The following is a 57,671-nucleotide window of genomic DNA, read 5'->3' as shown; positions in this document are numbered from 1 at the left end:
CCTGGTCCCCCTCGACCTCGCTGGTGCCGGCGGGCAGGGACAGTCCGGAGTACTCGTCCTCGACGGGGTCCCGGACACAGACCTCCACGCCGCCGACGGTGGTGGACAGTTCCTTCACGGCGTTGAACCCGGCCATCATGAAGTGATCGATGGACAGCCCGGTGAGATTGTTGATCGCCGCGACGGTGCAGCCCGGCCCGCCTTCCTTGAGCGCTCCGTTGAGCTGGCCGAGGTCCATCGCGTCGGACGGCTCGCCCGTCTCGGGATTCACGCAGCTGGGCAGGGGCACCAGCAGGTCGCGGGGGAAGGAGACCACGGTGACGTCCTCGCGGTCGGCGGAGAGCGTCATCAGCATCATGACGTCGGAGTTCCCCTCACCGGAGGAGTCGCTCTCGTCCCCGAAGAACTCCCCGCTGTTGCCCGTCCGGGTGTCCGAGCCGAGGATGAGGATCTGCAGCGGGTCCGTGCTCGAGTCGACCGGCAGCGCCGACTCCTGGTTCTCGGCGAGGTTCAGCGGCATCGTCAGCACATTGGACTGCAGGCGGATGACCTGTACGGCGACGAAGGCGACCGCGGCCACGAGGACCGTGGCCATCAGGATGGCCGTCAGCTTCAGGGCGCGGTGCCTCCCGCGACGGCCGAGGTGGCGTCCCACGGGGTCCGTGGCGCCGGGCGCTCCTGCAGGAGCCGCCCCGGGGATGTCGCTGGCGCTGTGTGCGCCCTCGGAGGACGATCGGCGGGTCATGCCCGGGCTCCTTCGGGTGGATGGTCGTGGTCGGGGACCGCAGGCGTGCCGACCGGGAGCGGCACGGCCGCGCCACCACCGGTGACCGGCGGCGGCGCAGGGATGGACGACGGCAGCCGGCGAGGACTGCCGGCCCGTTCCCGCATCATAACGGGCGGACCCGGGAACTCCCGTCAGCTAGAAGCCCAGTTTCACCAGCTGCTTGGGGTCGCGCTGCCAGTCCTTGGCCACCTTGACGTGCAGGTCGAGATAGATCCGCGTGCCCAGGAGCGCCTCGATCCCGCGGCGTGCATTCGTCCCGACCTCCCGGAGCCGTGCGCCTCCCTTGCCGATGATGATCGCCTTCTGCGACGGCCGCTCCACGTACAGGTTCACGTGGACGTCCAGCATCGGGTTGTCCTCGCTGCGACCCTCGCGCGGGATCATCTCCTCGACGACGACGGCGAGCGAGTGCGGCAGTTCGTCGCGCACTCCCTCCAGGGCCGCCTCCCGGACGAGCTCGGCCACCATCACGGCCTCCGGCTCGTCCGTCAGTTCACCGTCGGGGTAGAGCACGGGCGATTCCGGCATGTGCCTGCTGAACACCTCGGCGACGGTGTCCACCTGGAAGCCGTCGGCGGCCGAGACGGGCACGATGTCGGCCCAGCCGTCGGCGCCCGCGACGTCGGTGCCCAGCCTGGCGACGGCGAGGAGCTGTTCGGTCAGGGCCTGCCGGTCCACGAGGTCCGTCTTGGTGACCACGGCGATCAGCGGCTTGCGCTGCAGCCTGGCGAGCTGCTCGGCGATGAAGCGGTCGCCGGGGCCGATCTTCTCGTTGGCGGGCAGGCAGAAACCGACGGCGTCGACCTCCGCCAGCGTGTCGGCGACGAGGTCGTTGAGGCGTTGCCCGAGCAGCGTCCGCGGCCGGTGCAGGCCCGGGGTGTCCACGAGGACGATCTGGGAGTCCTCGCGGTTCACGATGCCGCGGATGGTGTGCCGGGTGGTCTGCGGCTTCGCCGAGGTGATGGCGACCTTCTGCCCCACCAGTGCATTGGTCAGCGTGGACTTGCCTGCGTTCGGCCGGCCCACGAGGGAGACGAATCCGGCCCTGTGCTTAGCGTCGGTCATTGTCGGCCTCTACCGTCTCTCGTTCGTCCTGCTCGATGTGCTCGGGGGGTCGGCGGGAGGCGATGACGTGGGAGACCCTGTTGCGTCGGCCCTCCACGCGTTCGGCCCGCAGGCCGATACCGTCAATTGTGACCTCCGAACCGACGATCGGCACCCTTCCGAGTGCTTTGGCCAGCAGCCCGCCGACCGTGTCAACCTCCTCGTCGTCGAGGTCCAGGCCGAACAGCTCGCCGAGGTCGTCGATGCCCATGCGGGCGCTGACCCTGTACTCGCCGTCGTCGAGCCGTTCCTGCTCGGGGACCTCGGAGTCGTACTCGTCGACGATCTCGCCCACGATCTCCTCGATGAGGTCCTCGAGCGTGACGAGCCCGGCGGTGCCGCCGTACTCGTCGATGACGATGGCCACGTGCGTGGACTCGCGCTGCAGCTCCTGCAGCAGGTCACCGACCGGCTTGGACTCGGGCACGTAGCGCGCCGGACGGCACTCGGAGTCCACTGGTCGCGAGAGGTTGGACGGCGCCCGTCCGTGGAGGTTCGCGACGACGTCCTTCAGGTACAGCAGGCCCCGGATGTCGTCGGAGCTCTCGCCGATCACGGGGATCCTCGAGTAGCCCGAGCGCAGGAACAGCGACATCGCCTGGTTCAGCGTCGACCCGGAGTCGATCGTCACCATGTCGGTGCGCGGGACCATCACCGAGCGGACCTTCGTGTCGCCGAGCTCGAAGACCGAGTGGATCAGTTCCGCCTCGTTGTCCTCGATCATCTCGGCGTCGGAGGCGCGGGAGACGAGCTCGCGGAACTCCTCCTGCGTGAAGAAGGCGGCCTCGTCCCGGCTCGCGCCCGGCGTGATGGAGCTGCCGATCCGCACCAGCAGGCGCGGGATCGGACCGAGCACCGCGCACAGGAACGCCACGAGTCCCGCTGTGGCCCGCACGACGGCGGGGGCGTGCAGCCGCCCGAGCTGGCGGGGCGAGACGCCCACGAGCACGAAGCCGATGCCTGCCATCACGACCGTCGCGAGCAGCCCCGCGAGCCAGATGTTGTCCAGCAGGTCCTGGAAGAGGATGGCGACGGCGACGGCGCCTGCCATCTCGAACCACACCCGCCAGAAGCGCAGGGCATGCATGTGGGCGACCGGCGCGTCCAGGATGCGTCGCAGCGACGAGGTGCGCGACTCCTGCACGAGCGCCTCGCCCTCCTGCCGCGGCAGGTAGCTGAAGGCCGCTTCGGCGGCGGTGACGAGGGCGGCGGTGAGGGCGAAGAGCAGACCCATGAGCGCCAGGAGCCAGATGGTCAAGCGCGTGTCTCCTGGGGGGCGGTGCCGCCGAGGAAGGCGGAGAGCAGCTGGCGCTGCAGGCCGAACATCTCCTTCTCCTCGTCGGGCTCCGCGTGGTCGTAGCCGAGCAGGTGGAGCACGCCGTGGGTCGTCAGGAGCAGGAGTTCGTCGTCGGTGCTGTGACCTGCCGCCGCCCCCTGGGACGCCGCGACCTCGGGGCAGAGCACGATGTCGCCGAGGAGCCCGGCGGGCGTGACCCGGCCCGGCGTCCCCGGGCGCAGCTCGTCCATGGGGAAGGAGAGCACGTCCGTGGGGCCCGGCTCGTCCATCCACTCGACGTGCAGCTTCTCCATCGCCGCGGTGTCCACCAGGATGATGGACAGCTCGGCCTCGGGGTGCACGAACATCGACTCGAACAGGAAGTTGGCCAGGCGGACGAGCGACTCCGCGTCGACGTCGTAGCCGGACTCGTTGTTGATCTCGACGCTCATCGGGTCGCCACCGGGCGGCCGGTGCGCGCCTGCGAGGCGCGCTGCTCCTCGTCCCAGGCGCTGTAGGCGGACACGATGTCACCCACGAGCCGGTGGCGGACGACGTCGGTGGCGTCGAGCTCGCTGAAGTAGACGTCGTCGACGCCGCGGAGGATCTCGCTGACGATCCGGAGCCCGGAACTCGTCCCGCCGGGGAGGTCCACCTGGGTGATGTCGCCGGTGACCACCATCTTCGAGCCGAAGCCGAGGCGCGTGAGGAACATCTTCATCTGCTCGGGCGTCGTGTTCTGCGCCTCGTCGAGGATGATGAAGGCGTCGTTCAGCGTCCGGCCGCGCATGTACGCGAGCGGTGCCACCTCGATGGTGCCGGCCGCCATCAGGCGCGGGATGGAGTCGGGGTCCATCATGTCGTGCAGGGCGTCGTACAGCGGGCGCAGGTAGGGGTCGATCTTGTCGTTGAGCGTCCCGGGCAGGAAGCCCAGCCGCTCCCCGGCCTCGACGGCGGGCCGCGTGAGGATGATCCGGTTGACCTCCTTCTGCTGCAGCGCCTGCACCGCCTTCGCCATCGCGAGGTAGGTCTTGCCGGTACCCGCCGGGCCGATCCCGAACACGATGGTGTTGCGGTCGATCGCATCCACGTAGGTGCTCTGGTTGAGCGTCTTGGGGCGGATCGTCTTGCCGCGGGAGGTGAGGATGTTGACGGACAGGACCTCCGAGGGCCTGGCGGCGCTCTGCGTCTTGAGCATGGTCACCAACTGCTCGAGGACCTGGGGTGAGACGGTCGCGTTGTTGGTGGCCATGGTCTGGATCTCGCCGACGAGCCGCTCGGTGCGCAGGACGTCCGCCGACGGACCGGTGATCGTCAGCTCGTTGCCCCTCGCCTGGAGGCCGATGCCGGGAAACGAATCCTCGATCAGCCGGAGGGCCTCGTCGTTCGAGCCGAGTGCCTGCACCATCTGCTCCGTCGAGTCGAAGACGAACGTCCTGGTGTCCAGTCCTGCCGCGTTGATGCCTGTTGAAGATTCGCTCATAGCTCGGCCGTCCGGCCTTCGATCGCCCCTCGTTCGAGTAGTCGTACCAGCGTCAAGTGGTCTGCCGGGCACTGATCCTGCCCCGCTGGAGCGGGCCGCAGCAAGAGAATGGCAGAGATGTCCATGCTACGCCATGCCCCTTTTCGTCAACACGGACACAGGGGCCTTGATTCCCGCCGGCCCGGCCCCTCCGGAGCCACCCCGCCCGGACGCGGGACGGAGCCCACGTTTCATCGCGAATGCGCAACGGCTTCGTATCGATCAGGTTTCAGTCCTGCCGGGTGCGCGGATTCGTGGGGTTGGGCTCCCCCGCCCTGTGCCAAGCTGAATCCGGCCCGGCGGAAGCAGCCGGCCGTCCGTGCCCGCTCCGATCCAGCGATCGAGGTGGCGAGCCGCGGAGACTCGAGCGATCGACGCGCCTGCGCGCGCCCAACGGAAGGGGGCCGGCATGAGTGAGCACGACCCCCTGAAGAAGAGCCGCCTGGGACTGCGGGGGATCCTCCTGGCGTCGGGCAGCGTGCTCGTCGCCAGTAGTGTCTTCGTCCTCCCGAACACGGGGCTGCTGCCGGGCACCGCGCCGACGGCGTCCATCACGGGGCCCCTCACGGCGGCCACCGGGACGCCCACGGACCCGTCGTCCGACGCCACGATCGAGTCGCGGGACGCCACGGCCGGGGCCGCTGCCGCGCCGGCGCTGCTGCCGGTGTACTGGGTCGCGGACGTCGACGGATCCGGGCGTCTGTTCCGCGAGTTCCTGCCGACCCCGGAGGAGTCCTCGGGCGACCCGATCGCCGACGCCGTCCGGCTCATGTCCGCAGGCGAACCGCTGGACCCCGACTACCGGTCGCCGTGGCAGGACGCCTCGAGCGTACGCTCGGCGATCTCCACCAAGAACGTGATCACCCTCGACATCTCCTCGGACGCGTTCGGTGGGAGCCTCGGCGAGGACGACGCCCGCCTGGCCCTCCAGCAGCTGGTCTACACGGCGACGGCGGCGGCCTCGAACGCAGGCCTGATCCCCGGCGGCGAATCGAGCTCCGTCGTCGTCCTCGTCGACGGGGCGTCCGGCTTCCGCGCCTTCGATTCCGTGGACCTCACCGGTGAATGGACGCGGGATACCGCCACGCTCGCTCCCGTCTGGATCATCGATCCCCAGCAGGACGTCGAGGCCGATACGGCAGGCCTGATCGTCCACGGGGTGGGGCCCTCCTCCGAGGAGTCGGTGGACTGGCGCATCGACCGCCAGGTGGACGGCCTGGGCGACGGCTCGGGAGACGCCGAGCTGTTCCGGGACGGGTCGGTGGACATCATGCCCGGGGACGGCGCCTACTCCTTCTCCGTGACACTGCCTCCCGGCCGCTACGCGATCACGGTGTCCGTCCCTGCAGGCGACGGCGAGGCGCAGGACTCCAAGACCGTCGTCGTCCGCTAGCCCGTGCCGGGTGCCGGCCCGGGCACCATCGGCTACCAGCGGTCGAGCAGGTGGTTCAGCAGGACGAGCGCGGCCGGCCCGGCGGACGAGGACCGCAGGACGTGCGGTCCGAGGCGCGCCGTGCCCGCCCCGACGGCCCGCAGTTTCCCGAGCTCCGCATCACTGATGCCGCCCTCCGGTCCCACCAGCACGGCGGTCGACGTCGGCACCTCCAGCGCGCCGGAGTCACGGAGTACCGCCATCCGGTCGGCGAGCGAGGCGTCCGCGTCCTCGTGGAGCACCAGCATGCGGTCCACCGACGCGGCCCACGCCGCGAGCCGGGTGGTGTCCATCACGGCGTGCACCTCGGGGACGAACGACCGGCGGGACTGCTTCGCCGCCGCAGCGACGAGCGAGACCCACTTCTGCCGTCCCTTCTCGGCCTTGTCGCCACGCCAGCGCACGATGCTCCGCTCGGCGTGCCACGGCACCACGGCGTCGACGCCGAGCTCGGTGGCCGACTCGACGGCCTGCTCGTCGCGGCCGCCCTTCGCCAGGGCCTGTACGAGCACGAGGCGGTGCCGCGGCGCCGGCTCCTGGCCCGCGGTCTCGACGTCGAGCTCGACCGTCCCGGTGCCCACGGCGGCGATCACCCCGCCGATCCGGTAGCCGGCGCCGTCCGAGACGTCGATACGCTCGCCCGCGGTGAGGCGCCGCACGGTGGCCGCGTGCCGGCCCTCGTCCCCGCCGAGGACGAAGACGCTGCCGGGTACGGCCGAACGGACGGCCTCACCGGGGCCGAAGAAGAGGGGACGCGTCACGCTCAGCGGTTCCCGAGGCGCTCCCGGAGGCGCGCGAACACCCCGGACCCGCTGCTGGCGAGCTGGCCGTCGGTGTACTCCTCGCCGCGCAGCTCCGCGAGCCTGCGCAGGAGTTCCTCCTGCTGGTGGTCGACGTTCCGCGGCGTCTCGACGTTGAGGTGGACCCGCAGGTCCCCCCTGCCCTGGCTCCGGAGGTGGGTGACACCGAGGCCGCGCAGCGTCAGGATCTCGCCGGACTGCGTGCCGGGCTTGATCTCGAGCTCCTGGTCGCCGTCGTACGTGTCGAGGTGCACGCTGGTGCCGAGCGCGGCAGCCGTCATGGGGACGCTGAGCGTCACGTGCAGGTCGTCGCCGTCCCGCAGGAACGTCGAGTCGGTGTTGACACGGATCTCCACGTAGAGATCGCCCTGGGGGCCGCCGGCGATGCCGGCCTCGCCCTGTCCGGCCAGCTGGATGCGCGTGCCGGTGCCCACGCCGGCGGGGACCTTGATGGTCAGGGTGCGGCGCGCCCGGATGCGGCCCTCGCCGCTGCACTCGTGGCAGGGGCTCGGGATCACGGTGCCGTAGCCCTGGCAGGTACCGCAGGGGGCACTCGTCATGACCTGGCCGAGGATCGAGCGCACGGCGCGCTGGACCTGGCCGGACCCGCCGCAGATGTCGCAGGTGCGCACGGATGTCCCGGGCTGGCAGCAGGTGCCGTCGCACGTGGGGCACACCTCCGCGGTGTCCACCTCGATCTTCTTGTTGGCGCCGAACACGGCGTCCTTGAGGTCGATCCGCACGTTGATGAGGGCGTCCTGCCCGCGGCGCGTCCTGGTGGGGGTGCCGGCCTGCTGGCCCCCACCGCCGAAGAAGGTCTCGAAGATGTCCTGGAACGCGAACCCGGACCCGGAGTAACCCGCCCCGTACCCGTTGTCGTTGCCGTTCTCGTTGCCCGTCGTGTCGTAGATCCGGCGCTTCTGCGGATCCGAGAGCACCTCGTAGGCGTGCGTGACGCGCTTGAACTCGTCGGCGGCGTCCTCCCCGGTGTTCACGTCCGGGTGGAGCCTGCGGGCCAGCTTGCGGTACGCCTTCTTGATCTCCTCCGCGGTCGCGCCCTGCGCCACACCGAGGACCTCATAGTGATTACTCACTCGTGCACATCACTTCCTGTTGGAAACTTCTCTGTCTTCTGCTCGCCCGCTGGACCGGCGCGACATGCCCCGGCGTCCGGAGGCGCTCCCGCTCACTCCTCGAGGATCCTCGAGAGGTAGCGGGCGACGGCGCGCACGGCGGCCATCGTGGTCGGATAGTCCATGCGGGTGGGCCCGAGGACCCCGAGCTTCGCCCCGGCACCCGGACCGTACCCGGTCGCCACGACCGAGGCCTCCGACAGCCCGCCGTAGGGATTCTCGCTCCCGATCCGCACCGAGATGCCCCGGGCGTCGTACTCCATCTCGGACAGCAGCCTCAGCATGACCACCTGCTCCTCGAGGGCCTCGAGGATCGGCCCGATGCTCAGCGGGAAGTCCCCGGTGGAGCGCGCGAGGTTGGCGGTCCCGGCCAGCAGGATCCGGTCGTCCCGGCCCACTCCAGCGAGCTGCTCCAGCGCCCGTACGATCGTACCCCCGTGCGCCCTCAGCGCGCCGGGCAGTTGCGACTGCGCGACCCCGAGCTCGGCCGGCAGCGCCGCCAGCTTCACGCCGGACACCGCGGACAGGATGCGCTGGCGGAGCTCGGCGAGCTCCGCCTCCTGGATCTCGGCCGCGGTCCTGACGATGCGCTGCTGCACGGTGCCGTTGCTGGCGATCAGGACCACCAGGATCTGCTGCGGGGCGAGCAGCACGAACTCGATGTGCCGGACGGACGCACCGCCCACCCGCGGGAACTGCACGACGGCGACCTGGTTCGTGAGCTGCGCGAGCAGCCGGACGGTCCGGTCCATGACGTCGTCGAGATCGTCGGCGCCCTCCAGGAGTGTCTGGATGGCCTTCTTCTCGGGAGCGGAGAGCGGCTTCACCTCGGAGATACGGTCGACGAACAGGCGGTAGCCCTTGTCCGTGGGGATCCGGCCCGAACTGGTGTGGGGAGCGGCGATCAGGCCCTCCTCCTCGAGGACGGCCATGTCGTTGCGGATGGTGGCGGATGACACGCCCAGCTGGTGGCGGTCCACCAAGGCCTTGGAGCCGACCGGCTCCCGGGAGTGGACGTAGTCCTCGACGATGGCCCGGAGCACCTCCAGGCGTCGCGGTTCACTCATTCCTGTGTCACCTCCGGGTCTGTTCCTGACGAGCACGGCTCGGGGGGTGGCCCGGCGCGGTTAGCACTCGACACACCCAAGTGCCAAGTCTAGTACGTCCGAGGCGATTGTTAGCATTGGGATCCCGGGCCGCGGCAGACCGCCGCAGCCCTTGCGGGAAGGACGCGCTGGCATGGAGTACGGCTGGGGAGCACAGGACATCGCGGCTCCGAAGCGGGTCGACCTGCCCGACGTGCCGGTGCAGAAGGACATGGTCCTCGAGGACGTCCAGAGCGGCTTCGTCGGAGCGGTGGTCCGCGTCGAGAAGTCCGGCGGACTCCACGTGATGGTGCTCGAGGACCGCCGCGGCAAGACGCGCACCTTCCGGCTCGGCCACGGATTCCTCCTCGACGGTGAGCCCGTGCACGTCGTCGCCCCGGCCGTCCGCGCCGCGCCGTCGTCGACCCGTACCGCCTCCGGTTCCGTGAAGGTCGACGGCGCCCGGGCGAGGACGGCACGTGCGAGCAGGATCTGGGTCGAGGGACAGCACGACGCCGAACTGGTGGAGAAGGTGTGGGGCGACGACCTCCGGCTGGAGGGGATCGTCGTCGAGCCGTTGCACGGCGTCAACGACCTCGAGGGCGCCATCCGTGCATTCGGGCCGGGGCCGGAGCGCAGGCTCGGGATCCTGGTCGACCACCTGCTGCCCGGGACCAAGGAGTCCCGGATCGCCCAGCAGGCGATGACCGTGCCCGGCGCCCGCAGCCATGTCCTGATCGTCGGGCACCCCTACGTCGACGTCTGGCAGGCTGTGAAGCCCGCCGCGCTGGGCCTGGAGGCCTGGCCCGTGGTCCCCCGGCACCAGGACTGGAAGACCGGCATCCTCGCCGGCCTCGGCTGGCCGCACCACGACCAGGCCGCCGTCGCCCACGGGTGGAAGCGCATCCTCGCCGGCGTCAGCACCTATGCGGACCTGGAACCCTCGCTGCTGGGACGGGTCGAGGAGGTCATCGACTTCCTCACCGCTCCCCCGCGCCGCGCCTGAACCATCCCGTCCCGGCCGCCACGTATCCTTGGAACTGGCTCCGGGGGAAGAGTCTCCGTCAGCCAGCAAAGGAATCGAAGTTGTCCAACACCGCCGACCACCAGCACCACGGGCGGGGAGCGTCCCAGTCCGCGTTCGAAGGCACGCCGGCGAACGCCCTGCCCCTGACGGCCTCCGAGGACCGCCAGTTCGCCACGCTGGCGCACTTCGGCGGGATCCTGGGATTCATCCCGTCGCTGCTGATCTACCTCATCTTCCAGGACCGTGGGCCCTTCACCGCCCAGGAGTCCAAGGAGGCACTGAACTTCACGCTCCCGCCCACGCTCCTCGCGCTGGTCGCCTGGCTCCTGTCGCTCGTACCGGAGATCGGCGGCGTGTTCGCCGTCGTGAACGCGCTCATCTGGGTCACGATCACGGTCTTCTCGGTCAACGCGGGAATCCAGGTGAACCGTGGGCGGCCCTACCGGTACGCCCTGAACCTGCGCCTGATCCGCTGAGCGGAGGCCCTCAGTCCGGCAGCAGCCGCCGGACGACGGCGTCGGCGAGCAGCCTGCCGTGGAGCGTCAGGACGACGCGCCCCGCGAAGGCCGCGGCCGGATCCACCAGCCCGTCGGCGATCAGGCCGGCGACCGCCCTGCGGCCCGTCGATGTCAGGGACTGCGTGGGAAGCCCCTCGCGCAGCCGCACGCGCAGCATCACGTCCTCCACGTAGCGGTCCCCCGCCGAGAGGATCTCGCGCCCCGCGGCCGGTGACCGCCCGGCGCCGAGCGCGTCGGCGTAGGGCCGCGGGTGCTTGACGTTCCACCAGCGCGTACCACCGACGTGCGAGTGCGCGCCGGGGCCGGCACCCCACCAGTCGCTCCCGCGCCAGTACGCGAGGTTGTGCCGGCACGCGTCAGCGGGGGTCCTGGCCCAGTTGCTCACCTCGTACCAGTGCAGGCCGTCCGCCGTCAGCATCTCCTCGGCGAGGGCGTACTTGTCCGCGTGGTCGTCGTCGTCGATGGGCGGTACCTGGCCGCGCCGGATGCGCGAGGCGAGGCGCGTGCCGTCCTCGATGATCAGTGCGTAGGCGGAGATGTGGTCGGGGCCGTAGGACAGGGCGGTGGCCAGGGTGGTGCGCCAGTCCTCCAGCGACTCCCCCGGGGTGCCGTAGATCAGGTCCAGGCTCACGTTCAGCCCGGCGTCCCGCGCCCACTGCACGGCCTGCGGGACGCGCTCGGGAGCGTGGGTGCGATCGAGTACCGCGAGGACGTGGGGCACCGCGGACTGCATGCCGAAGGACACGCGGGTGAAGCCGGCGTCCCGCAGGATGCGCAGCGATTCCGGGGTGACGGAGTCGGGATTGGCCTCGGTGGTGACCTCCGCGTCGGGTGCGAACCCCCACGTCGAGCGTGCGGCCCGCAGGATCGAGGCGAGGTCCTCCGCGGGGAGAAGGGTCGGGGTGCCGCCGCCGAAGAACACGGTGGACAGCGGCCGGGCCGGCAACCCGGAGGATTCCAGGACGCGGGCTCCGAGGCCGATCTCCGCGAGCACCGATCCGGCGTAGGCGTCCTGCGACGCACCCCCGCCCAGTTCCGTGGCCGTGTAGGTGTTGAAGTCGCAGTAGCCACACCGCACCGCGCAGAACGGGATGTGGACGTAGAGGCAGAAGTCACGTCCGTCCGCCCCGTCCGCGGCGTCGGGCGGCAGGAGGCCGTCGTCGGGCGCGGGCAGGCCGAGCGGCAGCGCGCTAGGCATGCGGACCAGTCCCGTGGGTTCCGTACCGGGTCACTTCTTGGCTTTGTCCTTCGACTCGTCGGAGGACAGGGCGGCGATGAACGCTTCCTGGGGCACCTCGACGCGGCCCACCATCTTCATGCGCTTCTTGCCCTCCTTCTGCTTCTCGAGGAGCTTGCGCTTGCGGGTGATGTCTCCGCCGTAGCACTTGGCCAGGACGTCCTTGCGGATGGCCCGGATGCTCTCGCGCGCGATGATCCGGGCGCCGATGGCCGCCTGGATGGGTACCTCGAACTGCTGGCGCGGGATGAGCTCGCGCAGCTTGCCCGTCATCATGACGCCATAGGCGTAGGCCTTCTCGCGGTGGGTGATGGCGCTGAAGGCGTCGACCTGCTCGCCCTGCAGGAGGATGTCCACCTTGACGAGGTCGGACACCTGGTCGCCGTCGGCCTTCCAGTCCAGGGAGCCGTAACCGCGCGTCTTGGACTTCAGCAGGTCGAAGAAGTCGAAGACGATCTCCGCCAGCGGCAACCGGTAGCGGATCTCGACGCGGTCCTCCGAGAGGTAGTCCATCCCCCCGAGCACGCCGCGGCGCTGCTGGCACAGCTCCATGATCGCCCCCACGAACTCGGACGGCGCGAGGATGGTCGCGGACACCATGGGCTCGCGCACCTCGGCGATCTTGCCCACCGGGTACTCGCTCGGGTTGGTGACCTTGAGGGTCCGCCTGTCCTCGAGCGTGACCTCGTACTCGACGTTCGGCGCCGTCGAGATCAGGTCCAGGTTGTACTCGCGCTCGAGGCGCTCACGCGTGATCTCGAGGTGCAGCAGCCCGAGGAAGCCGACGCGGAAGCCGAAGCCCAGCGCGGCGGAGGTCTCCGGCTCGTACACCAGGGCGGCGTCGTTCAGGGTGAACTTCGCGAGGGCGTCCCGCAGCACGGGGTAGTCCGTGCCGTCGAGGGGGTAGAGCCCGGAGAAGACCATGGGCTTGGGGTCCTGGTAGCCGCCGAGCGACTCCGCGGCGGGCTTGGCGAGGTTGGTGACGGTGTCGCCGACCTTCGACTGGCGCACGTCCTTCACGCCGGTGATGAGATAGCCCACCTCGCCCACGCCGAGGCCCTTGGACGGCTTCGGCTCGGGCGAGCTGACGCCGATCTCGAGCAGTTCGTGGCTGGCCCGGGTGGACATCATCTGGATGCGCTCGCGGGGGCTGAGCTTGCCGTCGACGACGCGCACGTACGTGACGACGCCCCGGTACGTGTCGTACACCGAGTCGAAGATCATGGCGCGGGCCGGTGCGTCGGGGTTGCCGGTGGGGGCGGGCAGGTCGCGGACGATCTTGTCCATGAGGGCCTCGACCCCCATGCCGGTCTTGCCGGACACCTTCAGCACGTCCTCCGGCTCGCCGCCGATGAGGCTCGCGAGCTCCGCGGCGTACTTCTCGGGCTGGGCGGCCGGCAGGTCGATCTTGTTCAGCACGGGGATGATCGTGAGGTTGTTCTCCATCGCGAGGTACAGGTTCGCGAGGGTCTGCGCCTCGATGCCCTGTGCCGCGTCGACGAGCAGGATGGCGCCCTCGCAGGCCGCGAGCGAGCGGGACACCTCGTAGGTGAAGTCGACGTGCCCCGGCGTGTCGATCATGTTCAGCGCGTAGGCGGTGCCGTCCACCTCCCACGGCAGGCGCACGGCCTGCGACTTGATCGTGATGCCGCGCTCACGCTCGATGTCCATGCGGTCGAGGTACTGCGCCTTCATGTCCCGCTGCTCCACGGCTCCCGTGAGCTGGAGCATGCGGTCGGCCAACGTGGATTTTCCATGATCGATGTGGGCGATGATGCAGAAGTTCCTGATGATCGCCGGATCGGTCGCGGCGGGCACCGGTGCGGTGCGGGCCATGGGTGACACGTGGGTTCCTCACTGTTGCGGGACGGGGTGCGGCCTGCAGGTGGCAGCCGCGCCGTCCACTCCGGCGGCCGGGGCTGGTCCGCGCCGTTTTCACTTCCCCTAGTGTCCCACGTGGCCGGAGGGCTCCGGCAATCACGGCACGTCGCGCCGCCACCGCGCCGCCACCGCGCCGGCGGGAGACTCGCCTAGGATCACCCTCATGGCCATCACCCTGCGCTCCCTCCTGTCCCTGGCGCACCGCGTCATCCGCACCGTGGAGAGCACGCAGCCCGCCCGGACCCAGGGGCGTGCGCGCACCCGTGCCCGCCGGGGATCCGCCGACGCCGCCCGGACCGACGAGAGGTCGCCGCAACGGCGTCGAGCCGTGTCGCCGGCCTACTCCCCCTCGAGCGACGGGAATCCGGATCCCGGCGAGATCGTCTGGACGTGGGTGCCCTACGAGGACGACCCGCAGCAGGGCAAGGACCGCCCGGTGCTCCTGGTCGGCCGCGACGGCGCAGACCTCCTGGGCCTGATGCTGACGAGCCGGGACCGCAACAACGCGCGCGAGGCCGATGACAGGTACGTCGACATCGGCACGGGTGCCTGGGACCCTCAGGGACGACCGAGCGAGGTGAGGGTCGATCGCCTCCTGCGGGTGGCGCCGGCCGACATCCGGCGCGAGGGCGCCGTCCTGCCGCGCGCGCGTTTCGAGCAGGTCGTCGCGGCCATGCCCGACCACCTGCTCGGCTAGCGCCGCCCTGTGGTACCGCCCTGTGGTGCCGCCTTCTCCGGCACCCACGCCCTGCCGGTGAGGACGGGCGGAGGGCGCCGAGCGCTCGGGTTTCCCGGCGCCTTCTGGTAACCTGTATAGCTGTGTGTCCGCGCAGGTCTTCGGGCACTTTGGCCGATCGCCATACGGTATCCCCACGCCGCTCAGTCTTGGTCGGCCGAAATACCCTCACGACCAGTCCGCAATACAAAGAAAGTTCTCATACGTGGCAAACATCAAGTCCCAGAAGAAGCGCATCCTCACCAACGAGAAGGCGAGGCAGCGCAACAACTCGGTCAAGTCCGAGCTCAAGACCGCCATCCGCGCCGTGAACACGGCCGTCGAGGGCGCTGACAAGGACGCTGCGGCAACGGCTCTGCAGGCAGCCAGCCGCAAGCTCGACAAGGCCGTCAGCAAGGGTGTGCTGCACAAGAACAACGCAGCGAACCGCAAGTCCGCGATCTCCAAGAAGGTCAACGCGCTCTAAGCTGCGGACCCTCTACGAAGGACCGGCTCCCTGGGGAGCCGGTCCTTCGTCGTTCACCACCCGCCGGCATCCGGGACAGGGCGGATTCAGCCGTCGCCCAGCGCGATGACCGTGACGGCCCGCTCGACGGCGTAGACCGGGTCCCGTGACTCGCCCTTGACCTGGGCGTCCGCCTCCGCGAGCGCCCTGATGCAGCGGGCCAGCGCGTCGGAGCTGAAGCGCTGCGCCTCCCGGCGTGCCTGGTCCACCTGCCACGGCGCCATCCCCAGGTCCTTGGCGAGCTGCACGGAGGATCCCCTGACACCGTGGACCTTCGCGACGGCCCGGACCTTCATGGCGAGCGCCGCGACGATCGGCACGGGGTCGGCGCCCGTGGCGAGGGCGTGGCGCAGCATCGACAGCGCCTGGGCGGTCCGTCCTGCCAGTGCTGCGTCGGCGACCTTGAACCCCGTGGCCTCGACCCGTCCTCCGTAGTACTTCTCCACGGTCTCGACGGAGACATCACCGGCCGTATCGGCCATCAGCTGCTGGCAGGCGGCCGCGAGCTCCGGCAATTGGGACCCGACCGCGGCGACGAGCGCCCGGACGGCCTCGGGGTCGATGCGCCGTCGTGCGAGGCGGAACTCGGTGGTGACGAACTCGGCCTTCTCGCCGTCCTTCTTCAGGGGCTGGCAGTCCACGATCGTCGCTCCCGCCGCCCTGACGGCGTCGAGCAGCTTCTTGCCCCGGTTGCCGCCCGCGTGACGCATCACCAGGACCACGTCCGGTGCCGGGTCGGCGAGGTAGGCGAGCGCGTCGACCAGGAAGGCGTCGTTCATTTGGGCCAGTCCCGCGACCTCGATGACCTTCCAGTCGCCGAAGAGCGAAGGGCTCGCCTGCATCGTCAGTGTGCCCGCCTCGTAGGACCCGGCGTCGAAGCGGACGAGTTCCGCTCCGGGCTGCGCGATCCGGACCTGACTTCGGATCGATTCGGCAGCCCGTGACGCGAGGTAGTCCTCGGGACCCGACAGGAGGACGACCGGCGCCGGCTGGATGTCGCGCCAGGAGGCGGGCGCGGGGCCCTGGCCGCTGGTGCGGCCGGCCGGTGATCTTGGTGCCACGGGGCGGGGTTCCTTCCGACGGATGAACTCCTACTGTTTCACGGTGCCGCGGTGCCTCAAAGCCGCGGGACCCCCACGGCCTCAGCAGCGCGGCGAGCACGCCGTCGGGCCTGATCATCCCTGCCGCAGCGGTGGGTGATGAACCACGGCAGGTGGCGCGGCTGCACGGCACGTCGCTCAGCCCAGCACCCTGACCTCCACCGTGTCCCCGATGACGTCCACGAGGAACGAACCGAGTGCGTCCGTGCGGGCCGCGGCGATGCCCGCCCCGTCGAGCGCATCGAGGATGCTCGGATGGGGGTGGCCGTAGTCGTTGTCCTCCCCCACCGAGATGAGGGCGAGGCGCGGATGGACGGCCTCGATCAGCGCCGTGCCGCCATTCCTCGCCCCGTGATGGGCGATCTTCAGGATGTCCACTCCGTCCTCGCGCAGCGAGGGGGCGGCAGACAGCAGCACGGCGGCGGCGTCCTCCTCCAGGTCTCCGGTCAGGAGGACCGAGACGGGACGCTCCGGTGTGGGCACCACCACTTCGAGCACCGCGCTCGCGTTGTTCTCGCCTGTCGGAGCGGTGCCGCCCCTCGGCCAGAGGACGTCGACGTGCAGTGGGGCGAGGTGAACCGTGGTGGTGTCGGTGAGTCGCTCCGCGCGGACGCCGGCCGTCGCCGCAGCAGCGGTGACCTCCCGCGGGAGGCGGTCCTCGGCCGTGGAGTAGTACAGGGCGGACAGCGACCGGCCGCGGACCGCGCCCTCGATGCCGCCGTAGTGGTCCTCGTGCAGGTGCGTGACCACCAGGGCGTCGATCACCGCGACGTCGAGCGTGTCGAGGCAGTCGTCCATCATCTCCGGGTCGGGTCCCGTGTCGACGACGAGCGCGTGGCCCGGCGTCGTCCTCACCACCACGGCGTCTCCCTGCCCGACGTCGCACACAGCGAGGATCCACTGATCGGGTGCCGGTGTCCGCAGCCGAACGGAGACGACGTACGCTGCTGCAAGCCCGAGGATGACGAGGGCGACGACCACGATCACTCGTCGTCCCCTCAGCCGGTCGTGACGATACTGCGCCGGTGCCGGCGCGCGGGGACCTGCCCTCTCCCGACGGTTCCACCCGGTGCGTCCACTCCGGGACGTGACGGCCGAGAGCAGCATGCCCGCAGCTCGATCGGCCTCTGCCCGTCGCGGTGCCGTCCCGGTCCGGCCGCCCCGGATCCGGCCCCCGGCCCTGCCGCCGCGTCGCCACCAGGCGATGAGGGCGTCCCGTCGGATCAGGAGAAGCAGCGCCAGGGATGCCAGGGCCGCGACGACGGCTCCGGGGGCTCCCGGCGGCCACGGCAGGGACGCGCCGGGTGCGGATGCCAGAATGTCCGCGACCCCCGCCACCCATCGCGTCCCCCACTGCGCAGCAGCGACGAGCGGTTGGGCCAGGACCGGGGCGGCCATCAGCGCCAGTACCACCGTCATGCCGAGCAGGGTGATGGCGGGGACGACGGGTGATGCCAGGACGTTCGCGGGCAGGGAGTAGACCGGGAGTGCCGGCTGGATCAGGACGAGGATCGGCGTGCAGAAGAGCTGCGCCGTCAGGGGGATGGCGAGCACCTGCGCGGCGGATCGCGGCATGATCCGCTCGAAGGCCTCGACGACCGCCGGTCCCGCGGTGACGAGTCCCAGGGTCGCGGCGACCGAGAGCGCGAACGTGTAGGACACCGAGAGCCACGGGTCCACCGCGAGCAGGACGATGATGGACACCATCAGCAGGGCCAGCGAGACCCTGCCCCGGCCGGACAGGACGGCGGCCACCCCGATCGCGCCCATGACGGCCGCGCGGAGGACACTGGGTTCGGGCCGGACCAGCATCACGAAGCACACCAGCGCAGCAACGGCGCCGACGGCGGCCGGCAGGCGCGGCAGGCGCACCAGCCGCAGTCCGAGGAAGGCGAAGGCGAGCACGTAGGAGCAGTTCGCGCCGCTCACGGCGGTGAGATGCGTCAGGCCTGTGGCCTTCATGTCGGCCTCCAGCCCGGACTCGAGGCCGATCCTGTCACCCAGGGCCATGCCCGGCAGCAGCCCGCCGTCGCGCTCATCCCGCGACGAGAGGTCCCGGAACCGGGCCCGCAGGTGCTTCGTGTACCCGAGCCACCCCGTGGCTTCGTCGACGGAGGGGCTGCTCGCCGGCAGGAACACCGCCATGGCCCGGCCTGCCCGATCGGACGGCTTCGCCGTACCCAGCACCCGCACGGTGTCTCCTGTTCCCACCTCTCCCCAGGGCTCAGGGCCCAGGACCACCACGGGCGTCGTCGAGGCGAACGTCTCGCCCTGCAGCACCCCACCGGTCACGTCCGCGTCGACGAGATACCGGTCACCGCCGCCGAACGCACCGGGCGCCAGCGAGGACGGTTCGCCCGAGATCCGGAGCACCGCGGTGAACGGGATCCCGCCCTCCACAGCGTCCCCGACCGGCCCGGCTTGTGCACGGGTGAGGCTCCCCCCGGCGGCGAGCAGGACGAGGGTCAGCGCGGCCGCCGGCGGCAGGGCCTGCGCCGACACCGTCCTCCAGCGTCGGCCGACACCCACGGGGGCCAGCAGGACCAGGCAGGCCAACACCAGGGCACCAGCAGCGGCGACGAGACCGCCCGCCGTCGCCCCGGTCGCGCCTCCGTGGACGGCGATGGTGGCGGCCACCCAGGCCGCCGCGGCGGACGGCACGAGGCGCAGGTCGGTCCGCCCCGAGCCGCGCACGGTGCGGGCGCCGGCTGGCTCCTGCTGCGGAGGGCGGGGCCCGGAGCTGGAGGCGTCGTCCCCCGGCGTGGCCGCTGTCACCGCACCGAGATCAGCGGGAGGATCCCCTCGAGCATGGCGGGACCGATACCGGGCACCGCGTCGAGGTCGGACGCCTCGATGAAGGGACCGTGCTCGTCGCGCCAGTCGATGATGCGCTGCCCCAGGACCGGCCCGACGCGCGGCAGGGTCTCGATGTCGGCGAGGGTGGCGGTGTTGATGTCGAGAAGGCCCGCGGGAGCGCCGGTCCCGGCCGGAGCGGCCGTACTCCCGTGGCCCGTGCCCGACCCTCCCTGTGGAGGCGCCGGTGCGTCCGGCGCCACGATTCCTGGCCGGGGTTCCTCCCCCACGGCCAGGAGGTGGACGTGTTGCCCGTCCGAGGCGGCGGCAGCGAGATTGACGCCCTCCAGGTCCGCCTCGGGCAGCGGGCCGCCCGCATCCTCGAGGACCTCGAAGAGCCGCGTCCCCGCCGGCACCGTGACGACGCCCGGTGCCGTCACCGCACCCGTCACGTAGACGACGATCGTCTGCCCGTCACCGCCGCCCTTCCCAGCGAGGACCGGTGACGCCGACGGAGTACTGACCGGGGAACCACCGACCTCGGCCCCGGTGACGGTACCTCCAGGGGCGGCCTCCTCGTCCGGAGGGCCGTGCGGCGTTCCGCTGTCCGATGCACTGTCCTTCGTGTCCCCGGTCGCTCCTTCGCCGTCCCCGCTCTCGAGCTGCACCGACACGGCAGCAGCAGACGGCTCGGAGCTGCGGACGAGGAACAGTGCGGCCCCGACCGCCAGCGCCACCCCGAGGAACACCAGTGCCGCGGAGCGCGCGACCCGCCACTGGATCCGCGGGAGCGCGGGAGGCCGTTCCGCGTCCCGCGCCTCCTCCAGGACCGGGGTGACCGCCGGCCCGGGTGCCTCGTCCCACCCGTCGACGATGCCACCGGGCGAGGGCCCCGCAGCGTTCCTTCCGACCCCGATGTCCGCCGTGAATTGATCGGGCACCGAGCCGGTAGGAACCTCGTCGTGCCGGGCATCCAGGCGTGTTTCGGGCCGCCTCCCGGGCCGTACCCGTCCGGTCCACCCGTCGGTACTCCCCCCGCGCTGGAACGCCGCAGGGGCCTCGAGGGGCGGATCCCAGGGGTCGCCGTTGATCGGCCATCGGTGCTTTCCCATCCCGCCACGCTAGGGGGCGGGAACCGGGCGTCGGAGGAGGATCGCTGCTATGTGGACATCCGCACACGGCGCCCTGAGGGTCCTCCGGGGCGGCTAGTCCGCACAGATCGCGACGGCCACCACGCCGAGGCCCACGTGTGCCGCGAGCACGGCGGGGCACGGCGCCGTCGTCACGCGCCCCGGTCCCGCCACGGCGGTGAGCCGCCCGGCGAGGTCCGCGGCCTCGTCCTCGTTGCCGAAGTGGTGCACCGTGAGCTGGACACCGGTGCTACGACCTGCGATGTCCGCCTCGACCAGCTCCTGGAGCCGCCCCACCCCCCGCACGGCGGAGCGCATCCGTTCCAGGGGCACCAACCGCCCGCCCTGCACCTGGAGGATGACCCGGACGGACAGGAGCGTGCCCAGCCATCCGGCGGCGGCCGTGATCCGTCCACCGCGCCGCAGCTGCTCGACGCTCGGGACGTAGGTGTAGAGCGCGGAGGCACGCGCCGCCATTGCGGCCGCGGCTGCCGCACCCTGCAGGTCGTCGCCCGACCGTGCCGCCGCGAGGGCAGCGAGCGCCGCCCGGCCCTGAGCCATCGCCGCCGTCCTCGTGTCGATCACCTCGACGGGAAGGGCCGCGCGCGACGCCGCCAGGCGCGCGGCGTCCAGGGTGCCCGACAGCAGGCCCGACAGGTGCACGGACACGATCCCGTCGTAGCCCTCGTCCGCCAGCCGACCGTAGACGCGGTCGAACTGGCCCGGGGACGGGCGCGAGGTGCGTACGTCCGACCCCGCGGCGAGGGCCACCATGAGCGGTGCGGTGACGTCGTCGTGCTCGCCGGTGAGGATGTCGTTGCCCACGAGGACCGGCATGGGGACCAGGTGCACGCCGTCGGCCGGGCCGCCGGGCACCGTCCAGCCAGGAGGGAACCCGGCGGCCGAATCCGCGACGACGGCTACGCGCACGGGATCGACTCCCCGCAGGACGAGACCGTCGGCACGCCGCACATCAGGCCGGGACGATGTTGACCAGTTTCGGCGCCCGCACGATGACCGTGCGGATGCCGCGACCGTCCAGGACGCGCTGCACCTGGTCGCTGGCCAGGGCGAGCTCGCGCAGCTCGTCCTCGGCGATGTCCGGGGACACCGTCAGGCGGTCGCGCACTTTGCCCTGCACCTGCACGACGGCCACCACACTCTCCTGCGTCAGCAGCGCCGGGTCCACGGCCGGCCAGCCCGCGGTGGCGACGGTGGCCTCGTGGCCGAGTCTGCTCCACAGGTCCTCGGCCGTATAGGGCGCGAACAGGCTCAGGAGGATCGCGACGGCCTCGGCGGCTTCGCGGACGGCGGGATCCGCTCCCCCCGCACCGGAGTCGATGGCCTTGCGCGTGGCATTGACGAGCTCCATGAGCTTGGCGATGACCACGTTGAACTTGTTGGCCTCCATCAGCTCCGCGGCGTCCGCCACGGTCCGGTGGGTGACCGAGCGCAGCGCGCGGTCGCCCGTCGACGGGTCGGTGCCGACGGCGCTCGTGACGTCGCCGCCCAGGCGCCAGGCACGGGCGAGGAACTTCGCGGAGCCCGACGGCGAGACGTCGGCCCAGTCGACGTCGTCCTCGGGTGGCGACGCGAACACCATCGTGAGGCGCACGGCGTCGACCCCGAAGCGGTCCAGCTGCTCGCCGAGGTCCACGCCGTTGCCGAGGGACTTGCTCATGGCCTTGCCGCCGTTGAGCACCTGGCCCTGGTTCAGCAGGGCACTGAACGGCTCCGTGAAGCCGACCATGCCGAGGTCGAAGAGCACCTTGGTGAAGAACCGGCTGTAGAGCAGGTGCAGGATGGCGTGTTCGACGCCGCCCACGTACTGGCCCACCGGCAGCCAGCGGTTGACCGCCTCGGTGTCGAACGGGGCCGTCTCCAAGTGCGGGTCCACGAAGCGCAGGTAGTACCAGGACGAGTCCACGAAGGTGTCCATGGTGTCGGTGTCGCGGGTCGCCGCACCGCCGCACGAGGGGCAGGGCACGTTGACCCACTCCTCGACGGCGGCCAGGGGCGAGGTGCCCTTGGGCGCCAGCGCCTCGCCGCGCAGGCCCTCGGGCAGCGTGACGGGCAGCTGTTCGTCCGGCACCGGCACCTCGCCGCAGGACGGGCAGTGGATGATCGGGATGGGCGTCCCCCAGAACCGCTGGCGGGACAGCAGCCAGTCACGCAGGCGGTAGTTGACGGTGTGCGTGCCCGTCCCCTGCTCCTCGATCAGCTCGACGGCGCGGGCGATGGCCGCCGCCTTGTCCAGTCCGCTCAGCTCGCCGGAGTTCACGAGGGTCCCCTCGCCGGTGGTCGCGATGCCCGTGACGGCCGCGTCCTCGGCGCCGGTGTCGACGACGGTGCGCACCGGCAGGTCGAAGGTGCGGGCGAAGTCGAGGTCACGCTGGTCGTGCGCCGGGACGGCCATGATGGCGCCCGTGCCGTAGTCGGCCAGGACGTAGTCGGCGGCCCAGACGGGCAGCTTCTCCCCGGTGAGCGGGTTGACGGCGTAGCGGCCGGTGAACACGCCCGTCTTCTCGCGCTCGGTGGCCTGCCGTTCGATCTCGGACAGTCCCCGGACCTGCTCGCGGTACGCCTCGAGCTCAGCGCGGTGGTCGGCGGTCACGAGCTCCAGCGCCAGGTCCGCATCCGCGGCGACGACGAAGAACGTGGCACCGTACAGGGTGTCGGGGCGTGTGGTGAAGACGGTGACGTCGGCGTCCGGCCGGCCATCGGTGGCCTCGATGCGGAACCTGACGTGCGCTCCCTCCGAGCGGCCGATCCAGTTGCGCTGCATCGCGAGCACGCGCTCGGGCCAGTGCCCCTTGAGCTGCTCCATGTCGTCCAGCAGGCGGTCGGCGTAGTCGGTGATCCGGAAGTACCACTGGTTGAGGTTCTTCTTGGTGACCATGGTGCCGCACCGGTCGCAGGCCCCGTTGATGACCTGCTCGTTGGCCAGCACGGTCTGGTCCTTCGGGCACCAGTTCACGGGCGAGTTCCGCCGGTACGCCAGTCCCTGCTGGAAGAACCGTACGAACAGCCACTGCGTCCAGCGGTAGTACTCGGGATCCGAGGTGTGCAGGCGCCGGCTCCAGTCGGCGCTGATCGCGTAGCGCCTGAACGAGTGCGCCTGCGTCTCGATGTTCGCGTACGTCCACTCCGCGGGATGCGCGTTGCGCTTGATCGCCGCGTTCTCCGCGGGCAGGCCGAAGGAGTCCCAGCCGATGGGGTGCAGGACGTCGAAGCCCTTCTGGCGGTAGAAGCGCGCGGCGACGTCACCCATGGCGAATGCCTCGGCGTGGCCCATGTGGAGGTCACCCGAGGGGTAGGGGAACATGTCGAGGACGTAGCGGCGCTCACGTGAGCCGTCGTCGGCCGGGGCGAATGCCTGGAGCCTGTCCCACACCGCGGGCCACTTCGCCTCGATGGCGGAGAAATCGTAGGTGTCCTCGTCCGGCTGGGCGGCCTCGGGGTTGATGCTCACGGTATGTTGACCTGTCCTGTCGGTGGAGCGAAAATCCTGCTGCGGTACTGCCTCGTCCGATGCCGGGGGCGGACGGCGCCTCGGTGCCGTCCTGCCCCGGACATGCAAAAGCCCCTCACAGGGAGGGGCCGCCGCACGGTGGATACCGTGCGGCTACGTAAGGAGGAGGGCGCGACGCATGGCTTCACTTTACCAGCGTGCACCAACGGCCTGCCCGGCCGCGGCCCGGGACGGACCGAAGGGCACCCCGGGCCGTCGTGCGACGGCCCGGGGTGCCCTTCGGGTGGTGCCCTGCGCGTCCGGCAGGGGCTAGCTGACGTCCTCGTCGACCCAGTCGAAGGTCTTCGTGACGGCCTTCTTCCACAGGCGGAGCTGGCGCTCGCGCTCGGCGTCGTCCATGGACGGGTTCCAGCGCTTGTCCTCGGCCCAGTTCGTCGCGAGGTCGTCGGTGTCCTTCCAGAAACCGACGGCCAGTCCCGCAGCGTAGGCGGCACCGAGCGCCGTGGTCTCGGTGACCTTCGGGCGGATGACCGGGATCCCGAGGATGTCCGCCTGGAACTGCATCAGGGCGTCGTTGGCGACCATGCCGCCGTCGACCCTGAGGTCCTCCATGTTGACACCGGAGTCGGCGTTCGCCGCGTCCAGGACCTCGCGGGTCTGGAAGGCCGTGGCCTCCAGCGCTGCCCGTGCGATGTGTCCCTTGTTCACGAAGCGGGTCAGGCCGACGATCGCCCCGCGGGCGTCCGAACGCCAGTACGGCGCGAACAGGCCGGAAAAAGCGGGGACGATGTAGACGCCGCCGTTGTCCTCGACCGTCGTGGCCAGCTGCTCCACCTCGGGCGCGCTCCTGATGATGCCGAGGTTGTCCCGGAGCCACTGCACGAGTGAACCGGTGACGGCGATCGACCCTTCGAGCGCGTACACGGGCTTCGCGTCGCCGAGCTTGTAGCAGACCGTGGTGAGCAGCCCGTTCTTGGAGTGGACGATCTCCTCGCCGGTGTTCACGATCATGAAGTTGCCGGTGCCGTAGGTGTTCTTGGCACCGCCCTTGTCGAACGCGGCCTGGCCGAAGGTCGCGGCCTGCTGGTCGCCGAGGATGCCGGCCACCGGCACCTCGCGGAGGAGCTGCGAGGTGTGCACGGTCCCGTAGACCTCGGAGGAGGACTTGATCTCCGGCATCATCGAGACCGGGACGCCGAAGTCGGCAAGGATCGACTCGTCCCAGGACAGCGTCTCGAGGTCCATGAACAGCGTGCGGGAGGCGTTGGTGACGTCCGTGATGTGTACCCCGCCGTCCGTGCCGCCCGTCAGATTCCAGGTGACCCAGGAATCGGTGTTGCCGAACAGGAGGTCGCCCGCCTCGGCCTTCTCGCGGGCCCCGTCGACGTTGTCGAGGATCCACTTGATCTTCGTGCCGGAGAAGTAGGTCGCCAGGGGGAGCCCCACCTTCCCCTTGTAACGCTCCACGCCGCCGTCCTTCGCGAGGTCGTCGACGATGTTCTGCGTCCGCGTGTCCTGCCAGACGATGGCGTTGTACACGGCCTTGCCGGTGGTCCTGTCCCAGACCACGGCCGTCTCACGCTGGTTGGTGATGCCCACGGCGGCGATGTCGTGGCGGGTGAGGTTGGCCTTGGCCAGCGCGTTGCCGATGACCTCGCGGGTGTTGTTCCAGATCTCGGCGGGATCGTGCTCCACCCAGCCGGCCTTCGGGAAGATCTGCTCGTGCTCCTTCTGACCGGAGGACACGATGTCGCCCTTGTGGTCGAAGACGATGGCCCTGCTGGAGGTGGTGCCCTGATCGATGGCGATGACGTACTGCTGCGACATGTCTTACTCCTTCATTGGATGTGTCGTTGAGTGGCGGCTGCGCGCGGCCGCGGCACGGCTCCTAGGCTGGAGGAGCGGGGAACGAGACGAACTGGATGACGATGCCGGCGAGGATGCCACCGATGATCGGTCCGACGATCGGTACCCACGCGTAGCCCCAGTCGCTGCCGCCCTTGCCCCGGATGGGCAGGATGGCGTGGGCGATACGGGGGCCCAGGTCGCGGTTCGGGTTGATGGCGTAGCCGGTGGGTCCGCCGAGCGAGGCGCCGATGCCGACGACGAGCAGTGCGACGGCGAGGGGGCCCAGGCCGGAGGGCGTGTTGCCGAAGGAGATGATGACGAACACGAGCACGAACGTGCCGATGATCTCGGTCACGAGGTTCCAGCCGTACGAACGGATGGCTGGGCCGGTGGCGAACACCCCCAGCTTGTTGGCGGGATCGGGCTCCTCGTCGAAGTGCTGCTTGTAGGAGAGCCAGCAGAGGACGGCACCGAGGATGGAACCGATCATCTGGGCCGCGAAGTACGCCAGCGCGTTGATCACGTTCTTGTCCACGCCCGGGGCGAACTCGGCGGTGTCGCCGTTGGCCCAGAGACCGACGGTCACGGCGAAGTTGAGGTGCGCTCCCGACAGGGCTGCGACGTAGACGCCGGCGAAGACGGCGAGGCCCCACCCGAAGTTGACCATGAGAAAGCCACCGTTATTGCCCTTGGTCCTGGCGAGCGCGACATTCGCGACGACACCCGTTCCGAGCAATAGCAGCAGCATTGTGCCGAAGGCTTCGGCAACAAATACTTCCAGAGACATCTTTGACTCCTCATTCTATTCATTTATCGACGGGTGCCGCCGCCTCGACGGCACCCGTTCATTCCCCCCCGGCAACCACTGCCGTTGGCACTGCACCGCTGCGCGTGGCAGCGGTTCGACCTCGTGGGCGGCGGGCGCCGCTACGCGATCAGGCTTTTGACGTGCACCCTGTGGGCCTCGGCGAGGACCGTCTCGGCGAGCTCGACCTCTGCCGCGGACCGGGCGGCGTCCCACCCCAGCAGGGGCGCCAGCGTGGTGGCGAGTTCGGCGAGCAGCTCCCCGGTCACGAGTCCGCGGAAGGCGAGGGACGTGCGGCGGATCAGGACGTCGACCAGGTGGCCGATCTGCTCGTGCTCCACCATGTAGGCGAGTTCGCGCGTGCTCAGCTCCTTCGTGGAATTGAACAGCCTGTCGGGACCTTCGGCAAGGTATCCGATGACATCCGTCGCGCGGGTCCCGTACCGGGTGAGCAGGACCTGCACCCGCGCCTCGTCGACGCCGGGGCGGACGGCCTGCCGGATCCACGCTCGCTCCGCGGCGTCGTCGGTCGGGAAGTCCTGGCCTCCGCCGATCGCGACGCCCGCCGTCGACGCCTTGCGCGGCGCCCCGAGGGCGGCGAGCGTGTCGTTGGTGAGGTGTTCGGCCAGGGCACGGAACGTGGTCCACTTGCCGCCGACGAGGCTCAGCGTGGTGACCGAGCGCCCGCCCAGCTTCTCCTCGCGCTTCTCGATGCGGTAGTCGCGCGAGACGAAGCCCGGCTGCGTGTCGTCGTGGCGCGGCAGCGGCCGGACGCCCGAGAAGCTGTACACGATGTGCTCCTGCGCGACCCTGATGTCGGGGAACACATGACCGATCAGCTCGAAGAAGTAGTCGATCTCCTCGTCGGTGCAGACGGCCTGCTCGTTGATGTCGACGTCGATGTCCGTGGTGCCGACCAGGACGCGGTCCCCCATGGGGTAGATCAGCACGATCCGGCCGTCGATGTGCTCGAAGAAGATCTCCGTGCCGTTGCAGGCCTTGAGCAGCTCCGGGTGGTCCAGCACGATGTGCGAGCCCTTGGTGCCGCCCATGAAACGGGTCTCGGTGCCGAGGGCGGCGTTGGTGCCGTCCGTCCAGGCGCCCGTCGCGTTCACGACGACGTCGGCCTGGAAGGTGAAGGTCTCCCCCGTGAGCTCGTCGCGCAGCAGCACGCCGTCCTCGCCCGCGCCGATGGCGCTGACGTAGTTGGCGGCGCGGGCGGCGGGGTTGATGATCTGGCCGTCGCGGAGGACGTCCAGGGTGAGACGCTCGGGGTTGTGCACCGAGGCGTCGTAGTAGGTCGCCGCCCACTTGATGTCCTTGCGGACGTCGGGCATGGCCGCGAGGGCCTTCTTGCGGCCCACGAAGGAGTGCCGGGGGACGTTGCCGCCGTCGCGCGAGAAGAAGTCGTACATGGTCAGGCCGGCCTTGATGAGCACGGCACCGCGCTCCACCTGCTTGCCCTGGCGGTGGGTCAGGAAGCGCATGGGGGCGGAGAGGATGCCGGAGAAGGTCGTGTAGATCGGGATGGTGGTCTGCAGCGGCTTCACGTAGTGGGGGGCGATCTTCATGAGGGCGTTGCGCTCGATGACGGACTCCCGGACGAGCCGGAACTCGCCGTTCTCGAGGTAGCGGATGCCACCGTGGATCATGTGCGAGGACGCACCCGAGGCGCCCTGGCAGTAGTCGCCACGCTCCACGAGTGCGACGTCGATGCCCTGCAGCGAGAGGTCGCGGAACGTGCCGACCCCGTTGATGCCGCCACCGATGATGAGCACGGACGCCCGGGGCTTGTCCCTGAGCTCCTGCACCACGGTGCGGGTAGAAGTTGTCGTGCCTTCACCGTTGATCCGGTCGGCTGCAATGCTCAAGGTACTACTCCGTAACGTCTATGTCTGGAAGGGCTCCTGCACTCCTCATTCTTCGAGCCGTGGGAATACCAGTCAACCGGATTGCACAAACGTGCAGAAGAGGTCCAGACTGGCGGAGTGGCCACGACGAGGAGTAGCTCAGCCCTGGACGGCCCGCCCTCGGGTCCCGTGGAGGGCAGCCGCTCCGGTGACGCCCTGCGGGCCGCGCAGATGTACTACCTGCAGGACCTGACCATGAACGCGATCGCCCGGGAGCTCCGCACGTCACGCTCCACGGTGTCCCGGCTGCTGGCCATGGCGCGCGAGACGGGGCTGGTGCAGATCCAGGTCAACAACCCCTCGGAACGGGCACCGGCACTGGAGCAGCACATCCGCCGCCGGTTCGGCGTCGAGGCGCACGTGGTCCCGGTCGCTGACTCCGTCAGCGACTCGGACGTGCTCGACCGCGTCGCGATCCAGGCCGCCCGCACCATCGGGCCCCTGGTGGACTCGAACGCCATCATCGGCGTGGCGTGGGGCTCGACGCTCAGCGCCGTCAGCCACCACCTCACCCGCAAGCAGACCCACGACAGCACGATCGTGCAGCTCAACGGGGCGGGCAACACCCAGACCACCGGCATCACGTACGCGAGCGAGATCCTGCGCCGCTTCGGCCAGGCGTACGGGGCGCGCGTCGAGCAGTTCCCCGTGCCTGCGTTCTTCGACCATGCCGGGACGAAGACCGCCATGTGGGAGGAACGCAGCGTCCGGCGCATCCTCGACCTGCAGCGCCGCATGACCATGGCGATCTTCGGGGTGGGCTCCGTGGGGTCGGTCGGCTCGGGCATCCCCAGCCATGTGTACAGCGGGGGGTACCTCGACCGCGAGGATCTCGAGGCCCTGGAGAACGACGCCGTCGTGGGCGACGTCGCCACCATGTTCTTCCGGGCGGACGGCACGCACCGGGACGTCCTGCTGAACGGGCGCAGCACCGGGCCGGACCTCGACGAGCTGCGCAGGGTCGGCCGGCGCATCTGCGTGGTCTCCGGCGAATCGAAGATTCACGGCCTGCGGGGGGCGCTCGCTGCCGGACTCGCCACCGACCTGATCCTGGACGAGGGCTCCGCACGGCGTCTCGTCCACACCTGACCGGCTCCCCGCACGGCCGGCATCGCCGGCCTCGGTAGAGTTCCACCATGAGCACCTCCGTTCCCCGCACCGCGCTCGCCGACGGGACCGAGATCGACGTCCTCGGGTACGGCGTGTACAAGGTCCCGCCCGAGGACACCGCGGGGCTCTGTTCGACGGCGCTGGCCGCCGGGTACCGGCTGCTCGACACGGCGGCGCTGTACGGGAACGAGACCGGTGTGGGCGCCGCGGCGCGGGCGTTCCTCGAGGGCGCGGACCGGCAGGATCTCTTCATCACCTCGAAGGTGTGGAACGACGACCACGGCTTCGACGCGACGCTGCGCGCCTTCGACGCGACGATGGACCGCCTCGGCCTCGACCGGCTGGACCTCTACCTCATCCACTGGCCCTGCGCGCCGCGGGACCTGTACGTGGAGTCATGGCGGGCCCTGGACCGGCTCCGCGCCGAGGGACGGGTGCGGTCCATCGGCGTCTCCAACTTCCAGCGCCCGCACCTCGAGCGGCTGGTCACCGAGACCGGTGTGGTGCCGGCCATCAACCAGATCGAACTGCACCCGTACCTGCAGCAGCGCGAGCTGCGCGCGTTCCACGCGCTGCACGGCATCGCCACCCAGGCCTGGAGTCCCCTCGGGCGGGGACGCGTCCTCGACGATCCGGTCATCGTGCGCATCTCGGAGGAGCTCGGCTGCACACCCGCCCAGGTGATCCTCCGATGGCACCTGCAGCACGGCATCCTGACCATCCCGAAGGCCAGCTCCCGCGAGCGCATCAGCTCCAACCTCGACGTCTTCGGCTTCACCCTCGAGGAGGCGCACGTCGCGGACCTCGACGTGCTCGACCGCGACCAGCGGTTCGGCTCCCACCCCGACCGGGTGGGCTGATGCGGCAGGCCACCGTGCGGACCCTCACCTGGGAGGGCACGCTGCAGAGGGTGTGGGACTTCCCCGCGCTCGAGGCCGAGGGGCGACCCGGCGCGACGATCGTCATGGTGCACGGGTTCCGGGGGGACCACCACGGACTGCTGCGCCTCGTCGAGGAACTGCCGCGGCACCGGATCCTCCTGCCCGACCTGCCCGGATTCGGTCAGGGGGGCGAACTGCCCGGCACGCACGACGTCGCCACCTATGCGCGCTTCATCGGCGACACCGCACGCATCCTCGCTCGGGAGCCGCGGGTGTTGCTCGGGCACTCCTTCGGGTCGATCGTCGCGGCCGAGGCCGCCGCGCTCGCACCGGACCTGGCCGGGACCCTCGTACTCGTGAACCCCATCAGTGCGCCCGCCCTCGAAGGGCCCAGCCGGGTGGCGTCGAGGGTGGCGGAGGCGTACTACGTGGCCGCCGACCGCCTGCCCGAACGGACCGGGCGCGCGCTGCTGGCGAACCCGGTGATCGTCAGGGGCATGAGCGCCTTCATGGCCAAGACGAGGGACAGGACCCTGCGCCGCTGGATCCACGGGCAGCACCATGCCTACTTCAGCGCGTTCGCCAGCCGCCGGGTGGTGCTCGAGGCGTTCCGGGCCTCCATCTCCGGCACGGTCCGGGACCGCGCCCGCGAGCTGGGGATGCCCGTCCTGCTCATCGCCGCCGAGCAGGACGACATCGGATCGGTGCAGAGCCAGCGCGAGCTCGCCGCCCTCGTGCCGGACGCCACGCTCGCCGTCCTCGCCGATGTCGGGCACCTCGTGCACTACGAGAAGCCGCGCGAGGCGGCACTGCTGATCGAGGACTTCCTGGAGAGGGTACGCGTGTGAGGATCCTGTTCGACGCGCGGTTCACGCGGACCGACCACCACGACGGTATCAGCCGCTACGGTGCGAGCCTCATCGCAGCCCTGGCCGCGACCGACGACGTCGTGATGCTCGTCAGCGACCCGCGGCAGCTCGCGCTCCTGCCGGAGGTGCCGCACGTGCGGATCACCAGCCCGCTCTCCCCCGCCGAACTGTTCGTCGCGCGGCGCATCAACCGCCTGAGGCCGGACGTCGTCGTCTGTCCCATGCAGACCATGGGCTCCTGGGGGCGCAGGTACCCGCTCGTCCTCACCCTGCACGACCTCATCTACTACCAGAACCCGATGCCGCCGTCGTTCCTCCCGCTGCCCGTCCGCCTGCTCTGGCGGCTCTACCACCTCGCGTACTGGCCGCAGCGCCTGCTGCTGGACCGCGCGGACGTCGTCGCCACGATCTCCGCCACCACGGCCGGGCTCATCGGACGCCACCGCCTCACGCGCCGGCCCGTGCTGCTCGTCGGCAACGCACCCCAGTCGACGGAACGGCGGCGTGATCCCGGCGCGCCCCGGTCCGCATCGCTGCTCTACATGGGCTCCTTCATGCCCTACAAGAACGTCGAGACCCTCGTCCGCGCCATGGCGTCGCTCCCGGGCCACACGCTGCACCTGCTGAGCAGGATCACGCCCTCCCGCCGCGCCGAACTCGCGGACCTCATACCCGACGCCGGCCGCACGGTCTTCCACGACGGGGTGTCCGACGCGGAGTACGAGGACCTGCTCGACGATTCGACGGCGCTCGTCACGTTGTCCAGGGCCGAGGGCTACGGCCTGCCGATCATCGAGGCGATGGCGACCGGCACACCGGTGATCGCGAGCGACATCCCGATCTTCCGCGAGGTCGGCGGAACGGCGGCGCTGTTCGTCGATCCCGACGACCCGGACGCCGTGGCGGCTGCCGTCCGCAGCCTCGAGGAGCCCGGCCGCTGGGCCGAGGCATCCCGCGCCGGGCTGGAGCAGGCCGCCACGTACTCCTGGGCGGCATCCGCAGAGCAGCTGCGCACGGCCTGCCGGCGTGCGGTGCTCGAGTACGGCCGACGGCGACGCCTCACCGGACGCCCGGTGCCCGGTGGCCGGAAGGACCGGGCGGCGTGAGCGCCGCCCGCGGCGGACGGAGGGGATCGTGACGGACCTGCAGTGCGCCGCCACGGCCGTGCTCCTTGCGGCGGGCGCCGGCCGTCCCGCCTGGCTGGCGCGCCTGCCGGTCGCCGCATGGTTCGACCTGCCGGACGAGCGCGACGCGGCCGGCTTCCTCGAGGAGACCGCGGACCGCTTCCGCGGCGAGACGTTCGTCCTCACGGCCTCCGCCGAGACACTGACGCGGGCGCTGAGGGCGCGGGGCATGCAGGGACCGGCGCCGGTCGCCGTCGAGATCGATGCGAGCGGCTGGCACCTCGTCGACCATCCCTGACGGGACCGCGCCCTGCCGCGTGTCCGACGACGGGAGCGGCGGCTACCGGTCCCTGCCCGATCCTGGCGACGTCCAGCCTTCGGCACGCAGTGCCTCGATGCCGTCGAGCAGCAGGTCGAGCGCGAACTCGAACTCGAACTGGTCGTCGCAGCCCGTGCCCACGACGTCGTCGCCGTGCGCCGAGGCCATGGCGATCCGGAGGACGTTCGGGTACCGGGCGGCCATCTGCTGCAGGACCGCCTGCGCCTCCGCGTCGTCGACGGCGGTCGCCTGCTCGGCGGGGGCGGCTCCGGGATCGTCGAAGAGTTCCTGCGTGAAGCCCCACATGCGGCTTCCCAGGGCGTGCAGAACGTGATGCGTCAGGTCGATCGAGAATCCCCGGTCGAGGAACATACCGATGAACGAGTCGGTGTACGCGAGCACGCCCGGTGTCCTGCTGGTGCGCGTCTCGAGGACCCTGCGGGCCCAGGCGTGGCGCTGGAGTGCCCTCCTCGCCGACAGGACCCGATGACGGACCGCGGTCCTCCAGTCCGGCGTGTCGATCGGCGGATCGATCTCGTCCGCGAGGACGTCGACCATCCCGTCCAGCAGGTCCTCCTTGTTCGCCACATGCCGGTAGAGCGCCATCGGCACGACGCCGAGCGACTCGGCCAGGCTGCGCATGCTCAGCCCTCCCACGCCCTGCTCGTCGGCCAGGACGACGGCTGCGTGCAGCACGGCGTCCCGGGTGAGGCGCACGCGCGGCGCCGCTCCATCCTCCATGCGCTTCTCCCTGTCCGTCGATCCGCCCCTTGACGAGTGTACGCCGTACACCTACTGTGAAGCGCATCGTGTACTCCGTACACAAGGGGCGGGCTCGCGGACGGTTCTCCGCACCGCCGACCGGGACCAGGAAGAGGACGCCGATGGACACCACGGGACAGAAGGCTCGGCCCCCGGTCAGCCCGCGCACGACCGGCCGCAGGACCCCGGCCTGGGTCGTGCCGGCGGGCCTGATCCTGCTGGGCCTCATCCCCGTCCTTGCCGGGGCCGCCCGGCTCACCGAGCTCACGGGCGGGGCCGACATCACGGCACGGAACGCCCGGTTCTTCGACTCCCCCGTACCGGTGGTGCTGCACATCGTCGGGGCCACCCTCTACTCGCTGCTCGGCGCGTTCCAGTTCGTGCCGTCCCTGCGCCGCCGTGGGCGCCGCTGGCACCGGATCGCGGGCAGGATCCTCCTGCCTGCGGGGCTCGTGGCTGCGGGGTCCGGCGTGTGGATGGCGCTCTTCTACGTCCTCCCGCCCAGCGACGGGCCGCTCCTGCTGGCGTTCCGACTCGTCTTCGGCAGCGGCATGGCCCTCAGCCTCGTACTGGGCGTCCGGGCCGTGATGCGCGGCGACATCGGCGCCCACGGTGCCTGGATGACCCGGGCCTACGCGATCGGGCTGGGCGCCGGGACGCAGGCCCTGATCCTCATCCTGCCGGAGCTCCTCGCGAGTCCACCGGGTGTGACCGTCCGGGCGCTGCTGATGGGGGCGGGCTGGGTGGTCAATCTCGCCGTGGCCGAGGTCGTCATCCGCCGGCGGCACCGCCGCTGAGCCGTACTCCTCCGTGGGCAGTCCGATCCGGAGCGCCTCCTCCGGACGGCGCGGTCCTGGAGGATCGTCCCCCGATTGGCCTACGGTGGCATCCATGTACCTGGAGAATCTCGTCGTCGACGCCGTGGACCCCCAGCGACTCGGTCGCTTCTGGGAGGCGGTGATCGGAGGCGAGACGCTCACCGACGCATCCGACGGGTACGAGACCCGACTCACGATCGAGGGCGGCCCGGTTTTGGACCTGTGCTTCCAGCGCGTCCCGGAGCCGCCCGATGCCGGGCCCCGGCTCCACCTGGACCTCAGGGGCGGTTCCCGGCAGGCCGTGGAGGTCGACCGGTTGCTCGGACTGGGTGCCCGGCACCTCGACGTAGGTCAGGGGGACGTACCCTGGGTGGTCCTCGCCGATCCGGAAGGCAACCCCTGCTGCGTGATGCACGAACGGGCGGAGTACACGGGTACCGGGCCGATCGCGGCGCTGCCGCTCGACTCCTCCGACGCGGACCGGGACGCGCGGTTCTGGTCGTGGCTCACCGGCTGGGTCCCGGTGCCGGGACGCCCCCGCACGCTGCGCCATCGGTCGCTGCTGGGCCCGCTCCTGGAACTGTGCCCCGAGCCCTCGTCCAAGGGGACCGGGAAGAACCGGGTGCACCTGGACGTCCGGCTCGATGCCGGGGACGATCCCGACGAGGTCGCGGCGGGCATCGTCGGGCGGGGCGGGCGCGAACTGCATCCCGGCTGGGGCGACCTGCCCTGGCGCATCTACACCGACCCCTCGGGTAACGAGCTCTGCGTGCTGCCGGCTCGGTCCTGAGATACTGCTCGACGACGATGCACCGGGAGGCGATGATTCGGCCGGGCCGTCTGCGTCCATCAGGTAGCGCGGGATGATGTCGCCGGTCCCGCTCCCCACGTCAGGAAGGGTCACCATGGCCGCCCCCCTCGTCTACATCAGCTTTCCCGGGACCGCGCGCGCAGCACTGGGCTTCTACGCGGAGGTCTTCGGTGGCGAGCTGTCCCTGCACTCCTACGAGGACTTCGGCAGGACCGACGGCCCGCCCGCGGCGGTGGCGCACGGCGTGCTCGACGGCGTCGTCGCACTGGCGGGGGCGGACGCGGCCGCGGAAGAACCGGCCGTGCGGGTCGAGGGCCTCAAGCTCGCGCTGCTCGGCACCGCCCCGCCGGCGGTCCTGCACGGATGGTTCGAGAAGCTGTCGGCCGGCGGATCCGTGCTCGATCCCCTGGCCCCGAAGCCCTGGGGGGCCTCCGACGGCCAGGTCGTCGACCGTTTCGGCCTCTGCTGGCTCATCGGGTACGAACCGCAGGAGTGACCCGACGGCCCGGGCGGTGCCGGCGGTCCGGTGGTCCGGACCGCCGACATCACCGCCGGCGGTGCTATTCGCGGTTCAGTTTGTCCTGGACGGTGCCGGCGAGCTTCTCCACGGTGTTCGGGATCTCCGTGGTGCCGTAGAACCGCGCATCGGGGTGCGTGGGCGGCGGCATCGGCGCGGACGTCGTGGGACCCTCGTGGTACGTGAACTCGCCCCTGCCATCCGGGGTCGGACCCGACGCCCAGCTGCCCTCGGACGCGGTCCTGCCGTCGGAGAAGTTCAGGTACTGGTAGGACACCTCACGCAGTTCCTTCTTGATCGGGAAGTTGCTCGGCACCGGCATCAGCTCCATCTTCGACTCCTGCAACTCCCGGGCCGCCGCCGTCCACTGGTTCTGGTGCATCGTGTCCCGCGCCAACAGGAACGACAGCATGTCCCGCACCCCGTGGTCATCGGTCATGTGATACAGCCGGGCCACCTGCAACCGGCCCTGCATCTCCGCATTCGCGTTCGCCGTGAAATCCGCCAGCAGATTACCGCTGGCCGTGATGTAGGAGCCCTGCCACGGATTACCGTTGCTGTCCGCCGCCCGCGCACCGGCACCGGCCACGATCGCCTGCTGCATGTCCGTCCCCCCGATCACCGCCGCGACCGCCGGATCGGCCTGGACCGAGTCCTCCGTGATGCCCAACGGCGCCTTCTCCAGCAACTGCGCGATCATCGTCGCGAGCATCTCCACATGCCCCATCTCCTCCGCCCCGATACCGAACAGCAGATCCCGGTACTTCCCCGGGATGTGCGCGTTCCACGCCTGGAAGCTGTACTGCAGGGCCACCGTGATCTCCCCGTACTGGCCACCCAGGACCTCCTGCAACTTCCGGGCATACACCGCATCAGGCTTATCAGGCGTCGACTTGTACTGAAGCTCCTGCTTGTGGAAGAACATGGTTCCCGCTTTCGTCGGTCGGATTCGCTTCAACTCCGGTGGACGCTCGGCACGTTGTCGGACTGGGGGCGCCCGTCCACCACCGGAGCCCGTTATCGACGCTATGCCTCCCCAGGGAGGCTGAAAAGAAGGAACAGGGGATGTCGCTCTCCCCTTGACAGCCCGCCGGAAGCGTGGCCGAAGATGCACGCCGTGCACGTTTGTGCGGGCAGTGGCGCACAGGGGTCAGAGGACGTCGAGCGCGTCGAGGCGGATATGCACGGGCTCGCCCGTCCTCCGGGCGGAAAGGGCAGCGCGCCGTGCGCGCAACTCGCGCGTCATGCCCGCCGCCGCCCGGTAGGGGAAGAACAGGAGGACCCGGTGGCTCCCCTGCCCGGCCAGCGCGACGGCGGGAGTCGGGCCGCTCCGGTCCGACCCCCGTGCCGGACCGGCGGCACGGACAGCGAGCATGGCCTCCCGCCGGAGATCCGGGGGCACCGGTGCGGGTCCGACCACGCGCGCAACGCCGTCGGTCCGCACCCCCTCCAGGAAGTGCATCAGGGCCTCCCGCGTCCCGGTCAGGACGGCGTAGCGGACGGAGGGAGGCAGCCCGAGCTCCTGGCGCTCGAGCAGTTCGCGCGAGGCTGCGCCGGACGGGTCCCAGCGGACGAGATGTCCGACGGCGACGTCGTCGTCGCCCGTGATCACCACGGTGCCGCCTGCCTCCGACGGGCGGGCGAGGACCGCCGCCGCGAACCAGCGGCGGAGGGCGTCCTCGCCGGCACGCAGCGATTCCCTGCTGAGCAGGGCGTTGCCGTCGAGCAGGATGACGGCGGCGTATCCGCCGGGCGCCACGGGCTCGGCGCCCGGCGTCGCGACCACGACGGCAGGGACGTCCCGGACGCTGTCGACGATGTGCTCGCCCGCGGAGGAGATCACCGGTGCGCCGGGGAACGCCCTGCCCAGTTCTTCCGCCGTCCGTGTGGCTCCGGCGACGGTCGCGCGGATCCTGGTCCCGCCGCACTCGGCGCAGGACCAGTGCGCCTCGGGGCGGCCGCACCACCTGCACGCGAGGGGCGCGAGGCGGCCGGCCTGCGCGAGCGGACCCGCGCAGGCCGAGCACCGGGCGGGGTGGCGGCACTGGTCGCACGCGAGCGCCGGGGAGAACCCGGTGCGCGCGACCTGCAGCAGCACCGGCCCGCGCTTCAGGCCTGCCTGTGCCGCTGCCCACGCGGCATGGGGGATGCGGGCCTGCGCAGCGAGCGGGTCGCGTTCCATCTGGTAGGCGTCGGCCGCGTGGACGACGCGGGGGGTGGCGCGGCGCACCTCGGTGCGGTCGGCCTGGATGGCGTGGGCCCAGCCGGTGTCGACGAGGCGCTGCGCCTCGGTGGTCCGGCCGAAGGAGGACAGCATCATCGCCGCTCCCCCGTGTTCCGCCCGGAGCAGCAGCACGTCCCGGATGTGCTGGTACGGGGCGCGCTGCTCGATGTGCTGGTCGTCGCCGTCGTCCCACAGGCACACGAGGCCGAGATTCCGCACGGGCGCGTAGGCCGCCGAGCGGGTGCCGACCGCGACGGTCGCCGTGCCGTGCAGGATGCGCAGGAAGTTCCGGTACCGCGGCGTCGCACCGTCCTCCCCCGTCAGGCGGGCGACGGAGGGCGCGCCGAGCCGGGCGACGAGCGCTGCCTCCACGCGGGCGAGGTCCCGCTGGTCGGGGACGACGACGACGGACCCGCGCCCGGACGCGGCGGTGGCCGCGACGGCGTCGGCGATCTCCTCCGGCCAGGCCGTGGCACCGTACCCGCCGAGGCTCGTGACCACGGCCCGCGGGGACTCCCCGACCCGGAGGTGCTCCAGGTAGGCGCGCCCGTTCACGTAGCGGCCGAAGCTGCCGGAGGACCGGGGTTCCACGAAGACGGGGAGCGCCGGCTCCTGTCCGCCGTCGTCCTCGGCCGCTCGTGTCCCGCCGTCGGATGCTGCGATGCCGGGGAACTCGGTCTCGACACGCGCCATGCGGGGCGGCACGGCGGAGCGCAGGACGTCGCTCACGGTGCCGACGGACCGAGCGGCGACGGCTGTGGCGAGGGCGAGGATCTCGGGGGTGAGCACCTGCTGCGGCGACACGACCTTCCCGAGCGGCAGGAGCGTGGCGGTGGTGCTGGCCTCCTCGACCCGTTCGGCGAGGAAGCCCGCCTGCTCGCGGCCGGCGAACCGTACCTTCACGCGGACACCCGGCTGCGCCTCGGCGTCCATCTCGGCGGGGACCGCGTAGTCGAAGTACCGGTCGAGGTGGGGCAGCTGTGCGTCGAGGATGACCCGCGCCACGGGGAGGGAGGATGCACGCTCGGGGTCGGCGCGCGGGAGCTTCGCCGGTCCGAAGCCGTGCAGGAGCGACAGCTGGCCGTCGGTGGCCGTGGGCCGTGCACCGGGCCTCGCAGCAGGCCGCGTCGTCTCCGTCATGATGCTGCGGCGGACGGCGCCTGCCGTCCGCCGTCCCCTCCCGCCCTAGGCGTTGAAGTAGCCCCGGAGCTTGTCCACACGGTCCGTGCGCTCCCAGGTGAAACCGTCCTCCTCGCGGCCGAAGTGGCCGTGCGCCGCGGTGCGCTGGTACACCGGGCGCTTGAGGTCGAGTGCGTTGATGATGCCGAGGGGTCGCAGGTCGAAGATCTCGCGGATCGCCGTCCCGATGGCCTGCGGGTCCACCGTCTCGGTGCCGAAGGTCTCGACGTAGATGCCCACGGGCTGCGCCATGCCGATCGCGTAGGCGATCTGGATCTCCGCCCGGCGCGCGAGGCCGGCGGCGACGACGTTCTTGGCGACCCAGCGCATGGCGTAGGCGGCCGACCGGTCCACCTTCGAGGGGTCCTTGCCGCTGAAGGCCCCGCCGCCGTGGCGTGCCATGCCGCCGTAGGTGTCCACGATGATCTTGCGACCCGTGAGGCCGGCGTCCCCCACGGGTCCGCCGATCACGAAGGCACCCCCGGGGTTCAGGATGTGCCGGACGTTCGAGGTGTCGAGGGCGGAGTCGGCCAGGACCGGGGTGATGACGTGCTCCACCAGGTCCGCGCGCAGCTCGTCGAGGGGGACCTCCGCCGCGTGCTGCGAGGAGATCACCACGGAGTCGATGGAGACGGGGCGGTCCCCGTCGTAGCCGATGGTGACCTGGGTCTTGCCGTCGGGGCGCAGGTACGGGAGGGTGCCGTCCTTGCGGACGCTGGTGAGGCGCTCGGAGAGGCGGTGGGACAGCCAGATGGGGGTGGGCATCAGGACCGAGGTCTCGTCGCTCGCGTACCCGAACATGATGCCCTGGTCCCCCGCGCCCTGGGCGTCGTACGGGTCCACGCCGGTGCCCTCGCGCGCCTCGAGGGAGGTGAAGACGCCGGAGGCGATCTCCGCGCTCTGCTGACCGATGGACACCGACACGCCGCAGCGGGCCCCGTCGAAGCCGTTGGCCGAGGAGTCGTACCCGATACCCAGGATGGTCTTCCGGACGATGTCGGGGATCTCGACATAGGCCTCGGTGGTGACCTCGCCCGCGACGTGCACGAGGCCGGTGGTGACGAGCGTCTCCACAGCGACGCGGGAGTCGGGGTCCTGCTCGAGGAGGCCGTCGAGGATGGCGTCGCTGATCTGGTCGCAGATCTTGTCGGGATGGCCCTCGGTCACCGACTCCGAGGTGAAAAGCCGCAGGCGGGAAGCGGTGCTGGGAGGATTCACGTGCCCACTCTACTGGGTCGGGAGGACAGTCCCGTGTCGATGACGGACGTCCCGGAGCCGCCCGTCGGGGCCCTCGGAGGGCCGCGGGCCGGGCTCAGGGGGACAGCAGGTGCGCCGCGTGGTCCATGACGGCGTCCGCGACCACGCGCTTGGTGCCGCGCACCGCTGCCGCTTCGCTGCCGTCGGCGTCGAGGATGGTGACCTCGTTGGAGTCCGCGCCGAACACGAGCTCCCGACCCACGACGTTGAGGACGAGGAAGTCGCAGCCCTTCCGTGCCAGCTTGGCGCGGGCGTGGGTCAAGGGGTCGGCCGTGGGGTCGCCCGTCTCGGCGGCGAAGCCCGCGATGACCAGGGGTTCGGTGCGCCCCTCGCGGGCGAGGACGGCTTCGCGCAGCACGTCGGGGTTGCGGACGAGGGTGATCACCGGGCCCGCGCCGTCGTCGCTCTTCTTGATCTTCGTGCCGACCACCTCGGCGGGACGGAAGTCCGCCACGGCGGCGGCCATGACGAGCACGTCGGTGGCGGGCAGCGCGGCCAGGACCGCGTCGCGCAGCTGGAGTGCGGACTCGACCCGGACGACGTCGCACCCCTGCGGGGGCGGGACCTCCGCGTGGGCGAGGACGAGCGTCACGTGCGCGCCCCGGGCGAGGGCCGCCTCGGCCAGCGCCATGCCCTGCTTGCCCGAGGACCGGTTGCCGAGGAAGCGCACGGGGTCGAGGGCCTCGCGGGTGCCGCCGACCGAGATGGTGACGCGCTTCCCGCGCAGGGCGCCGTCCCCGGCGGGAGGGTGGACCGCGTCCAGGGCCGCGGCGTAGATGGCGGCCGGCTCGGGCAGCCTGCCCGGACCCGAGTCGGTCCCGGTGAGCCGGCCGGACGCGGGCTCGATCACCGTGACGCCGCGCGAACGCAGGGTCCGGACGTTCGCCCGGGTGGCTGCGTGCTGCCACATCTCGGTGTGCATCGCGGGCGCCATGACGACGGCGCCGCGCGCCATGAGCAGGGTCCCGGTCAGCAGGTCGTTGGCGAGGCCGGCCGCGGCGCGGGCGAGGACGTCGGCGGTCGCGGGTGCGATGACGATCAGGTCCGCCTCGTGGCCCAGGCGCACGTGGTTCACCTTGTCGACGTCGTCCCAGACGCTGTTGCTGACCGGGTTGCCGGAGAGCGCCTCCCAGGTCGCGGTGCCGACGAAGCGTGTGGCCGCCTCGGTGGGGATGACGGTGACGTCATGGCCGGACTCCGTAAAAAGACGGAGGAGGGATGCTGCCTTGTAGGCTGCGATCCCTCCTCCGACACCAAGTACTATGCGCACCGGTCGTATGCCCCCTGCCGGCCCGGTCCGGTTATTCGGACTGTTCCATGGGTGAGGAGACGAGCATGCCCTCGTTGATCTCGCGCAGGGCGATGGAGAGCGGCTTCTCGTTCAGCTTGGTGTCGACGAGCGGGCCGACGTACTCGAACAGGCCCTCGTGGAGCTGGGAGTAGTACGCGTTGATCTGGCGGGCGCGCTTGGCACCGTAGATCACGAGGGCGTACTTCGAGTCCGAGGCCTCCAGCAGAGAGTCGATCGGCGGGTTGATGATGCCTTCGGGCTGAGTTGACACAAATTCTCCAAAAAATAAGGCGGAACGGCTGGTGCGGGGCCTCTCAGCGCTGCAGCGGACGCAGTCCCATCAGTGATACGAGCTCGTCTGCCGCATGCTCCACGGTGTCGTTGACGACGGTGTGGTTGAATTCCGGCTCGGCGGCAAGTTCCAGTTTAGCGGTTTCCAGCCGCTGCTGCTGTTCCTCCGGTGTTTCGGTGCCGCGCCCCACCAGGCGCCGCACCATCTCGTCCCAGGTGGGAGGGGCGAGGAAGACGAAATTGGCCTCCGGCATGCTCTCCTTGACCTGGCGTGCACCCTGCAGGTCGATCTCCAGCAGGACGGCGCGGCCCTCGTCCATGGCTGCCTGGACCGTGCGCCGGAGCGTGCCGTACCGGTTGCGTCCGTGCACCACCGCCCATTCGAGCAGCTGCCCGTCGGCGACGAGCCCGTCGAACTCCTCGGGGGAGACGAAGAAGTAGTGCACGCCGTCCACCTCGCCGGGGCGCGGCGGGCGCGTGGTCGCGGAGACGGACAGCCACACCTCGGGGTAGTTGTCCCGGATGTAGGTGGAGACGGTTCCCTTGCCGACCGCGGTCGGGCCGGCGAGGACTGTCAGCCGGGGCTGTGACACGAATGGTTCCTTACTTGCCGGCCGGGCCGGCGTGATGTTGGTCGAGGTAGCTGACGAGGTCCCTGCGCTGGTGCACGCCGAGTCCGCGCACGCGCCGCGTCGCCGCGATGCCGACCTCGGCCATGATCGCGGCTGCCCGCACGTCGCCGACGCCCGGCAGTGCCTTGAGGAGGTCCAGGACCTTGAGGCGGCCCACGGCGTCGTCGCCGTCCGGGTTGTCGATGACTTCCGCCACGGAAAGCTTACCGGTCTTCAGCCGGGACTTGATGTCCGCCCGCACCGCCCGCGCCGCCGTCGCCTTCTCTCGTGCCAGTGTTCGTTCGTCGTCCGTCAAGGGCTTCAGGTTCACGGGTGCTCCCTGCGCTGGACGGCACCACGGATGGCGGCGACCGCTCGTCGTATGGATCGGTGAAAGGTCTCCCCGGACGGGGATCGGGCTGGAACCGAACCTACCGGGCGCACGGCTCCGAAATCAATGCACCCCCGCCGGGGCGCATCCCTCAGGCGAGCTCGTCGCGCGTCCGCTCGGCGGCCTGCCGCACGGCGGCGGCGTCCGGTCCTGCGGCCAGGATGGCGCGGCTCGACGTCGGGAGCACGAACGGCAGGGCCTCGCCGAAGGCGGCCTCCAGCTCGCGCGGGCCCGCTCCCTGCGCCCCCACACCGGGGGCGAGGATGGGGCCGTCGAGCGAGGCGAGGTCCAGGCCGAGTCGACCGGCCGCGTCCCCGACGGTCGCCCCGACCACGAGCCCGACGGAACCCGTCGCCGCCGCACCCGCTCCTGCCCGACCGGCGGCGTTCTCGGCGGCGGCCGCGCGCGCGATGGACCGCGCCACCGACGCGTCCCCGCCCACGTGCTGAACCGAGCGGCCCTCGGGATTGGAGGTGAGGGCGAGGACGAACACGCCCCGCCCGGTGGCGGCTGCCAGGTCGAGGGCCGGCCGGAGGGACTCGAAGCCGAGGTACGGGTTGAGCGTGACGGCGTCGGCCGCGAGGGGGCGGCCCTCTCCCAGCCACGCGTCGGCGTAGGCCTGCATGGTGGAACCGATGTCGCCGCGCTTGGCGTCGGCGATGGTCAGGACGTCCGCCTCGGCGGCCCGGGTCAGCAGCGTCTCCAGGACGGCCAGGCCGCGCGCGCCGTGCCGTTCGTACAGCGCCACCTGCGGTTTGAGGGCCGCGGCCACGGGCCCGACGGCGTCGAGCACTGTGAGCGTGAACCGTTCGAGCCCGGCCGGCGTGTCCTCGAGCCCCCACGCCGTCAGGAGCGCGGGATGCGGGTCGATGCCGACGCACAGGCTCCCGCGCTCCGCCCGTGCAGCCGCGAGCCGCACCCCGAAGGGGGCGCGCGAAGCGGCCCCGGCCTCAGGAGGCACTGCGGGCCTCGGCCGACGCGCGCAGGTTGGCGGCGTGCTCCTGCAGGCTCGTCACGGACCACTCGTAGGAGCGCATGGCCTCGATGGCCTGCACGGCCGCGCCCACCTCGGGGATGGTGGTGATGACCGGCAACCCGTAGGACGTCGCCGCTGCGCGGATCTCGTAGCCATCCCCGCGGGCCTGGCCGCCCGAGGGTGTGTTGATGATCATGTCGATCCCGCCCTCGGTGATGAGGTCGACGACCGTCCCCTCCCCCGCGGCGCCGGCACCCTCGGCGACCTTGCGCACCGTCGTCGCCTGGATGCCGTTGCGGCGCAGCACGTCGGCGGTGCCACCCGTCGACACGATCTCGAAGCCGAGGTCCACGAGGCGCTTCACCGGCATGACGATGGCCCGCTTGTCCCGGTTGGCGACGGACACGAAGACCTTGCCCTCGACGGGCAGGGCCGCGTTCGCGGCCGCCTGGCTCTTGGCGAAGGCCGTGTCGAAGTACTTGTCGATGCCCATGACCTCGCCCGTGGAGCGCATCTCGGGGCCGAGCAGCGAGTCCACCACGGTGCCCTCGGGCGTCCGGAAGCGGCTGAAGGGCAGCACGGCCTCCTTGACGGAGACGGGGGCGTCCAGCGGGAGGGACCCGCCGTCGCCCTGCGCCGGCAGCAGTCCGCGCTTCCGCAGTTCGGCGACGGTGACCCCGGTGCCGATGAGTGCCGCGCCCTTGGCCAGCTGCACGCCCGTGGCCTTGGAGACGAAGGGGACGGTCCGCGAGGCCCGCGGGTTCGCCTCGAGGACGTAGAGCACGTCCGAGGCCAGCGCGAACTGGATGTTGATGAGGCCGCGCACCCCGACCCCCTGCGCGATCGCGAGCGTCGCCTCGCGGACGCGCTGCAGCACGTCCGCGCCCAGTGTGATGGGCGGCAGCACGCAGGCGGAGTCGCCGGAGTGGATACCGGCCTCCTCGATGTGCTCCATGATGCCGCCCAGGTACATCTCCGAACCGTCGAACAGGGCGTCGACGTCGATCTCGATGGCGTCCTCGAGGAAGCGGTCGATCAGCACCGGGTGCGCCTCGGTGATCTCCGTGGCATTGGCGATGTAGCGCGAGAGGTTCGCCTCGTCGTAGACGATCTCCATGCCCCGGCCGCCGAGCACGTAGGAGGGCCGTACGAGCACGGGGTAGCCGATGGCGTCGGCGATCCGCTTGGCGTCCTCGAAGGACACCGCGGTGCCGTTCTTCGGGGCGATCAGCCCGCCGGCGTCGAGCACGCGGCTGAAGGCGCCGCGGTGCTCGGCGAGGTCGATGGCCTCCGGGGACGTGCCGAGGATGGGGATGCCGGCGTCCGCGAGTTCCTGCGCGAGCTTCAGCGGGGTCTGCCCGCCGAGCTGCACGAACACGCCGAGTACGCCGCCCGTTCGCTCCTCCGCGGCGAGGACCTCGAGGACGTCCTCGAGGGTCAGCGGCTCGAAGTACAGGCGCGTGGAGATGTCGTAGTCCGTGGAGACCGTCTCCGGGTTGCAGTTGATCATGACCGTCTCGTAGCCGGCCTCGCGCAGCGCCATCGTGGCGTGGACGCAGGAGTAGTCGAACTCGATGCCCTGCCCGATCCGGTTGGGCCCGGAGCCCAGGATGACGACGGAGGGCTTCTCGTGCACCTCCACCTCGTCCTCCTCGTCGTAGGAGGAGTAGTGGTACGGCGTGTAGGCGGCGAACTCCGCGGCGCAGGTGTCCACGGTCTTGAAGACCGGCCGGATGCCGAGGGCGTGCCGGACGCCGCGCACGACGGCGTCGGGCGTGTGGGTCAGCGCGCCGATCTGCTCGTCCGAGAAGCCGTGGCGCTTGGCGAGCCGCAGGACGTCCTCGCTGAGGTTGGGCGCGGTGCGCACCTCCTCGGCCACCTCGTTGAGCAGCACGAGCTGGTCGAGGAACCACGGGTCGATGCCCGTGGCCTCGTACAGCCGCTCCACGCTCGCGCCGCCCAGCAGGGCACGCTGCACCTGGGCGAGGCGCTCGGTGGTGGGGCGCCTCGCAGCCTCCACCAAGGCGTCCACCTCGTCGGCGCCGACGGGCGCGAACGAGAGCTGGGAGCCCTTCTGCTCGAGCGAGCGCAGGGCCTTCTGCAGGGCCTCGGTGAAGTTGCGGCCCATCGCCATGGCCTCGCCGACCGACTTCATGGTGGTGGTGAGCGTGGGGTCGGCGGCGGGGAACTTCTCGAACGCGAAGCGCGGGACCTTCACCACCACGTAGTCGAGCGTCGGCTCGAAGGACGCCGGGGTCTTCAGCGTGATGTCGTTGGGGATCTCGTCGAGCGTGTAGCCGAGGGAGAGCTTGGTGGCGATCTTCGCGATCGCGAAGCCGGTGGCCTTCGACGCCAGGGCCGAGGAGCGGGACACGCGCGGGTTCATCTCGATCACGACCACGCGGCCGGTGCCCGGTTCGACGGCGAACTGGATGTTGCAGCCGCCCGTGTCCACCCCGACCTCGCGGATGACGGCGATCGAGATGTCGCGCAGGCGCTGGTACTCGCGGTCCGTCAGGGTCAGGGCGGGGGCCACGGTGATGGAGTCGCCCGTGTGGACGCCCACGGGGTCGAAGTTCTCGATGGAGCACACGACCACGACGTTGTCGTTCTTGTCGCGCATCATCTCGAGCTCGTACTCCTTCCACCCGAGGATGCTCTCCTCGAGCAGCACCTCGCTCGTGGGGCTGTACTGCAGGCCCTGGCCCACGATGCGGCGCAGGTCCTGCTCGGTGTACGCGAGGCCGGAGCCGAGGCCGCCCATGGTGAAGGAGGGCCGGACCACCATCGGGTAGCCGAGGTCGTCGGCGGCCACCAGCGCCTCGTCGATGGTGTGGATGATGGCGGAGCGGGCGGACTCGGCGCCGCAGCGCTCGACGACGCCCTTGAACTTCTCCCGGTCCTCGCCGAGCTCGATGGCGGCGATGTTCGCGCCGATGAGCTCCACGCCGAACTCCTCGAGGACGCCGTTCTTGTCGAGCGCGATCGCCGTGTTGAGCGCCGTCTGGCCCCCGAGGGTGGGCAGCAGGGCGTCGGGGCGTTCCTTCGCGATGATCTTGGCGACGACGTCGGGGGTGATCGGCTCGACGTAGGTGGCGTCGGCGAACTCGGGATCGGTCATGATCGTGGCGGGGTTCGAGTTCACGAGGATGACGCGCAGGCCCTCCTCGCGCAGCACGCGCAGCGCCTGGGTGCCCGAGTAGTCGAATTCGGCGGCCTGGCCGATGACGATCGGGCCGGAGCCGATCACCAGGACGCTCTTGAGGTCGGTTCTGCGGGGCATCAGTTCTCTTCCTGCGGTTCGCTGGGGTGTGCGCTGTCGTGTGCTGTCGCGTGGCGGGGCTGCGTGCCCGTCACCTTGGAGCCGTGCGTGCCGAGCTCCGCGGCGGCGGCGCCCGCGAGGGCCTCCGCCTCCGAGGGTGCGTCGAGCTGCGAGGCGAGGACGGCGTCCCCCGAGCCGGGCCTGGCCTTCTCGGCGTGCATGAGGTCGATGAACCGGTCGAAGAGGTAGGCGGAGTCGTGCGGGCCGGCGGCGGCCTCGGGGTGGTACTGCACCGAGAACGCGGGCAGGTCCAGGCATGCGAGGCCCTCGACGACGTCGTCGTTGAGGTTCACGTGGCTCACCTCGACGCGGCCGTAGGAGCCCGCGGGCGCCTCGACCGGGCCGGCGAGCGGTGCGTCGACGGCGAACCCGTGGTTGTGCGAGGTGATCTCCACCTTGCCGGTCCGGCGGTCCAGCACGGGCTGGTTGATGCCGCGGTGGCCGTAACGCAGCTTGTAGGTGCCGAAGCCCAGCGCCCGGCCGAGGATCTGGTTGCCGAAGCAGATGCCGAAGAAGGGGATGCGCTCGTCGAGCACGCGGCGCAGCAGGGCCACCTGGTCGTCGGCGGTCGAGGGGTCGCCCGGACCGTTGGACATGAACACGCCGTCGGGCTGCACGGCGGCGATGTCCTCGTACGTGGCCCCGGCGGGCAGGACCACGGTGCGCACGCCGCGCTGGGCGAAGTGCTTGGGCGTCATGGCCTTGATGCCGAGGTCGAGGGCCGCGATGGTCGCGACGGTCCCGCCGGTCCAGCCGTGGTCGGCGGGGTCGACGACGTACGCCTCGTCGATGCTGACCTCCTCGGCGAGGCGCGCTCCGGCCATGGACGGCTGGGCGAGGACCTGCTCCACGAGCCGTTCCTCGCCGGCCGCGGCGTCCGCACCGGAGAAGATCCCGGCCCGCATGGCGCCGCGCTCGCGCAGGTGGCGGGTGATGGCGCGCGTGTCCACGCCCTCGATGCCCACCACGCCCTGCTCGCGCAGCTGCTCGTCCAGGCTCTGCTCGGAGCGCCAGTTCGAGGGGCGGCGGGCCGCGTCGCGGATGATGTAGCCGGCCACCCAGATGCGGCGGGACTCGGCGTCGTCGGCGTTCACGCCGGTGTTGCCGATGTGCGGTGCGGTCTGGACCACGAGCTGGCGGGCGTAGGACGGATCGGTGATGGTCTCCTGGTAGCCGGTCATGCCGGTGGCGAAGACCGCCTCGCCGAGTGCGGTGCCCTCGGCGCCGTACGCGCGGCCGCGGAAGGTCCGTCCGTCCTCGAGGACGAGCACCGCGGGTGCCTTCGTGCCGGCCGGTGCCGTCGATGGAGCGTGGGCCTTGGGTGGAGCGCTGCTCACAGCTGTTCCCTGCCTTCGGGGGTCGGTGGAGTTCGGTTCTGGGGTGGATCGGAGGGGACGAGCGCCGCGATCGCGGCGACGAGCTGGGCCTTGTGCGCGGCGTGGCGGGTGCGGAAGCCGGTGTCGACCCGCCCCTCGCCGAGTCGCCAGGTCACGACGACGAGGCCTTCCTTCTCGACGAACTTGCCGGCCATGCCGCCGGCGAGCTGCACGGAGACGAGGTCGGCGCGCGGCACGAAGACCGTGCGCGCCCCGGTGCGGGTGACCAGGACACCGTCGGCGTGGACGGAGGCGACGGCGTTGCCGCGCAGGCCCAGCCCGTGGACCGCGATGCGGTCCAGCCAGTCCCCCGCCGTCGTCGTCGCGACGTACTGGCCCTCGGCCTCGTAGAGGACGGGTCCGAGGTCTCCGGGCACCTCGGGCGGTGCGGGGACGTCGGACTGGCGGCGGAGCCGGTTGCGCCAGCCGAGGGCCATGAGAGCGACCAGGACCGCGATGATGCCCAGGGTCAGGGCCACCCAGCCTAGAGATTCCACGCCGGGGCCTCCTCGTCCGCCGCCGGGACGGGCCGCGGTGTCGCGAGGCGCCCGTCGAGGACCGTCGCGTGGCCGGCGTAGAAGGTGGCGCGCACGCTGCCGGGCAGTTGGAGCCCGCGGAACGGGCTGTTGCGGCCCTTCGTGGCCATCGTCGTGGGGTCGACCGTCCAGCGCGCGGCAGGATCCACGAGGATCAGGTTCGCGGGCTCGCCGGCGGCCAGCGGGCGGCCCTGGTGCCCGAGCCGGCCGATGCGCGCGGGCGTCACCGAGGTGACGCGCGCGAAGCCCTCCCAGTCGAGCAGGCCCGTGTCCACCATGGCGTGCTGCACCACGGACAGGGCGGTCTCCAGGCCCGTCATGCCCATGGCGGCCTGCGCCCACTCGCACTCCTTGTGCTCGCTCGGGTGGGGTGCGTGGTCGGTCCCCACGGCGTCGATCGTGCCGTCGGCGAGGGCCGCGCGCAGGGCGGTGACGTCGTCGGGCGTGCGCAGCGGCGGATTGACCTTGTAGACGGGGTCGTAGCTGCGGACCAGTTCGTCGGTCAGGAGCAGGTGGTGGGGGGTCACCTCGGCGGTGACGTCGATGCCGCGGGCCTTGGCCCAGCGGATGATCTCCACCGACCCGGCCGTGGAGACGTGGCAGACGTGCAGGCGCGAGCCGACGTGCTGGGCGAGCAGGACGTCGCGGGCGATGATGCTCTCCTCCGCGACGGCCGGCCACCCGGCCAGTCCGAGGACCGCGGAGACGTCACCCTCGTTCATCTGGGCGCCCTCGGTCAGGCGCGGCTCCTGGGCGTGCTGGGCGATCACGCCGTCGAACGCCTTCACGTACTCGAGGGCCCGACGCATGAGCACCGGATCGGAGACGCAGATGCCGTCGTCGGAGAACACGCGCACCCCGGCCCGCGATTCGGCCATGGCGCCGAGCTCGGCGAGGCGTTCTCCGCCCAGGCCCACGGTCACGGCGCCGACGGGCCGCACCTCGACCCAGCCGGAGGCGAGGCCCAGCCGGTACACCTGCTCCACGACGCCCGCGGTGTCGGCCACGGGAGAGCTGTTGGCCATGGCGTGCACGGCGGTGAACCCGCCGAGCGCCGCGGCGCGGGAGCCGGTCTCGACCGTCTCGGCGTCCTCCCGGCCGGGTTCGCGGAGGTGGGTGTGGAGGTCCACCATGCCGGGCAGCACCACGAGCCCGTCGGCGTCGATGGTCACCGCGTCCTGCGGTGCCCCGGACGCCGCCGCGGACCCGACGGCGGCGATCCGGCCGTCGCGGACCAGGAGGTCCTCGACCCCGCGCCCGAGGAGGGAGCCGCCCCGGATGAGGTACGCGGTGCCGGTCCGGGCGCTGGTTCGGGTGCTGGTGGTGGTCGTCACGGGGTACGGCCTTCCGGGATGAGGGCGGGCAGGTCGTGCTGCTCGGGGACGTCGTCGTGCGGGTCCCCGGCGAGCAGCAGGTACAGCGCCGCCATGCGCACGGAGACGCCGTTGCGGACCTGCGCGAGGACGGTGGAGCGTGGGGAGTCGGCGGCGGCGGAGGAGATCTCCAGACCCCGGTTCATGGGACCGGGGTGCATGACCACGGTGTCGTCGAGGCCCAGGGCGTCGAGCAGCGCCAGGCGTCCGTCGTCGAACCCCCACCGCCGCGAGTACTCGCGGGTGGAGGGGAAGAAGGCGGCGTTCATGCGCTCGGCCTGCAGGCGGAGCATCATGACGGCGTCGGGCCGCTGGGCGAGGGCGTCGTCGAGGTCGTAGTGGACGGTGCAGGGCCAGGCCCCGACGCCGATCGGCAGCAGCGTGGGCGGACCCGCGAGCAGGACCTCCGCGCCGAGGGTGGTCAGGAGCCACACGTTGGAGCGGGCCACGCGCGAGTGGAGGACGTCGCCCACGATGAGGACCTTCATCCCCGTGAGGTCGGTGCCGGCGGACGGGGTGCCGCCCACCCGTGCCCAGTGCCGGCGCAGCGTGAAGGCGTCGAGCAGGGCCTGCGTGGGGTGCTCGTGGGTCCCGTCGCCGGCGTTGACCACGGCGGCGTCGATCCAGCCGGACGCCGCCAGGCGTGCGGGCGCGCCGGAGGCGGGGTGGCGGATGACGACGGCGTCCGCGCTCATGGCCTCGAGGGTCTGCGCGGTGTCCTTCAGCGACTCGCCCTTGGAGACCGAGGAGCCCTTCGCCGCGAAGTTGATGACGTCCGCGGAGAGCCGTTTCGCCGCGGCCTCGAAGGAGATGCGAGTGCGCGTGGAGTCCTCGAAGAACAGGTTCACCACGGTACGTCCGCGCAGGGCAGGCAGTTTCTTGATCTCCCGATCCCCCACCGCCGCCATCTCCTCGGCGACATCCAGCAGGCGCAGCGCATTCCTCGCGGAGAGGTCGTGCGTGCTGAGCAGGTGCTTCACACGCGGTCCTCGATGACGACCTCGTTGACCGCCGACCCGCCGATGAGGTCGGTCTCCGCCAGGTGGACCCGGACGCGTTCGCGGGACGAGGTCGGCAGGTTCTTGCCCACGTGGTCCGCTCGGATGGGCAGCTCGCGGTGCCCGCGGTCCACGAGCACCGCGAGGCGGACCGCGCGGGGGCGCCCGAGGTCGGCGAGGGCGTCGAGCGCGGCGCGGATGGTGCGGCCCGAGTAGAGCACGTCGTCGACGAGCACCACCACCTTGTCGTCGATGCCCGACGGCGGCAGCTGGGTGGCCAGCGGCGAGCGGGTGGGATGGCGCCGCAGGTCGTCGCGGTACATCGTGACGTCGAGCTGGCCGGCGATGAGGTCGGGGTCGACGGTGGGGTCCACGGCCGCGATCTTCTGGGCGAGCCGCTGCGCGAGCGGGAAACCCCTGCGCGGGATGCCGAGGAGGACGAGATCGCGGGAACCCTTGTTCGCCTCGAGGATCTCGTGGGCGATACGCGTGAGTGCGCGGTCTATGTCGGCTTCTGCGAGAACGACGCGCTTGTGGATGCCGGATTCCGAGGCAGGCACGGTCATAACACGCTTCCTCCTTCCCCGCCTCACCGGACGGAATTTAAAGGCTGGTTGCGGTGCCCAAACTACCACAGCGCCGCTTGCACCTAGGGTTGCACCATGGCTATGAACAACCCCGGAGGGGCGCCCGGCGGTCCCGGCCGGCACGGCACGCAGGACTTCGCGCGGCAACCGCAGGACACCCACCAGAGCATCCAGCACCAGGGCTGGTGGGGCACGACGACGCACCGCCACCATCATCCGGCACCCGCCCGGACGCACGGCCGGCCGTTCCAGCCCGTGTGGAACCAGCCACCGCCCCGCCGCCGCGGCGTGTTGAACGTCATACTCGTGATCGTGGCGGCCCTCGTGGTGGCGGGCGTCCTGCTCCTGCTCTCTCTGTCCCTGGGGCCGTCGGCGTTCGTGCTCTGCGGCATCCTCGCCCTCGTCCCGCTGGGCATCTGCCTGCTCGGCCTGCGCTGGATCGACCGGTGGGATCCCGAACCGCGCGGCGCCCTGCTCTTCGCGTTCCTCTGGGGCGCCGGGACCTCCGTGGTCGTGACGCTGCTGCTCGGCAGCTACGTGGTGGAGTTGCTCGGCACCGCGTTCAGCACCACCTCCCCGGAGGTGATCGGGCCGGTCCTGCAGGCGCCGCTGGTCGAGGAGTTCGCCAAGGGCGTCGGCGTGCTCATCCTCGTCTACACGCGCCGCAGCCACTTCGACGGTCCCGTGGACGGCATCGTCTATGCCGGGACGGTCGCTGCGGGCTTCGCCTTCACCGAGAACATCCTGTACTTCGGGTCCGCGGTCATGGAGTCGGGCAACGTCAGCTCCCTCGTGGGGGTCTTCATCCTGAGGGGCCTGTTCTCCCCGTTCGCGCACGTCATGTTCACCTCGCTCCTCGGGTTCGTGCTCGGCTACGCGCTGAGCCGGGGCGGCGGCAACGGCCGCATCCTCGGTGCGTTCGTGCTCGGGCTGATCCCCGCCATCGCGGGGCACATGCTGTGGAACGGCGGCACCCTCGTGCTGTTCAACAACTTCCTGCTCTTCTACCTGGTGGTGCAGGTCCCGCTGTTCGTCGCCGCCGTGATCGCCGTCGTGCTCCTGCGCCGCTCCGAGCGGCGCCTGACCGAGGCCCGGCTGGGCGACTACGCCCACGCCGGGTGGTTCACGCCCGAGGAGGTGCACATGCTCGCCACGCGGCCCGGGAGGTCGCAGGCGCTGGCCTGGGCCCGGTCCGTCGGCGCCGAGCAGGACATGCGCGCGTTCATCCGCACGGGCGCCCGCATCGCGTACACGCGCCAGCGCCTGCTCGGCGGGCGGCGCGACGCCGACTACGCGGCCGAGGAGCGCGCCCTCCTCGAGGAGGCGACGCAGCGCCGCACGCGCATCTTCCAGGCGGCATCCGCGGTGCTCTGACCGCCGGAGCACGGGATGCGGCCGTGCGGGTGCCCGGAGGCACCCCTTCCGGTCGCGGGACGCCAGAAGCCCCCGTGGTCCGCTCTCGGCGGTCCCAGGGGGGCCTCGGGCCCGGAACTACGCGAGCAGGGTCGGCTTGAGCTGCTGGAGCCGGCCGAGGAGGCCGTTGACGAACTTCGGCGACTCGTCCGTGGAGAGCATCTTGGCCAGCTCCACAGCCTCGCTGACGGCGACGCCGTCGGGGACGTCGTCGTTGTAGAGCAGCTCCCAGCTGCCGATCCGCAGGATCATGCGGTCGACGGCCGGCATGCGGTCGAGGGTCCAGCCCTGCGAGTAGGTGCTCAGGAACTCGTCGATCTGCTCCTGGCGCTCCAGCACGCCTTCCACGACGTCCACCGAGTAGTCGGCGATGACCATGTCCGTCTTCTCACGACGGGCACGGATGACCTCGAGTGCCGGCATGTCCCGCTGCTCGGATTCGAAGAGGATGTCCAGGGCCCGGCGTCGGGCCTTGCTGCGTGCGCTCACTCGTTGACGCGTCCCAGGTACTCGCCCGTCCGGGTGTCGACCTTGACCTTTGTGCCGGTGCCGAGGAACAGCGGGACCTGGATCTCGTGGCCGGTCTCGACGGTCGCGGGCTTCGTGCCGCCGGTGGAGCGGTCGCCCTGCAGGCCGGGCTCCGTGTAGGTGATCTCCAGCGTCACCGACGCGGGCAGCTCGATGTAGAGCGGGGAGCCCTCGTGCATCGCGATGGTGGCCATCTGGCTCTCGAGCATGAAGTTCGCGGCGTTGCCCACGGTCTTGCCGGACACCGTGATCTGGTCGTAGTCGGTGGTGTCCATGAACACGAAGTCCTCGCCGTCCTTGTACAGGTACTGGTAGTCGCGACGGTCCACGGTGGCCGTCTCGATCTTCAGGCCCGCGTTGAAGGTCTTGTCGACCACCTTGCCGGAGAGGATGTTGCGAAGCTTGGTGCGGACGAAGGCGCCACCCTTGCCGGGCTTGACGTGCTGGAACTCGAGGACGTTCCAGAGGTTGCCCTCGAGCTTCAGCACAGTGCCGTTCTTGATGTCGTTCGTGGTCGCCACAGATTCACTTTCGTCGGTTTCGCGGATGGATGGGCCGGCCGGAGCACAGCGGGCGCGGGGAAGCGCGCCAAAAGTCCAGAGACCAGTCTACCCTGCGCGGCGCGGGGCCCGGCCGGGACGCCCGGCCCGCAGGCGGCGTGGACAGGTCAGGAAGCGATCTCCTGGTAGGCGGCGAACAGGAGCGAGGTGTCCGGCACCTCGAGCATGCCCGGGCGGCCGATGCCGTCCAGCACCACGAACCGCAGGAGGTCGCCGCGGGACTTCTTGTCGCGGCGCATGCCGTCCAGCAGCGAGGCCCACCGGTCCCGCCGGTAGGTGACGGGCAGGCCGAGCGACTCGAGGATGCTCCGGTGCCGGTCGGCGTCGGCGTCCCCGAGGCGCCCGACCATGCGGGAGAGTTCGGCGGCGAACACCAGGCCCACCGAGACGGCGGCCCCGTGGCGCCAGGAGTACCGCTCGGCGAGTTCGATCGCGTGTGCGAGCGTATGGCCGTAGTTGAGGTACTCGCGCCGGCCGGACTCGCGCAGGTCCTCGGAGACGATGTCCGCCTTGACCCGGATGGCACGCTGCACGAGGTCCCGCAGCACGGGCGAGGTGGCGTCGGTGGCCGCCGTCGTATCCTGCTCGATGAGGTCCAGGATGGCCGGGTCGGCGATGAACCCGCACTTGACCACCTCGGCCAGTCCCGTGACGAGCTCGTTCTTCGGCAGCGTGGCCAGGGCGTCGAGGTCGGCCAGGACGGCGGCGGGCGGGTGGAAGGATCCCACGAGGTTCTTGCCCTCGGCGGTGTTGATGCCCGTCTTGCCGCCCACGGCGGCGTCGACCATGGCCAGGAGGCTCGTGGGCAGGTGCACCACGCGGACGCCGCGCAGCCAGGTGGCGGCGACGAAGCCACCGAGGTCCGTGACGGCCCCGCCGCCCACGGTCACGACGGCGTCCGAGCGCGTGAAGTCGTTCTGGCCGAGCACCTGCCAGCAGAAGGCGGCAACCTGGATGTGCTTGCCCTCCTCGGCGTCGGGGATCTCCGCCGTGACGGCGGTGAGGCCCGCGTCCGCGAGTTCGGCCCGGACCGTGTCGCCCGTGGCGCGCAGGGCCCGGGGGTGGATGACCAGGACGCGCCGCACCCGCTCGCCGAGGATCGCGGGCAGCCGGCCCAGCAGCCCGTGCCCCACGACGACGTCGTAGCTGCCCTCGGCGCTCCCGGTCACCGGGATGATGGTTGGTTCGTCAGTGGCCATGGGGGTTCCCGCTCTCGTCGTGTCGGTGGTCGTTCGGGTGGGCGGCCAGGGCGTGCAGCACGGCCTCGGTCGCCTCGCGCACCGTCAGGCCGCGGGTGTCGACGACGGCGGACGCCACCGCCGCGTAGACCGGACGCCGCGCGTCGTACAGCTCCTGCCACCGTTCGGCGGGCCGGCCGGCGAGCAGCGGCCTGCTGGAGTCGGCACGGATGCGTGGGAGGACGGTCGCCAGATCGGTGTCGAGGAAGACCACTGTCGCCTCCGCCAGCAGTTCCCGCGTGCCGGGATGGAGCACCGCTCCCCCGCCGAGGGAGACGACGACGCCGTCCTCGGCGAGGGCGTCGCGCACCACCTCCGCCTCGAGGCTGCGGAAGGCCTGCTCGCCGTCGCGAGCGAAGATGCCGGCGATGCTGCCGTGCCGCTTCACGATCACGCGGTCCGTGTCGACGAACCGCGCACCCCTGCGCTGGGCGAGCATGCGTCCGACGGCGGACTTGCCCACGGCCATCGGACCGACGAGCACCACGGGGTGGTCCGCTCCCATCAGGCTCCGGCGGAGTCCAGGAACTCCGGGATGCTCTCGAGGTAGCCGCGCATGTTCCGGGCGGTCTCCGCGAGGGAGTCGCCGCCGAACTTCTCCGTGACGGCCTCGGCCAGCACGAGCGCGGTCATGGCCTCGGCGACCACGCCGGCGGCCGGCACCGCGCACACGTCCGAGCGCTGGTGGTGGGCGCGGGCGGCGGTCCCGGTGCTGATGTCGACGGTGCGCAGGGCGCGCGGCACGGTCGCGATGGGCTTCATCGCTGCGCGCACGCGCAGTGCATCGCCGATGCTCATGCCACCCTCGATGCCGCCGGCGCGGTTGGTGACGCGGACGATCTTGCCGTCGTCGTTGCGGACGATCTCGTCGTGGGCCGCTGTGCCACGGCGCGCGGCGGTCTCGAAGCCGTCACCCACCTCGACGCCCTTGATGGCCTGGATGCCCATGAGTGCCGCCGCGAGGCGGGAGTCGAGGCGCCGGTCCCAGTGGACGTAGCTGCCGAGCCCCGGCGGGAGCCCGTAGGCGACCACCTCGACGACGCCGCCGAGCGTCTCGCCCTCCTTGTGGGCGGCGTCGACCTCGGCCACCATCGCCTCGGAGGTGTCGCGGTCGAAGCAGCGCAGTGGATCGGTGTCGAGCGCGATCACGTCTCCGGGTCCCGGCAGAGGGGCGTCCTCGGGGACCGACACGGAACCGATGGAGACCGTGTGGCTGACGAGGCGGATGCCCAGGCCCTGGAGGAACCTGGCCGCGACGGTGCCGAGGGCCACGCGCGTGGCGGTCTCCCGGGCGCTCGCACGCTCCAGGACGGGCCGGGCCTCGTCGAAGCCGTACTTCTGCATGCCGGTGAAGTCGGCATGTCCGGGCCGCGGCCGCGTGAGCGGGGCGTTGCGTGCCGATGCGGCGAGTTCCGCGGCGTCCTCGACCGCGAGGGGGTCCGCGGACATGATCTTCTCCCACTTGGGCCACTCGGTGTTCGCGACCTCGATGGCCACGGGGCCGCCCTGGGTGATGCCGTGGCGGACGCCGCCGAGGATGCGCACCTCGTCCTGTTCGAACTTCATGCGGGCGCCGCGCCCGTAGCCGAGCCGGCGCCGGGCGAGGGCCTCCTGGATGTCGCCACTCGTGACGGCGACGCCCGCGGGCATGCCCTCGATGATGCCGACCACGGAGGGGCCGTGGGATTCTCCTGCCGTCAACCAACGCAACATGGTTTCCATACTGCCATGCAGCGGCGCAGGCATCAGCGCCGTGCGGCGCCGACTGCGTCGCACATCACGTCCAGGACGCCTGCGGGGTCCTGTGTGACGTCGGGGAAGAACAGGCGCACCTGCTCGACGGCCTGGTGGAGCAGCATGTCGAGGCCCGGCACGATGCTTCCGCCGGCGCCCTGCCAGGCGGCGGCCAGTGCGCTGGGCCAAGGATCGTAGGCCACGTCGAGGAGGGTGCCGTGCGTGCGGAATCCGGGCCCGGCGAGGTCCGCCGCGAGGGGATCCGCGGCGCGGGGCGGGAGCGTGGAGACGACGACGTCGGCAGCCCGCACCGCCTCGCCCGCGCCGGACCAGGGCCCGATCACGACCTCCAGGCCGAGGTCCGCCCCGACGCGCAGCAGCTCGGCCGACGCCTCGGGGCGCCTGACCAGCACGGCGGCGGTCCGCGCGCCGAGCTGCGCGAGGCCCGCGAGGGCGGCCGCCGCGGTCCCGCCG

The 57,671-nt window shown here is 71.1% G+C and carries 52 protein-coding genes and 1 pseudogene (1 of these 53 running past the window's edge); 14 read left to right on the top strand and 39 right to left on the bottom strand.

Annotated elements, in window-relative coordinates; genetic code table 11:
• The 5 genes from CI785_RS01345 to CI785_RS01325 all read right to left on the bottom strand — a co-directional run.
• On the bottom strand, window positions 1–745 hold the beginning of the coding sequence (locus CI785_RS01345) for an LCP family protein (protein ID WP_105030311.1). Its footprint begins 803 nt before the window's first position; the window shows 745 of its 1,548 coding nt (coding positions 1–745); its start codon is at window positions 743–745; its stop codon lies beyond the left edge, outside the window.
• Window positions 746–922: 177 nt separating this feature from the next.
• Window positions 923–1,852: a GTPase Era gene (gene era / locus CI785_RS01340; RefSeq protein WP_105030310.1), complete on the bottom strand. Its 930-nt coding sequence runs from the start codon at window positions 1,850–1,852 to the stop codon at window positions 923–925.
• Window positions 1,839–3,149, bottom strand: a complete 1,311-nt coding sequence (locus tag CI785_RS01335) for a hemolysin family protein (protein ID WP_105030309.1) — start codon at window positions 3,147–3,149, stop codon at window positions 1,839–1,841. Before CI785_RS01335 ends, era begins: the two co-directional genes overlap by 14 nt.
• The gene (gene ybeY, locus CI785_RS01330) at window positions 3,146–3,619 is read right to left on the bottom strand and encodes an rRNA maturation RNase YbeY (protein ID WP_105030308.1); all 474 of its coding nucleotides are present in this window, start codon (window positions 3,617–3,619) and stop codon (window positions 3,146–3,148) included. The genes CI785_RS01335 and ybeY overlap by 4 nt, the downstream gene beginning before the upstream one ends.
• On the bottom strand, window positions 3,616–4,650 hold the full coding sequence (locus tag CI785_RS01325) for a PhoH family protein (RefSeq protein WP_105030307.1): 1,035 nt from the start codon (window positions 4,648–4,650) through the stop codon (window positions 3,616–3,618). Before CI785_RS01325 ends, ybeY begins: the two co-directional genes overlap by 4 nt.
• A gap of 448 nt (window positions 4,651–5,098) precedes the next feature.
• Here CI785_RS01325 and CI785_RS01320 point away from each other — a divergent pair, with 448 nt between their 5' ends.
• Entirely contained in the window at window positions 5,099–6,082 is a 984-nt protein-coding gene (locus CI785_RS01320) for a GerMN domain-containing protein (RefSeq protein ID WP_105030306.1), read from the top strand.
• 32 nt (window positions 6,083–6,114) lie between these two features.
• On the opposite strand, the gene CI785_RS01315 is transcribed toward CI785_RS01320, so the two are convergent.
• The 3 genes from CI785_RS01315 to hrcA all read right to left on the bottom strand — a co-directional run bounded on the left by CI785_RS01315 (window position 6,115) and on the right by hrcA (window position 9,121).
• Entirely contained in the window at window positions 6,115–6,882 is a 768-nt protein-coding gene (locus CI785_RS01315; protein ID WP_105030305.1) for a 16S rRNA (uracil(1498)-N(3))-methyltransferase, read from the bottom strand.
• 2 nt (window positions 6,883–6,884) lie between these two features.
• Window positions 6,885–8,015 (bottom strand): molecular chaperone DnaJ, encoded by a 1,131-nt coding sequence (dnaJ, locus tag CI785_RS01310; RefSeq protein WP_105030304.1) that lies wholly within the window; start codon window positions 8,013–8,015, stop codon window positions 6,885–6,887.
• Between the two features lie 92 nt (window positions 8,016–8,107).
• Window positions 8,108–9,121 (bottom strand): heat-inducible transcriptional repressor HrcA, encoded by a 1,014-nt coding sequence (hrcA, locus tag CI785_RS01305; RefSeq protein ID WP_105030303.1) that lies wholly within the window; start codon window positions 9,119–9,121, stop codon window positions 8,108–8,110.
• Window positions 9,122–9,293: 172 nt separating this feature from the next.
• Between hrcA and CI785_RS01300 the strand changes: the two genes are divergently transcribed.
• The gene (locus CI785_RS01300; protein ID WP_105030302.1) at window positions 9,294–10,145 is read left to right on the top strand and encodes a DUF3097 family protein; all 852 of its coding nucleotides are present in this window, start codon (window positions 9,294–9,296) and stop codon (window positions 10,143–10,145) included.
• An 80-nt stretch (window positions 10,146–10,225) separates the two neighbouring features.
• Entirely contained in the window at window positions 10,226–10,642 is a 417-nt protein-coding gene (locus CI785_RS01295) for a DUF4870 domain-containing protein (protein WP_105030301.1), read from the top strand.
• Between the two features lie 10 nt (window positions 10,643–10,652).
• On the opposite strand, the gene hemW is transcribed toward CI785_RS01295, so the two are convergent.
• The gene (hemW, locus tag CI785_RS01290; RefSeq protein ID WP_105030300.1) at window positions 10,653–11,882 is read right to left on the bottom strand and encodes a radical SAM family heme chaperone HemW; all 1,230 of its coding nucleotides are present in this window, start codon (window positions 11,880–11,882) and stop codon (window positions 10,653–10,655) included.
• A 30-nt stretch (window positions 11,883–11,912) separates the two neighbouring features.
• A complete protein-coding gene (gene lepA, locus CI785_RS01285) occupies window positions 11,913–13,766 on the bottom strand; it encodes a translation elongation factor 4 (protein WP_205753536.1) in 1,854 nt (617 codons plus the stop codon).
• Between the two features lie 199 nt (window positions 13,767–13,965).
• Here lepA and CI785_RS01280 point away from each other — a divergent pair, with 199 nt between their 5' ends.
• Window positions 13,966–14,499, top strand: a complete 534-nt coding sequence (locus CI785_RS01280) for a type II toxin-antitoxin system PemK/MazF family toxin (RefSeq protein WP_105030298.1) — start codon at window positions 13,966–13,968, stop codon at window positions 14,497–14,499.
• Window positions 14,500–14,743: 244 nt separating this feature from the next.
• Window positions 14,744–15,004 (top strand): 30S ribosomal protein S20, encoded by a 261-nt coding sequence (rpsT, locus tag CI785_RS01275; protein WP_087075755.1) that lies wholly within the window; start codon window positions 14,744–14,746, stop codon window positions 15,002–15,004.
• Window positions 15,005–15,090: 86 nt separating this feature from the next.
• Here rpsT and holA read toward each other — a convergent pair whose 3' ends face one another.
• The 8 genes from holA to CI785_RS01235 all read right to left on the bottom strand — a co-directional run bounded on the left by holA (window position 15,091) and on the right by CI785_RS01235 (window position 28,056).
• Complete coding sequence (gene holA / locus CI785_RS01270) at window positions 15,091–16,104, bottom strand: DNA polymerase III subunit delta (RefSeq protein WP_240614933.1); 1,014 nt, start codon at window positions 16,102–16,104, stop codon at window positions 15,091–15,093.
• Window positions 16,105–16,281: 177 nt separating this feature from the next.
• On the bottom strand, window positions 16,282–18,918 hold the full coding sequence (locus CI785_RS01265; RefSeq protein ID WP_105030297.1) for a ComEC/Rec2 family competence protein: 2,637 nt from the start codon (window positions 18,916–18,918) through the stop codon (window positions 16,282–16,284).
• Window positions 18,915–20,048, bottom strand: coding sequence for a ComEA family DNA-binding protein (locus tag CI785_RS01260; RefSeq protein ID WP_105030296.1), 1,134 nt, complete (start codon window positions 20,046–20,048; stop codon window positions 18,915–18,917). Before CI785_RS01260 ends, CI785_RS01265 begins: the two co-directional genes overlap by 4 nt.
• A 93-nt stretch (window positions 20,049–20,141) precedes the next feature.
• Window positions 20,142–20,996, bottom strand: coding sequence for a DegV family protein (locus CI785_RS01255; protein ID WP_157940101.1), 855 nt, complete (start codon window positions 20,994–20,996; stop codon window positions 20,142–20,144).
• A gap of 43 nt (window positions 20,997–21,039) precedes the next feature.
• The gene (gene leuS, locus CI785_RS01250) at window positions 21,040–23,538 is read right to left on the bottom strand and encodes a leucine--tRNA ligase (protein WP_105030294.1); all 2,499 of its coding nucleotides are present in this window, start codon (window positions 23,536–23,538) and stop codon (window positions 21,040–21,042) included.
• A 309-nt stretch (window positions 23,539–23,847) separates the two neighbouring features.
• Complete coding sequence (gene glpK / locus CI785_RS01245) at window positions 23,848–25,365, bottom strand: glycerol kinase GlpK (protein WP_105030293.1); 1,518 nt, start codon at window positions 25,363–25,365, stop codon at window positions 23,848–23,850.
• Window positions 25,366–25,426: 61 nt separating this feature from the next.
• Window positions 25,427–26,173 carry an MIP/aquaporin family protein gene (locus tag CI785_RS01240; RefSeq protein ID WP_105030292.1) on the bottom strand — a complete coding sequence of 249 codons (747 nt, stop codon included), beginning with the start codon at window positions 26,171–26,173 and terminating at the stop codon, window positions 25,427–25,429.
• Between the two features lie 140 nt (window positions 26,174–26,313).
• Window positions 26,314–28,056, bottom strand: a complete 1,743-nt coding sequence (locus CI785_RS01235; RefSeq protein WP_105030340.1) for a glycerol-3-phosphate dehydrogenase/oxidase — start codon at window positions 28,054–28,056, stop codon at window positions 26,314–26,316.
• Window positions 28,057–28,272: 216 nt separating this feature from the next.
• On the opposite strand from CI785_RS01235, the gene CI785_RS01230 reads away from it, so the two are divergent.
• Genes CI785_RS01230 through CI785_RS01210 form a run of 5 tightly spaced genes read left to right on the top strand, consistent with a single transcriptional unit; the run spans window position 28,273 to window position 32,383 of the window.
• The gene (locus CI785_RS01230) at window positions 28,273–29,190 is read left to right on the top strand and encodes a sugar-binding transcriptional regulator (RefSeq protein WP_105030339.1); all 918 of its coding nucleotides are present in this window, start codon (window positions 28,273–28,275) and stop codon (window positions 29,188–29,190) included.
• A 47-nt stretch (window positions 29,191–29,237) separates the two neighbouring features.
• Complete coding sequence (locus CI785_RS01225; RefSeq protein ID WP_105030291.1) at window positions 29,238–30,071, top strand: aldo/keto reductase; 834 nt, start codon at window positions 29,238–29,240, stop codon at window positions 30,069–30,071.
• Window positions 30,071–30,940 (top strand): alpha/beta fold hydrolase, encoded by an 870-nt coding sequence (locus CI785_RS01220; RefSeq protein WP_105030290.1) that lies wholly within the window; start codon window positions 30,071–30,073, stop codon window positions 30,938–30,940. Before CI785_RS01225 ends, CI785_RS01220 begins: the two co-directional genes overlap by 1 nt.
• Window positions 30,937–32,067 carry a glycosyltransferase family 4 protein gene (locus CI785_RS01215; protein ID WP_105030289.1) on the top strand — a complete coding sequence of 377 codons (1,131 nt, stop codon included), beginning with the start codon at window positions 30,937–30,939 and terminating at the stop codon, window positions 32,065–32,067. The genes CI785_RS01220 and CI785_RS01215 overlap by 4 nt, the downstream gene beginning before the upstream one ends.
• A gap of 28 nt (window positions 32,068–32,095) precedes the next feature.
• Complete coding sequence (locus CI785_RS01210; protein ID WP_105030288.1) at window positions 32,096–32,383, top strand: hypothetical protein; 288 nt, start codon at window positions 32,096–32,098, stop codon at window positions 32,381–32,383.
• Between the two features lie 42 nt (window positions 32,384–32,425).
• Here the strand turns inward: CI785_RS01210 and CI785_RS01205 are convergent, their stop codons facing one another.
• A complete protein-coding gene (locus tag CI785_RS01205) occupies window positions 32,426–33,145 on the bottom strand; it encodes a TetR/AcrR family transcriptional regulator (RefSeq protein ID WP_105030287.1) in 720 nt (239 codons plus the stop codon).
• Between the two features lie 143 nt (window positions 33,146–33,288).
• Between CI785_RS01205 and CI785_RS01200 the strand changes: the two genes are divergently transcribed.
• The 3 genes from CI785_RS01200 to CI785_RS01190 all read left to right on the top strand — a co-directional run bounded on the left by CI785_RS01200 (window position 33,289) and on the right by CI785_RS01190 (window position 35,291).
• Window positions 33,289–33,963 (top strand): DUF2306 domain-containing protein, encoded by a 675-nt coding sequence (locus CI785_RS01200; RefSeq protein ID WP_105030286.1) that lies wholly within the window; start codon window positions 33,289–33,291, stop codon window positions 33,961–33,963.
• Between the two features lie 94 nt (window positions 33,964–34,057).
• Window positions 34,058–34,774, top strand: coding sequence for a VOC family protein (locus CI785_RS01195; RefSeq protein ID WP_105030285.1), 717 nt, complete (start codon window positions 34,058–34,060; stop codon window positions 34,772–34,774).
• A 115-nt stretch (window positions 34,775–34,889) separates the two neighbouring features.
• Window positions 34,890–35,291, top strand: a complete 402-nt coding sequence (locus CI785_RS01190; RefSeq protein ID WP_105030284.1) for a VOC family protein — start codon at window positions 34,890–34,892, stop codon at window positions 35,289–35,291.
• Window positions 35,292–35,355: 64 nt separating this feature from the next.
• Here the strand turns inward: CI785_RS01190 and CI785_RS01185 are convergent, their stop codons facing one another.
• The 14 genes from CI785_RS01185 to pyrR form a co-directional block, all read right to left on the bottom strand.
• Window positions 35,356–36,237 carry a manganese catalase gene (locus CI785_RS01185; RefSeq protein ID WP_105030283.1) on the bottom strand — a complete coding sequence of 294 codons (882 nt, stop codon included), beginning with the start codon at window positions 36,235–36,237 and terminating at the stop codon, window positions 35,356–35,358.
• A 225-nt stretch (window positions 36,238–36,462) separates the two neighbouring features.
• Window positions 36,463–38,676 (bottom strand): primosomal protein N', encoded by a 2,214-nt coding sequence (locus tag CI785_RS01180; protein ID WP_105030282.1) that lies wholly within the window; start codon window positions 38,674–38,676, stop codon window positions 36,463–36,465.
• Between the two features lie 45 nt (window positions 38,677–38,721).
• Window positions 38,722–39,933, bottom strand: coding sequence for a methionine adenosyltransferase (metK, locus tag CI785_RS01175; RefSeq protein WP_105030281.1), 1,212 nt, complete (start codon window positions 39,931–39,933; stop codon window positions 38,722–38,724).
• A gap of 94 nt (window positions 39,934–40,027) precedes the next feature.
• Window positions 40,028–41,242, bottom strand: coding sequence for a bifunctional phosphopantothenoylcysteine decarboxylase/phosphopantothenate--cysteine ligase CoaBC (gene coaBC, locus CI785_RS01170; RefSeq protein ID WP_105030280.1), 1,215 nt, complete (start codon window positions 41,240–41,242; stop codon window positions 40,028–40,030).
• A gap of 31 nt (window positions 41,243–41,273) precedes the next feature.
• Window positions 41,274–41,534 carry a DNA-directed RNA polymerase subunit omega gene (gene rpoZ / locus CI785_RS01165; RefSeq protein ID WP_055771293.1) on the bottom strand — a complete coding sequence of 87 codons (261 nt, stop codon included), beginning with the start codon at window positions 41,532–41,534 and terminating at the stop codon, window positions 41,274–41,276.
• 43 nt (window positions 41,535–41,577) lie between these two features.
• Entirely contained in the window at window positions 41,578–42,147 is a 570-nt protein-coding gene (gene gmk / locus CI785_RS01160) for a guanylate kinase (RefSeq protein ID WP_105030279.1), read from the bottom strand.
• 10 nt (window positions 42,148–42,157) lie between these two features.
• Window positions 42,158–42,496 (bottom strand): integration host factor, actinobacterial type, encoded by a 339-nt coding sequence (gene mihF / locus CI785_RS01155; RefSeq protein ID WP_105030278.1) that lies wholly within the window; start codon window positions 42,494–42,496, stop codon window positions 42,158–42,160.
• Between the two features lie 151 nt (window positions 42,497–42,647).
• Window positions 42,648–43,517: an orotidine-5'-phosphate decarboxylase gene (pyrF, locus tag CI785_RS01150; protein WP_105030277.1), complete on the bottom strand. Its 870-nt coding sequence runs from the start codon at window positions 43,515–43,517 to the stop codon at window positions 42,648–42,650.
• Complete coding sequence (carB, locus tag CI785_RS01145; protein WP_105030276.1) at window positions 43,507–46,815, bottom strand: carbamoyl-phosphate synthase large subunit; 3,309 nt, start codon at window positions 46,813–46,815, stop codon at window positions 43,507–43,509. The genes pyrF and carB overlap by 11 nt, the downstream gene beginning before the upstream one ends.
• On the bottom strand, window positions 46,815–48,191 hold the full coding sequence (gene carA, locus CI785_RS01140) for a glutamine-hydrolyzing carbamoyl-phosphate synthase small subunit (RefSeq protein ID WP_105030275.1): 1,377 nt from the start codon (window positions 48,189–48,191) through the stop codon (window positions 46,815–46,817). The genes carB and carA overlap by 1 nt, the downstream gene beginning before the upstream one ends.
• On the bottom strand, window positions 48,188–48,667 hold the full coding sequence (locus CI785_RS01135) for a PH-like domain-containing protein (protein ID WP_240614935.1): 480 nt from the start codon (window positions 48,665–48,667) through the stop codon (window positions 48,188–48,190). The genes carA and CI785_RS01135 overlap by 4 nt, the downstream gene beginning before the upstream one ends.
• 47 nt (window positions 48,668–48,714) lie before the next feature.
• Window positions 48,715–50,100 (bottom strand): dihydroorotase, encoded by a 1,386-nt coding sequence (locus CI785_RS01130; protein WP_105030273.1) that lies wholly within the window; start codon window positions 50,098–50,100, stop codon window positions 48,715–48,717.
• Window positions 50,097–51,119, bottom strand: coding sequence for an aspartate carbamoyltransferase catalytic subunit (locus CI785_RS01125; protein ID WP_105030272.1), 1,023 nt, complete (start codon window positions 51,117–51,119; stop codon window positions 50,097–50,099). The genes CI785_RS01130 and CI785_RS01125 overlap by 4 nt, the downstream gene beginning before the upstream one ends.
• Complete coding sequence (gene pyrR / locus CI785_RS01120) at window positions 51,116–51,703, bottom strand: bifunctional pyr operon transcriptional regulator/uracil phosphoribosyltransferase PyrR (protein ID WP_105030271.1); 588 nt, start codon at window positions 51,701–51,703, stop codon at window positions 51,116–51,118. The genes CI785_RS01125 and pyrR overlap by 4 nt, the downstream gene beginning before the upstream one ends.
• Before the next feature lie 96 nt (window positions 51,704–51,799).
• On the opposite strand from pyrR, the gene CI785_RS01115 reads away from it, so the two are divergent.
• Window positions 51,800–53,098: a PrsW family intramembrane metalloprotease gene (locus CI785_RS01115; protein ID WP_105030270.1), complete on the top strand. Its 1,299-nt coding sequence runs from the start codon at window positions 51,800–51,802 to the stop codon at window positions 53,096–53,098.
• 117 nt (window positions 53,099–53,215) lie between these two features.
• Here CI785_RS01115 and nusB read toward each other — a convergent pair whose 3' ends face one another.
• The 6 genes and pseudogenes from nusB to CI785_RS01085 all read right to left on the bottom strand — a co-directional run.
• Window positions 53,216–53,626: a transcription antitermination factor NusB gene (gene nusB / locus CI785_RS01110; RefSeq protein WP_105030269.1), complete on the bottom strand. Its 411-nt coding sequence runs from the start codon at window positions 53,624–53,626 to the stop codon at window positions 53,216–53,218.
• Entirely contained in the window at window positions 53,623–54,186 is a 564-nt protein-coding gene (gene efp, locus CI785_RS01105) for an elongation factor P (protein ID WP_105030268.1), read from the bottom strand. The genes nusB and efp overlap by 4 nt, the downstream gene beginning before the upstream one ends.
• A 146-nt stretch (window positions 54,187–54,332) precedes the next feature.
• Entirely contained in the window at window positions 54,333–55,424 is a 1,092-nt protein-coding gene (aroB, locus tag CI785_RS01100; protein WP_105030267.1) for a 3-dehydroquinate synthase, read from the bottom strand.
• The gene (locus CI785_RS01095; RefSeq protein WP_105030266.1) at window positions 55,414–55,968 is read right to left on the bottom strand and encodes a shikimate kinase; all 555 of its coding nucleotides are present in this window, start codon (window positions 55,966–55,968) and stop codon (window positions 55,414–55,416) included. Before CI785_RS01095 ends, aroB begins: the two co-directional genes overlap by 11 nt.
• Entirely contained in the window at window positions 55,968–57,176 is a 1,209-nt protein-coding gene (aroC, locus tag CI785_RS01090) for a chorismate synthase (protein ID WP_105030265.1), read from the bottom strand. Before aroC ends, CI785_RS01095 begins: the two co-directional genes overlap by 1 nt.
• Window positions 57,177–57,208: 32 nt before the next feature.
• Window positions 57,209–57,671 (bottom strand): annotated as a pseudogene (locus CI785_RS01085) (shikimate dehydrogenase); the annotation flags it as partial.

It is taken from the genome of Arthrobacter ruber, assembly GCF_002954225.1.
Classification (GTDB): Bacteria; Actinomycetota; Actinomycetes; order Actinomycetales; family Micrococcaceae; genus Arthrobacter_D; species Arthrobacter_D ruber.
Note: the sequence above shows the minus strand (reverse complement) of the source record. Positions and strands in the feature narration are given on the sequence as shown.

Coding starts and splice junctions, on each gene's coding strand:
- era (WP_105030310.1), bottom strand. CDS start 1,852: ATGACCGACGCTAAGCACAGGGCCGGATTCGTCTCCCTCGTGGGCCGG.
- ybeY (WP_105030308.1), bottom strand. CDS start 3,619: ATGAGCGTCGAGATCAACAACGAGTCCGGCTACGACGTCGACGCGGAG.
- CI785_RS01325 (WP_105030307.1), bottom strand. CDS start 4,650: ATGAGCGAATCTTCAACAGGCATCAACGCGGCAGGACTGGACACCAGG.
- CI785_RS01320 (WP_105030306.1), top strand. CDS start 5,099: ATGAGTGAGCACGACCCCCTGAAGAAGAGCCGCCTGGGACTGCGGGGG.
- hrcA (WP_105030303.1), bottom strand. CDS start 9,121: ATGAGTGAACCGCGACGCCTGGAGGTGCTCCGGGCCATCGTCGAGGAC.
- CI785_RS01300 (WP_105030302.1), top strand. CDS start 9,294: ATGGAGTACGGCTGGGGAGCACAGGACATCGCGGCTCCGAAGCGGGTC.
- hemW (WP_105030300.1), bottom strand. CDS start 11,882: ATGCCTAGCGCGCTGCCGCTCGGCCTGCCCGCGCCCGACGACGGCCTC.
- CI785_RS01280 (WP_105030298.1), top strand. CDS start 13,966: ATGGCCATCACCCTGCGCTCCCTCCTGTCCCTGGCGCACCGCGTCATC.
- CI785_RS01260 (WP_105030296.1), bottom strand. CDS start 20,048: ATGGGAAAGCACCGATGGCCGATCAACGGCGACCCCTGGGATCCGCCC.
- glpK (WP_105030293.1), bottom strand. CDS start 25,365: ATGTCGCAGCAGTACGTCATCGCCATCGATCAGGGCACCACCTCCAGC.
- CI785_RS01240 (WP_105030292.1), bottom strand. CDS start 26,173: ATGTCTCTGGAAGTATTTGTTGCCGAAGCCTTCGGCACAATGCTGCTG.
- CI785_RS01230 (WP_105030339.1), top strand. CDS start 28,273: ATGTACTACCTGCAGGACCTGACCATGAACGCGATCGCCCGGGAGCTC.
- CI785_RS01225 (WP_105030291.1), top strand. CDS start 29,238: ATGAGCACCTCCGTTCCCCGCACCGCGCTCGCCGACGGGACCGAGATC.
- CI785_RS01220 (WP_105030290.1), top strand. CDS start 30,071: ATGCGGCAGGCCACCGTGCGGACCCTCACCTGGGAGGGCACGCTGCAG.
- CI785_RS01205 (WP_105030287.1), bottom strand. CDS start 33,145: ATGGAGGATGGAGCGGCGCCGCGCGTGCGCCTCACCCGGGACGCCGTG.
- CI785_RS01200 (WP_105030286.1), top strand. CDS start 33,289: ATGGACACCACGGGACAGAAGGCTCGGCCCCCGGTCAGCCCGCGCACG.
- CI785_RS01195 (WP_105030285.1), top strand. CDS start 34,058: ATGTACCTGGAGAATCTCGTCGTCGACGCCGTGGACCCCCAGCGACTC.
- CI785_RS01190 (WP_105030284.1), top strand. CDS start 34,890: ATGGCCGCCCCCCTCGTCTACATCAGCTTTCCCGGGACCGCGCGCGCA.
- CI785_RS01185 (WP_105030283.1), bottom strand. CDS start 36,237: ATGTTCTTCCACAAGCAGGAGCTTCAGTACAAGTCGACGCCTGATAAG.
- CI785_RS01180 (WP_105030282.1), bottom strand. CDS start 38,676: ATGACGGAGACGACGCGGCCTGCTGCGAGGCCCGGTGCACGGCCCACG.
- carB (WP_105030276.1), bottom strand. CDS start 46,815: ATGCCCCGCAGAACCGACCTCAAGAGCGTCCTGGTGATCGGCTCCGGC.
- CI785_RS01135 (WP_240614935.1), bottom strand. CDS start 48,667: ATGGCCCTCGGCTGGCGCAACCGGCTCCGCCGCCAGTCCGACGTCCCC.
- pyrR (WP_105030271.1), bottom strand. CDS start 51,703: ATGACCGTGCCTGCCTCGGAATCCGGCATCCACAAGCGCGTCGTTCTC.
- CI785_RS01115 (WP_105030270.1), top strand. CDS start 51,800: ATGGCTATGAACAACCCCGGAGGGGCGCCCGGCGGTCCCGGCCGGCAC.
- aroB (WP_105030267.1), bottom strand. CDS start 55,424: ATGGCCACTGACGAACCAACCATCATCCCGGTGACCGGGAGCGCCGAG.
- CI785_RS01095 (WP_105030266.1), bottom strand. CDS start 55,968: ATGGGAGCGGACCACCCCGTGGTGCTCGTCGGTCCGATGGCCGTGGGC.
- aroC (WP_105030265.1), bottom strand. CDS start 57,176: ATGTTGCGTTGGTTGACGGCAGGAGAATCCCACGGCCCCTCCGTGGTC.